Source organism: Anaeromicrobium sediminis, from assembly GCF_002270055.1.
Taxonomy (GTDB): Bacteria; Bacillota; Clostridia; order Peptostreptococcales; family Thermotaleaceae; genus Anaeromicrobium; species Anaeromicrobium sediminis.
Genome location: NZ_NIBG01000003.1, coordinates 57,672 through 115,342, shown reverse-complemented (window position 1 = coordinate 115,342; position 57,671 = coordinate 57,672). Strand labels below are relative to the sequence as shown.

53 protein-coding genes (2 of these 53 cut by a window edge) are annotated in these 57,671 nt (G+C 32.3%); 12 read left to right on the top strand and 41 right to left on the bottom strand.

The window, feature by feature from the left end:
* On the bottom strand, nt 1-205 hold the beginning of the coding sequence (locus tag CCE28_RS05220) for a phosphoenolpyruvate hydrolase family protein (protein ID WP_242972907.1). 1,622 nt of this gene lie to the left of the window's left edge; the window shows 205 of its 1,827 coding nt (coding positions 1-205); its start codon is at nt 203-205; the stop codon falls past the left edge of the window.
* A gap of 166 nt (nt 206-371) precedes the next feature.
* Nucleotides 372-992, bottom strand: coding sequence for a DUF2238 domain-containing protein (locus tag CCE28_RS05215; protein WP_242972906.1), 621 nt, complete (start codon nt 990-992; stop codon nt 372-374).
* Nucleotides 993-1,173: 181 nt separating this feature from the next.
* Between CCE28_RS05215 and CCE28_RS05210 the strand changes: the two genes are divergently transcribed.
* Nucleotides 1,174-3,354, top strand: a complete 2,181-nt coding sequence (locus tag CCE28_RS05210; RefSeq protein WP_095131682.1) for a glycoside hydrolase family 3 N-terminal domain-containing protein — start codon at nt 1,174-1,176, stop codon at nt 3,352-3,354.
* 212 nt (nt 3,355-3,566) lie between these two features.
* Here CCE28_RS05210 and CCE28_RS05205 read toward each other — a convergent pair whose 3' ends face one another.
* Nucleotides 3,567-3,971, bottom strand: coding sequence for a MarR family transcriptional regulator (locus tag CCE28_RS05205; protein ID WP_095131680.1), 405 nt, complete (start codon nt 3,969-3,971; stop codon nt 3,567-3,569).
* 272 nt (nt 3,972-4,243) lie between these two features.
* Between CCE28_RS05205 and CCE28_RS05200 the strand changes: the two genes are divergently transcribed.
* On the top strand, nt 4,244-5,572 hold the full coding sequence (locus CCE28_RS05200) for an MATE family efflux transporter (RefSeq protein ID WP_095131678.1): 1,329 nt from the start codon (nt 4,244-4,246) through the stop codon (nt 5,570-5,572).
* A gap of 150 nt (nt 5,573-5,722) precedes the next feature.
* On the opposite strand, the gene CCE28_RS05195 is transcribed toward CCE28_RS05200, so the two are convergent.
* From CCE28_RS05195 to CCE28_RS05180, 4 genes are all read right to left on the bottom strand, one after another.
* On the bottom strand, nt 5,723-6,850 hold the full coding sequence (locus CCE28_RS05195) for an AfsR/SARP family transcriptional regulator (RefSeq protein ID WP_141228315.1): 1,128 nt from the start codon (nt 6,848-6,850) through the stop codon (nt 5,723-5,725).
* A gap of 33 nt (nt 6,851-6,883) precedes the next feature.
* Nucleotides 6,884-8,428 carry an amidohydrolase gene (locus CCE28_RS05190; RefSeq protein WP_095131674.1) on the bottom strand — a complete coding sequence of 515 codons (1,545 nt, stop codon included), beginning with the start codon at nt 8,426-8,428 and terminating at the stop codon, nt 6,884-6,886.
* 120 nt (nt 8,429-8,548) lie between these two features.
* Nucleotides 8,549-10,201, bottom strand: a complete 1,653-nt coding sequence (locus CCE28_RS05185) for a M20/M25/M40 family metallo-hydrolase (RefSeq protein ID WP_176461667.1) — start codon at nt 10,199-10,201, stop codon at nt 8,549-8,551.
* Between the two features lie 193 nt (nt 10,202-10,394).
* Nucleotides 10,395-11,771, bottom strand: a complete 1,377-nt coding sequence (locus tag CCE28_RS05180) for an alanine/glycine:cation symporter family protein (RefSeq protein WP_095131670.1) — start codon at nt 11,769-11,771, stop codon at nt 10,395-10,397.
* A 314-nt stretch (nt 11,772-12,085) separates the two neighbouring features.
* On the opposite strand from CCE28_RS05180, the gene CCE28_RS05175 reads away from it, so the two are divergent.
* On the top strand, nt 12,086-12,352 hold the full coding sequence (locus CCE28_RS05175) for a YciI family protein (RefSeq protein ID WP_095131668.1): 267 nt from the start codon (nt 12,086-12,088) through the stop codon (nt 12,350-12,352).
* A 207-nt stretch (nt 12,353-12,559) separates the two neighbouring features.
* Here CCE28_RS05175 and CCE28_RS05170 read toward each other — a convergent pair whose 3' ends face one another.
* The 7 genes from CCE28_RS05170 to CCE28_RS05140 form a co-directional block, all read right to left on the bottom strand.
* Complete coding sequence (locus CCE28_RS05170; protein WP_095131666.1) at nt 12,560-13,645, bottom strand: ABC transporter ATP-binding protein; 1,086 nt, start codon at nt 13,643-13,645, stop codon at nt 12,560-12,562.
* A 15-nt stretch (nt 13,646-13,660) separates the two neighbouring features.
* The gene (gene pgmB / locus CCE28_RS05165; protein ID WP_095131664.1) at nt 13,661-14,311 is read right to left on the bottom strand and encodes a beta-phosphoglucomutase; all 651 of its coding nucleotides are present in this window, start codon (nt 14,309-14,311) and stop codon (nt 13,661-13,663) included.
* Between the two features lies 1 nt (nt 14,312).
* Entirely contained in the window at nt 14,313-16,649 is a 2,337-nt protein-coding gene (locus CCE28_RS05160; RefSeq protein WP_095131662.1) for a glycoside hydrolase family 65 protein, read from the bottom strand.
* Nucleotides 16,650-16,728: 79 nt separating this feature from the next.
* Nucleotides 16,729-17,970 carry a sugar ABC transporter substrate-binding protein gene (locus CCE28_RS05155; RefSeq protein WP_095131660.1) on the bottom strand — a complete coding sequence of 414 codons (1,242 nt, stop codon included), beginning with the start codon at nt 17,968-17,970 and terminating at the stop codon, nt 16,729-16,731.
* Between the two features lie 20 nt (nt 17,971-17,990).
* On the bottom strand, nt 17,991-18,824 hold the full coding sequence (locus tag CCE28_RS05150; protein ID WP_242972905.1) for a carbohydrate ABC transporter permease: 834 nt from the start codon (nt 18,822-18,824) through the stop codon (nt 17,991-17,993).
* Nucleotides 18,824-19,714, bottom strand: a complete 891-nt coding sequence (locus CCE28_RS05145; protein ID WP_095131658.1) for a carbohydrate ABC transporter permease — start codon at nt 19,712-19,714, stop codon at nt 18,824-18,826. The genes CCE28_RS05150 and CCE28_RS05145 overlap by 1 nt, the downstream gene beginning before the upstream one ends.
* Before the next feature lie 42 nt (nt 19,715-19,756).
* Nucleotides 19,757-20,746, bottom strand: coding sequence for a LacI family DNA-binding transcriptional regulator (locus CCE28_RS05140; RefSeq protein WP_095131656.1), 990 nt, complete (start codon nt 20,744-20,746; stop codon nt 19,757-19,759).
* Nucleotides 20,747-21,097: 351 nt separating this feature from the next.
* Here CCE28_RS05140 and CCE28_RS22720 point away from each other — a divergent pair, with 351 nt between their 5' ends.
* Nucleotides 21,098-21,928, top strand: a complete 831-nt coding sequence (locus CCE28_RS22720; protein ID WP_095131654.1) for a methyl-accepting chemotaxis protein — start codon at nt 21,098-21,100, stop codon at nt 21,926-21,928.
* Between the two features lie 79 nt (nt 21,929-22,007).
* Here the strand turns inward: CCE28_RS22720 and CCE28_RS05130 are convergent, their stop codons facing one another.
* From CCE28_RS05130 to CCE28_RS05035, 20 genes are all read right to left on the bottom strand, one after another.
* Nucleotides 22,008-23,009, bottom strand: coding sequence for a LacI family DNA-binding transcriptional regulator (locus tag CCE28_RS05130; protein ID WP_095131652.1), 1,002 nt, complete (start codon nt 23,007-23,009; stop codon nt 22,008-22,010).
* 45 nt (nt 23,010-23,054) lie between these two features.
* On the bottom strand, nt 23,055-25,004 hold the full coding sequence (locus CCE28_RS05125) for a beta-galactosidase (protein ID WP_095131650.1): 1,950 nt from the start codon (nt 25,002-25,004) through the stop codon (nt 23,055-23,057).
* A gap of 84 nt (nt 25,005-25,088) precedes the next feature.
* Nucleotides 25,089-26,135 (bottom strand): galactose/methyl galactoside ABC transporter permease MglC, encoded by a 1,047-nt coding sequence (gene mglC / locus CCE28_RS05120; protein WP_242972904.1) that lies wholly within the window; start codon nt 26,133-26,135, stop codon nt 25,089-25,091.
* A gap of 16 nt (nt 26,136-26,151) precedes the next feature.
* On the bottom strand, nt 26,152-27,669 hold the full coding sequence (gene mglA, locus CCE28_RS05115; RefSeq protein ID WP_095131648.1) for a galactose/methyl galactoside ABC transporter ATP-binding protein MglA: 1,518 nt from the start codon (nt 27,667-27,669) through the stop codon (nt 26,152-26,154).
* Between the two features lie 136 nt (nt 27,670-27,805).
* Entirely contained in the window at nt 27,806-28,858 is a 1,053-nt protein-coding gene (mglB, locus tag CCE28_RS05110) for a galactose/glucose ABC transporter substrate-binding protein MglB (RefSeq protein WP_095131646.1), read from the bottom strand.
* Between the two features lie 459 nt (nt 28,859-29,317).
* Nucleotides 29,318-30,667 (bottom strand): MATE family efflux transporter, encoded by a 1,350-nt coding sequence (locus CCE28_RS05105; RefSeq protein WP_095131644.1) that lies wholly within the window; start codon nt 30,665-30,667, stop codon nt 29,318-29,320.
* Nucleotides 30,668-30,819: 152 nt separating this feature from the next.
* The gene (locus CCE28_RS05100) at nt 30,820-31,317 is read right to left on the bottom strand and encodes an FMN-binding protein (protein ID WP_095131642.1); all 498 of its coding nucleotides are present in this window, start codon (nt 31,315-31,317) and stop codon (nt 30,820-30,822) included.
* 114 nt (nt 31,318-31,431) lie between these two features.
* Nucleotides 31,432-32,556 (bottom strand): YibE/F family protein, encoded by a 1,125-nt coding sequence (locus CCE28_RS05095; RefSeq protein ID WP_095131640.1) that lies wholly within the window; start codon nt 32,554-32,556, stop codon nt 31,432-31,434.
* An 87-nt stretch (nt 32,557-32,643) separates the two neighbouring features.
* The gene (locus CCE28_RS05090; protein ID WP_095131638.1) at nt 32,644-34,080 is read right to left on the bottom strand and encodes an alkaline phosphatase; all 1,437 of its coding nucleotides are present in this window, start codon (nt 34,078-34,080) and stop codon (nt 32,644-32,646) included.
* Nucleotides 34,081-34,208: 128 nt separating this feature from the next.
* Nucleotides 34,209-35,165, bottom strand: coding sequence for an ABC transporter ATP-binding protein (locus CCE28_RS05085; protein ID WP_176461666.1), 957 nt, complete (start codon nt 35,163-35,165; stop codon nt 34,209-34,211).
* 13 nt (nt 35,166-35,178) lie between these two features.
* Nucleotides 35,179-36,183, bottom strand: a complete 1,005-nt coding sequence (locus CCE28_RS05080) for an ABC transporter ATP-binding protein (protein ID WP_095131636.1) — start codon at nt 36,181-36,183, stop codon at nt 35,179-35,181.
* A gap of 14 nt (nt 36,184-36,197) precedes the next feature.
* A complete protein-coding gene (locus CCE28_RS05075; RefSeq protein WP_095131634.1) occupies nt 36,198-37,094 on the bottom strand; it encodes an ABC transporter permease in 897 nt (298 codons plus the stop codon).
* Nucleotides 37,095-37,108: 14 nt separating this feature from the next.
* Nucleotides 37,109-38,035 carry an ABC transporter permease gene (locus CCE28_RS05070; RefSeq protein ID WP_095131632.1) on the bottom strand — a complete coding sequence of 309 codons (927 nt, stop codon included), beginning with the start codon at nt 38,033-38,035 and terminating at the stop codon, nt 37,109-37,111.
* An 84-nt stretch (nt 38,036-38,119) separates the two neighbouring features.
* Nucleotides 38,120-39,745, bottom strand: a complete 1,626-nt coding sequence (locus CCE28_RS05065; RefSeq protein WP_095131630.1) for an ABC transporter substrate-binding protein — start codon at nt 39,743-39,745, stop codon at nt 38,120-38,122.
* A gap of 12 nt (nt 39,746-39,757) precedes the next feature.
* Entirely contained in the window at nt 39,758-41,680 is a 1,923-nt protein-coding gene (locus CCE28_RS05060; RefSeq protein WP_095131628.1) for an alpha/beta hydrolase family protein, read from the bottom strand.
* Nucleotides 41,681-41,879: 199 nt separating this feature from the next.
* Nucleotides 41,880-42,083, bottom strand: coding sequence for a hypothetical protein (locus CCE28_RS05055; RefSeq protein ID WP_095131626.1), 204 nt, complete (start codon nt 42,081-42,083; stop codon nt 41,880-41,882).
* A 1-nt stretch (nt 42,084) separates the two neighbouring features.
* Entirely contained in the window at nt 42,085-42,564 is a 480-nt protein-coding gene (locus CCE28_RS05050) for a hypothetical protein (RefSeq protein ID WP_095131625.1), read from the bottom strand.
* 102 nt (nt 42,565-42,666) lie between these two features.
* Nucleotides 42,667-43,227, bottom strand: a complete 561-nt coding sequence (locus tag CCE28_RS05045) for a nucleotidyltransferase family protein (RefSeq protein ID WP_095131623.1) — start codon at nt 43,225-43,227, stop codon at nt 42,667-42,669.
* Between the two features lie 17 nt (nt 43,228-43,244).
* Complete coding sequence (locus CCE28_RS05040; protein ID WP_095131621.1) at nt 43,245-43,781, bottom strand: GNAT family N-acetyltransferase; 537 nt, start codon at nt 43,779-43,781, stop codon at nt 43,245-43,247.
* A 27-nt stretch (nt 43,782-43,808) separates the two neighbouring features.
* Entirely contained in the window at nt 43,809-44,531 is a 723-nt protein-coding gene (locus CCE28_RS05035; RefSeq protein WP_095131619.1) for an NAD-dependent deacylase, read from the bottom strand.
* A 313-nt stretch (nt 44,532-44,844) separates the two neighbouring features.
* Here CCE28_RS05035 and CCE28_RS05030 point away from each other — a divergent pair, with 313 nt between their 5' ends.
* Together CCE28_RS05030 and CCE28_RS05025 are read left to right on the top strand one after the other, a co-directional pair.
* Nucleotides 44,845-45,597, top strand: coding sequence for a hypothetical protein (locus CCE28_RS05030; RefSeq protein ID WP_095131618.1), 753 nt, complete (start codon nt 44,845-44,847; stop codon nt 45,595-45,597).
* Between the two features lie 411 nt (nt 45,598-46,008).
* Nucleotides 46,009-46,308, top strand: coding sequence for a magnesium transporter CorA family protein (locus CCE28_RS05025; RefSeq protein WP_095131616.1), 300 nt, complete (start codon nt 46,009-46,011; stop codon nt 46,306-46,308).
* 212 nt (nt 46,309-46,520) lie between these two features.
* On the opposite strand, the gene CCE28_RS05020 is transcribed toward CCE28_RS05025, so the two are convergent.
* The 3 genes from CCE28_RS05020 to CCE28_RS05010 form a co-directional block, all read right to left on the bottom strand.
* A complete protein-coding gene (locus CCE28_RS05020; RefSeq protein WP_095131614.1) occupies nt 46,521-46,946 on the bottom strand; it encodes a GNAT family N-acetyltransferase in 426 nt (141 codons plus the stop codon).
* 211 nt (nt 46,947-47,157) lie between these two features.
* Complete coding sequence (locus CCE28_RS05015; RefSeq protein WP_095131612.1) at nt 47,158-47,916, bottom strand: EFR1 family ferrodoxin; 759 nt, start codon at nt 47,914-47,916, stop codon at nt 47,158-47,160.
* 146 nt (nt 47,917-48,062) lie between these two features.
* Nucleotides 48,063-48,626 carry a TetR/AcrR family transcriptional regulator gene (locus CCE28_RS05010; RefSeq protein ID WP_095131611.1) on the bottom strand — a complete coding sequence of 188 codons (564 nt, stop codon included), beginning with the start codon at nt 48,624-48,626 and terminating at the stop codon, nt 48,063-48,065.
* A gap of 280 nt (nt 48,627-48,906) precedes the next feature.
* Here CCE28_RS05010 and CCE28_RS05005 point away from each other — a divergent pair, with 280 nt between their 5' ends.
* Nucleotides 48,907-49,242 carry a hypothetical protein gene (locus CCE28_RS05005; RefSeq protein ID WP_141228314.1) on the top strand — a complete coding sequence of 112 codons (336 nt, stop codon included), beginning with the start codon at nt 48,907-48,909 and terminating at the stop codon, nt 49,240-49,242.
* Between the two features lie 250 nt (nt 49,243-49,492).
* Here CCE28_RS05005 and CCE28_RS05000 read toward each other — a convergent pair whose 3' ends face one another.
* The 4 genes from CCE28_RS05000 to CCE28_RS04985 all read right to left on the bottom strand — a co-directional run bounded on the left by CCE28_RS05000 (nt 49,493) and on the right by CCE28_RS04985 (nt 52,538).
* A complete protein-coding gene (locus CCE28_RS05000; protein WP_095131607.1) occupies nt 49,493-49,942 on the bottom strand; it encodes a staygreen family protein in 450 nt (149 codons plus the stop codon).
* A 42-nt stretch (nt 49,943-49,984) separates the two neighbouring features.
* Nucleotides 49,985-50,425: a staygreen family protein gene (locus CCE28_RS04995; protein WP_095131604.1), complete on the bottom strand. Its 441-nt coding sequence runs from the start codon at nt 50,423-50,425 to the stop codon at nt 49,985-49,987.
* 252 nt (nt 50,426-50,677) lie between these two features.
* Nucleotides 50,678-51,691: a formimidoylglutamase gene (gene hutG / locus CCE28_RS04990; RefSeq protein WP_095131602.1), complete on the bottom strand. Its 1,014-nt coding sequence runs from the start codon at nt 51,689-51,691 to the stop codon at nt 50,678-50,680.
* Nucleotides 51,692-51,956: 265 nt separating this feature from the next.
* Entirely contained in the window at nt 51,957-52,538 is a 582-nt protein-coding gene (locus CCE28_RS04985; protein WP_095131600.1) for a hypothetical protein, read from the bottom strand.
* Between the two features lie 278 nt (nt 52,539-52,816).
* Between CCE28_RS04985 and CCE28_RS04980 the strand changes: the two genes are divergently transcribed.
* The 5 genes in view from CCE28_RS04980 to CCE28_RS04960 are tightly spaced (at most 12 nt apart) and all read left to right on the top strand, a layout consistent with a single transcriptional unit that may run on beyond the window.
* On the top strand, nt 52,817-53,893 hold the full coding sequence (locus CCE28_RS04980) for a hypothetical protein (RefSeq protein WP_095131599.1): 1,077 nt from the start codon (nt 52,817-52,819) through the stop codon (nt 53,891-53,893).
* A gap of 1 nt (nt 53,894) precedes the next feature.
* Entirely contained in the window at nt 53,895-54,857 is a 963-nt protein-coding gene (locus CCE28_RS04975) for a GNAT family N-acetyltransferase (protein ID WP_095131597.1), read from the top strand.
* 3 nt (nt 54,858-54,860) lie between these two features.
* Nucleotides 54,861-56,162 carry a B12-binding domain-containing radical SAM protein gene (locus CCE28_RS04970; protein WP_095131595.1) on the top strand — a complete coding sequence of 434 codons (1,302 nt, stop codon included), beginning with the start codon at nt 54,861-54,863 and terminating at the stop codon, nt 56,160-56,162.
* 1 nt (nt 56,163) lies between these two features.
* On the top strand, nt 56,164-56,778 hold the full coding sequence (locus CCE28_RS04965) for a class I SAM-dependent methyltransferase (protein WP_095131593.1): 615 nt from the start codon (nt 56,164-56,166) through the stop codon (nt 56,776-56,778).
* A gap of 12 nt (nt 56,779-56,790) precedes the next feature.
* A protein-coding gene (locus tag CCE28_RS04960; RefSeq protein WP_095131591.1) for a B12-binding domain-containing radical SAM protein crosses the window boundary here: on the top strand, nt 56,791-57,671 show its 5' portion. It continues 490 nt past the right edge of the window; 881 of the gene's 1,371 nt are visible here — the first part of the coding sequence; its start codon is at nt 56,791-56,793; its stop codon lies beyond the right edge, outside the window.

Here is a 57,671-nt window from a genome sequence, read left to right as displayed (position 1 = left end):
TACTATTAGCAAAGGGCATCATACATCCTAATGACGCTACTCCAGCATTTCGAAATCTTCCTGCACTTAAAGCAAGGATTAGATCTGCTCCTCCTTCATCAGCCTGTTTTGCTGATAATCCAGAACCTACTGATACTCCAATAATAGGCCTATTTCTTTTTATACTCGTCCATAAAGAGTCTCTAATCATTTGTCTATTCATCATGAATTATCATCCTCATATTATTTAAGTCTATCATTTATGTAATATCATCCATATACGGATGTCTTATTTACTTCTTATAATTATATCACCTTTACTTAAAAAAAAGAGATTAGGAATACTATTTACTGGAATTTTTTTCTTAAGACATAATAAAAAACTTTCATCCCTAAGAACGAAAGTTTAAATTTTTAATTAATCTATCATGATATTTCCTAAAGATTATTAAGGAAGTTATACTTCCAATTAAAGCACAAGTCATATCCCATTGAGTATCCCAAACATCACCTTGAGTTCCTAAGAATGCTTCTGCATTTTCACCTAATATCTTAGCTGCCAAAAACTCTATTAATTCATAGGCCGCACTAACTCCCAAACACATAAATACAACTATAGTAAATAACCATCCACCTGATTTCAATGGAGTCTTTCTTATTAACAATTCCCTGGCTATAATGGCTGGTATGAATCCCTGGGCTATATGGCCTAACCTATCATAATAATTTCTTACAAGACCAAAATAATCCCTTATATAGTCAAATAATGGAACCTTTGCATAAGTATAATGTCCTCCCACCATTAATATAATACAATGAATCCATATTAATGTGTATGTAAGATCTGTAAGTCTAAATTTATTATAAGTATAAATTAATATGGGTAGCGCAATTAACACAGGGGCTATTTCTAAAAACCAAGTACTTCTTTCATAGGGATTAATCCCTGATAATATTAACATTATTATAGTAGTTATTAGATAAAATATATGCAATTTTTTAACCTTATACACTTAATCCCCTCCTTTGACTATATCATACCACAGGGACAGTTACTCTTGTTTATAAATATATTTTAGAGCCTACTAATGTTAGTAGAGAATAGAGGAATATTTTTTATTTATATGACCGAAGTAAGTTCATATACATTTAGACCAGAATTAGTTTTGTTGAATAAAAAAGGGAGGTAATAACATGTCACAAATCTATAAAAATCCTTCATACACACCAGAGGAAAGAACTAATGATTTACTTAAAAGAATGACCATAGAAGAAAAAGTAGGACAAATGTGTCAAATAGACGGTAGAATTGAACCTGAGAAATGGATATACGAAAGACATGTGGGTTCTTTTTTACATGTGACTGGTGATGCTCCTATAAAATTGCAGAAGATGGCTTTAAAAACTAGGTTAGGTATTCCCATATTATTTGGCATAGACGCAGTCCATGGCCATGCCTTTTATAGTGGTGCCACCGTATTTCCATCTCAATTGGCTATGGCCTCTAGTTGGAATCCTGAGCTTCTAGAAAAGGTGGCACGAATCACAGCCCATGAAGTGATTTTAACAGGAATGCACTGGACCTTCTCTCCCATATTATGTATAGGTAGAGATATGAGATGGGGTAGAGTTGATGAAACCTTTGGTGAAGACCCTTATCTAATAGGAGAATTATCATCAGCCATGATTGAAGGATATCAAGGAGAAAATTTATCATCACCCACTAGCATATTGGCTTGTGCTAAGCACTTTGCCGCCTATGGAGAAACGGTGGGAGGTCGAGATTCATCAGAGGCCCATGTGTCAGAACGTCAATTAAAATCCCTATTCTTCCCGCCCTTTAAAAAAGCTGTTGAATCAGGATGCTCCACATTTATGGCCGGATATAATTCCATAGATGGCATACCTTGTTCTGCAAATAGTTGGATGCTCAAGGACATATTAAAGGATGAGTGGAAATTTAAAGGTTTTGTAGTAACAGATTGGGATAATGTGGGAAATCTACATACAAAACAAAAAGTAGCCGCTTCAATGAAAGAGGCTTGTAAGATAGCTGTAGAATGTGGTAATAACATGATCATGTCCACTCCTGATTTTTATGACCATACAGTAGAGCTAGTAAAGGAAGGTACTATTTCAGAAAAACTCTTAAATAAAGCCTGTAGACCAATATTAGAATACAAATTTAAACTTGGTTTATTTGATAAAAAGAGATTTCCAGATATGGATGAGAAGGAGAAAATAATCGGTTGTCCTAATCATAAAAAGTTTGCCTATGAAGTAGCTCTCGAATCCATAGTATTATTAAAAAATGAAGATAATATACTGCCCCTTAGGGATGATTTAAAGCAAATAGCCTTAATAGGACCTAGTTGTGATGATGTTCAGGCTCAACTGGGAGACTGGTCCTTTGGAACGAGGGAACATCCCAAAATACCTACTTATAATTATCATAAAGATTATGATATTAGCCCTATAGTTACTGTTTTAAATGGTATGAAAAAAAGGTTAGGCCCTAATACTAAATTAGTATACAACAAAGGATGTGACATGTTAGATGAAAATAATCACTTCATAGATGAAGCTGTTAACATCGCTATGGATTCAGATGTGATAATAGCTGTAGTAGGAGACACTAACATATTAAATGGTGAGATGAGAGATAGGGTAGATTTGAATTTAACAGGGGCGCAAGATAGGTTATTAAAGGAACTATATAATACAAATAAACCCCTAATAGTGGTACTTTTAAATGGAAAGCCCCTTACTATTCCTTGGATAAAGGAACATGCCCATGGCATATTAGAGGCATTTAACCCTGGTATGGAAGGTGGTAATGCCATAGCCTCTATCCTATTTGGAGATTACAATCCTTCTGGGAAATTAACCATTTCCTTTCCTAAACATGTGGGCCAACAACCTGTATATTATAATAAAATGCCAGGATGGCATGGTGGAGAATATGTGGAAATGGATGATACGGCCCTATTTCCCTTTGGATACGGCCTGTCCTATACTAAATATAAATATTCTAATCTAAAAATATCATCAAAGGAAGTTTCTCCTAAGGATACTATTTCCGTATCTATAGATATAGAAAACATAGGAAACCGTACTGGTACTGAAATAATTCAATTATATATAAATGATATTTATTCATCTATAACTACACCAATAAAGGAACTTAAGGCCTTTAGTCGTGTGACTTTAGAGAAAGGTGAAAAAACTACAGTACATATTCCCCTTTCCATTTCGTCCTTAAGCTTAATTAACAAAAATAATGAATCTCTAGTTGAGCCTGGAGAATTTGAAATAATGGTGGGAAGTTCTTCAAGGGATGAAGATTTATTAAAGGATATTATAAGAGTAATATAAAGGTAAAATATAAAAAAAGCATACGACCTGTGCTTCCCTAGGAAACCCTATGGTTTCCTTCGACGATTGCTATCGCAATCTGAGCACCTTCCTTTACAGCGGGCAGGGGAATTCTTCCCCTACAACCCCTTATTTTTACTTATTCACAGTTGCAAAAATTTATAATTTCCTAGTAAGTAAAAAAGTCCAACCTAAAAAACTTGGTTAGGCTTTTATTTTTCTTCTAATATCTTTCTAGATAAACATTGAACTAAATTGATAGCAGCTAAATAAGCACCTCTTTCAGCTTCAGAAAGTTTACTAAGCTGATTGTAAATATATTTAGTATGTTCTTCATGAAATCTTTCAGCAAAGTTATGACCTGATTCAGTTAATTGTAATAGGCTTTTACGTTTATCTTCAGTAGATTGAACCTTCTCAATATAACCTAATTTAATGAGCTTATTGGCTACAGGAGTGAACGATCCTTTTTCAAGTTCAATTTTACGACTAATAGAACTCATAGTAGAACTACCTTCATATTTAAGGGCCATAAGTGTTTTTGTATGTGTGCTATTAAGATCCTTTAATAGATCTGATGCTGTTTGAAAATCATTAAAAAAGATTTCTGTAATCATAGGAAAAAGATCAAGAATGGTTTGTATTGTCTCATCTGTCCGTATAATGGTTAATCACCTCTTCTAATATATTTTAATGCCTTAACTTTCCAACCTCAATACTAACTGAGCCGATTATTGAACTAAAGGTTTGGTTATATTAATAATATTATACCAATGAATAAGAAGAAGGTCAATTGGTTAGAAATGCAACCTGTTGACACGAATATTTCAAGATGTTATTATTTATATCGTAAGAAAACTAACTATCTTTAATGTAAGGAGAATGCAATATGGATAATACATCTAGGTTAGGACAACAGTCTATACCGAAACTTTTAGCACAGTACTCTATACCCGCAGTTATAGCTAATTTAGTTAATGCCATTTATAATATAGTGGATAGAATTTTTATTGGAAAGTTTGTAGGAGAAAATGCATTAGCTGGCCTTACTATCTCATTTCCCCTAATGATATTAATCTTTGGATTTGCTAGTTTAGTGGGTGTTGGTGGTACTGCTTTGATTTCAATTAAACTTGGTGAGGGCAACCAAAAAAGTGCCAATCATATTTTTAGTAATATGTTGAGTATGGCAGCCATTGTTGGATTAATTGTAACTATTGGAGGCTATTTGAATCTAGAGGGTCTACTAATAGGTCTTGGTGCAGATAAAGCCGTTCTTCCCTATTCAATAGACTATATGAACATTGTTTTGATTGGTGTTACATTTCAACTTATTTCCTTTTCACTTGCTAGTGCTGTTAGAACGGAAGGACAACCCAACTTATCCATGATAGCCATGGTAACATCAGCCTTAACCAATATAGTCTTAGACTATATCTTTATTGATATTTTGGGATGGGGTGTTAGAGGAGCAGCCATAGCAACAATTATTGGCCAATTTTCTGGGCTTTTAGTGTTAGGATTTTATTATTTGAAAGGCAAAGGTGTTCTTAAAATTGTAGTAAAAGATTTAATACCAGATGTTAAGCTAGTTAAAGAAATAGTGAGTATAGGCGCTTCCTCTTTTATTACACCCATTGGTTCTAGTATGGCCATGATACTCCTTAATGTATCATTGGTAAAATACGGTGGTAATGCTGCAATTACAGCCATGGGTGGTGTTAATAGTCTTTATAGCATGTTTATAATGCCTGTAATGGGAATTCAACAAGGTATGCAACCTATTATTGGTTATAATCATGGGGCTAATTTAAAGGACAGAGTTAAAAAAACATTAATTGTTGCTACAAGTATGGCAGTTGCATTTTCAACAGTAGTATTTATATTATTAGAAACTGTTCCAACTATATTTATGGAACTCTTTATAGAACCAAGTTCACCAACTATGCCCATAGCAGTTAATGGAGTCCGATTATTTAATGTCATGTTACCCCTATTAAGCATTAACTTACTTGGAACAGCCTATTTCCAATCCGTTGCTCAAATTAAAAAAGCTCTGTTCCTTAGTGCTGCAAGACAATTTATTTTCTTAATACCTGTTGTGCTTTTACTACCAAGAGTATTAGGATTGACGGGAGTATGGCTTTCAACACCAATAGCAGACGGGTTAGCGGTACTTGTTACCATTATCATGTTAATTCCAGTATTAAAAGATTAGAAATAGATACCAGCAGTTATTTTAGCTAGTAACTAATGAACTATCTTTAATAATCCTAATAAAAAAATATAGGATATTATAGTCATATTAAACTATCTATCCTATATTCATCATACTATATTTAGATAAAAAAATGACTAGAGCTTTTTCTTATTTAGTATAACTAAAGGTAAGTTCTATATATACCTGTGGAAATTTTCTCTTAACATATTCTAAAAACTCTCTAGATATTTTATCAACCTGTCCATTCACCTTAATTATAGGTAATTCCCCAAACTTTAAAGATATCTTTAAAATCTCTCCACATGCTCTAAATATCCTAAGTTTTTCTATATGGGGTGACAAATAAGTAATATTCCATTGGCCTTCATCCATCTCAACCTCTGGTATAATCTTAATTAACTCAGCCTTATATGAGTCTTTTATATTTTCTAAAAGATTTGGATATGTATTTAAAGTCTGCTCAATTATCTCTGTAAGTATGAAAAATTCTGGATACACATACTCCACTGTTCCTTTATTTTCTTCTTGATTCTTTATATCTCCATTTTTAATATTTTCATACATCTTTCTAGTTTTCTCCATAGGGCTTATATTTAGCTCAGTTCGAAGTATATTCCTACATTTTTCGTATTGCTTAATGGCAGCAACCCTATTGCCTCCTAGAAAATATATTTTCATTAGTCTTCTGTGTATATCTTCATCTAAAGGGTTCATATATAACAGTTTTTCTAAATACTCTATTGCCTTAGAGTATTCTTCTAGTTCACAAAAGGTTTCTGATAATTTCTTTAAACCTTTAAAATATATCTTTTGTATCCTTTCCCTTTGATATATAATCCAGTCGTCTAAATCTCTATTATTATATACATGGAAATCTTGAAGAAATTCTCCCTTATATAGGGTGGTAAATTCCTCTATACCTTGCCAGTTTCCCTTAAAGATTTCTTCTGCCATTGTCTCAAAATATTCTAAATCACATTCTAAATTTGCATTTTCATCGATTAAACAATAACTTTTATCATTGGAAAGTATTATATGGTCCATATTATAATTCTTTAGTGATTTTTTTATTGCCCATAAAGTATATCTTAAATTGTATTTTGCAGATTTATCTGAACTATCATTCCAAAATAGAGTGGCAAGCTTTTCCCTATGAATTTTCATGCCCCTCTTTTTAGACATTAAATATGCCAGAATGCCGATTCCCTTACTACTTATGGATTTAGTAATATCCTTGTCCTCAAAAATAACTTTAGGCTCCCCTAAAAATTTCATCTTTAGCAAGACTATCTCCCCAATCTGCTATCTCTATATATTATTAAACAGTATTTTTCCAGACTTAATAGTAGCTAACACACTTATATCTTTAATCTTCTTCCTGTCACACTCTAGTGGATTCTCATCTAATATACATATATCTGCCATATATCCCTTTTCCAATTTACCTTTAATATTATCTTTACCTATGGCCTTGGCTCCGTTTAAGGTAAACATATGAAGGGCATCCTTATTACTTATACGTTCTTCTTTGTTATGGTGATTCAAGATTGCATGAATACCTAGCAAAGGATCTATTGGAGTCAAATCACTTTCAGATCCACCTGCAATTACAAATCCCTTTTCAATTAAGGTTTTAAATGGATTAGTTTTCATGATTCTTTCTTTTCCCAATCTTTTATCATAGGTCTTTCCTTCTCCACCCCAGAAATATTCAAAAGCTGGCGTCATAGATGCTATTATACCTAGTTTTGATCCTTTATCCATATCCTCTTCTCTTGGTATTTCAAAGTGTTGAACCCTCATTATGCTCTTACTATCAGGAAACTGACTCTTAGCTTCTTCATATACTTTTATTATTCTACTTATGGCCCTCTCTCCCACCGCATGGATGGTAGTATCCATATTCATCTTAATGCCAGCTAATATAAATGCTTCTAATTCATCATATGTAAAGTATAAATCTCCCCTTGTACTATTTAGGTCTTCATAGGGAAGTTCCATAGCTGCAGTCCTAGCTTGAAAAGACCCATCTAGAAATATACTTCCACCAATTCTGTTTAAGCCTAACTCCTTAACTTTCTCCACATGGGTAGTTTGAAAGAATAACTCTACATCAATTGGAAATTTTTTTATATTTTCATGTACATATAATGCGTCCTTATCATGGAATAAAAATCCACCTTCCATGGCATTTATAGTGGTCACGCCCTTCTTTATTGCTTCCTTTAAGGCTATTTCTACTCCCTCTTTCCTCTCTTCATCAGAGATAATACCAAGTAGTTTCTTTCTAGCTATGAAATTAGCCCTACCTGTAAGTACTCCTGTAGGAATTCCCCTTTCATCTCGTTCTATGCCTTCTATGTTGTATGGTAAATTTAAAAACTTATAAGTATGGGTATTTACTACGGTGATCTGATAATCTACAGTAGATATCCATAGGATCTTTTTAGGATGAACCACATCAAGTTCCCACCTAGTCGGCATACGTTTTTCTTCCAGTTTTATTTCTTCTAAGGCAACCCCTCTTATTACTGGGCCCATAGAACTTTTTTCCATATTTCCATCTTTAATCACACTTACCACATCTTTTATAGACCTACATGCTGAAAAGTTATTTGCCAATTTATTTAATCCCGTCTGTACAAGGTGTACATGACTATCTATGAATCCAGGAATAGCATATTTATTTTTTAAATCCATCATTTTAACATTTTCTTTATATTTCTCATATCCATCATCTATACCGAAATCCTTAATATATCCATCTTTAATATATATCCAATTAGCATTAGATCCCTTAGAATCTAATGTTATAAGTTGTCCATTGTATAACACTAATTCATTTTGTCCCATTTTAGCCTCCCAATAAAAGATTTAGCTACTATGGTCTTTAATTCAACAAAATCTTGTATTTTCCTTCATCTAATATACATACCCCCTTACACATATAAGGGGGTATTAGTATTTCATCCACTATAACTTAAATATTTCATCCACTAAAAATCTTAGTAGTTTTGGTCCCTTTTCATAAGAATACTCAAGTAAAATTCTTTCTGTAAATTTATGTGGATCCCTACCATGAGGTCCAAAGTTTATTACAGGTAAATCTAATTTTCTAATTTCTTCAACAGGAAACTTGTATCTAACTCCCCAGGATGGCGTATTGGGTACAAGATAGTCTATTACTTCTTCCGCATCTTGTAGAGCAAAATAGCTTAAATCTGATAGACCTTGGAAATATTTTTGTTTTAATATTTTTTCGTCAAAATCCTTTTCTGCCTTATCTATTAATCTATCTGATAAATTTATTAAATTTCTTTCAAACTCGTTCTTACCATGAAGGCCTACATGAGGATAATAAGGTGGAGCGAAAAACATTACTATCATAGGTTCTCTTACTGGACAAAGGGAGTGAACTTCTGCTATTAACTTTGTGTTTAATTCCCTTTCATCTAATGTTGTATCATCTTTCCACTTATTCATACATTCTTCAATATGTTTGTCTAAGTAATCACCATGTACTTCTTTAGCCATATCATATAAGTCAGTATAAAGTAATACACGAGGTTTAAATTTAATATCTCTAACGGGAAGATTAGATCTTTTCTTGTATATGTCTCCTTGTTCTTCAACCTTTCTAATACATTCATCTAGGGCTTCTTCTGCCATTTTTCTAAATTTATCTAAAGCCACCTTAGGAGACATGCTCAGGGTTTGAAGGTTATAATAAGCTATGGAAGTTATAGGTGTTTGAGCAGAATATAACTCCTTTAAGTCCTTATACTTCAAACAAGTTGGAGGTACTGTTACCTCTCCATCTACCTCATCACATAACTCTGTGTCAACTTCCAATCGCCTCATGAACTCTGCACCAATCATGTTTACATTTAATCCAGCTAGTGATTCTCCCACATGGCTTTCCTTACCTACAAAGAAGAATCCAGGTAATATTTTACCTGCTGTGCCTAAGTATACATACTTATTATTATCACCAGGATATGCTCCAAAATTAGGTTCGCAGTTTAATACGGCTATTGGATTTAGTCCTCTTTCCTCTGCTAATCTGTTTACAAATGGAATAGCTGCTAATGCACCTGCCGAATTTGATTCTTCATCGGGTACTGCTAAAAATAAAAAGTTACCTTCAAAGTCATTTTTCATACTATACTCTTCTAATAATGACATTTGCCAAGCCATACCTGTTTTCATATCCATAGTACCTCTACCAAATAACCATTCTCCAGAAAGAAGATCCTCTTTAGCATCTTTAAATAACGCATCTGGGTCAAGTCTTTTAGTATACTCATAAGGATTAAATGCATATTCCTTTAAAAGTCCAAAATCTTGAACATCTACCGTATCCATATGACCTACTAATACTAATGTGTCCTTTGATTTTCCCTTTCCTTCCATTAAGGCACCTACAAATTTTCTTCCTAATAAATCTCCATCTATATCTTGTAAAAATAAATTTTGTGGATTTTCATTAAAATAATCTGCTTCTCCTAAAGTATTATAAATTAGTTTTGCCATATCTATTTCACTCGTAGTTCCCGATACACTTCTTTGACCTATCAATTTCATTGCTAATTCTTTTAACCCCTCTGGATTATTCCACTTTAACATAATTATGCCCCCCATTTTTTCCTAGCTATATGTTTAAGAGTTCAGTGTTCAAGGTTTAGGGTTTGGTGTTTAATAATTAAAACCCTTAACTCTAAACTCTGATCTCTCAACCCTATTGATATAAGAGTAAAGATTTCCAAACTAGCTATTTATTAAATACAGTTTTAAAGTATTAAACCTATGTAATATAATCTTAATTTGTGTTTTTAACCTTAGCCCCTGGATAATATTTAGGGTCGTTGAAAAACTCATCTTTCATTTCTTTTAATTCCTTAGTTTTTAATATTAAACCAATCATATTAGGGAATATAATTATAGCTAGTAATATATCTAAGAATTGATATAGGAACTCAATTCCACCTACTGCCCCCATAATGATTGATAATACATACACAACTCTCATGAATTTAGAGAATTTAGTTCCAAATAAGTACTCAGCTTGTTTTTCGCCATAATACACAAGCACAATAATTGTAGATAATACAAACATTAATATACTAAAAGTTACTACTCCTCCACCAACTGCATCTCCTAATAGGGCTTGGAATGCACGTGCCGGCATGGATGCAGCCTCTGATGCAGGTATGTCTTTCCATATTCCTGTAGTAAGTACAAGTATTGCTGTAGTTGTACAAACGATTCCCGTATCAACAATAACTTCAAATACTCCCCACATTGCCTGTCTAGCAGGATGATCTGTTACAGCTGCTGCATGGGCTATAGGTGCAGTACCCATCCCTGCTTCATTAGAGTAACAACCTCTAGCTACTCCCCATCTCATACCAGCTGCAATTCCTGCTCCTGCAAAACCACCAGTGGCAGCAATAGGTGTAAATGCATACTTAAATATTAATGCAAAGGCTTCTGGTATTCTGGCTGCATTTGCAAATATAATTATTAATGCTCCAATAAGATATAAAATTGCCATAAAAGGTACTAACTTCTCTGTAACTTGAGCGATTCTCTTTATTCCCCCATATACTACTAGTGCAACAATAATAGTTAATGTGATTCCTGAAGCCATCTTAGGGATACCTATTGTACTAGCTGTTTGAACTACAGATACAGCCTGTGTAGCTATAGATGGTGCCAATTCTAACATTAATCCAAAGGCAAACAACCCTCCTAAAAATGGTGATTTTAATCCCTTTGTGAGGTAATACATAGGTCCTCCAACAAACTCTCCTTCTTTGTTCTTTTCCCTGTATTTCATTCCCAACATAACCTCTGAAAATTTCAAAGAACATCCAACTAAAGCCGTAACCCACATCCAAAATATTGCTCCTGGTCCTCCAAATGCTATTGCCACAGGAACTCCAACAATATTAGATGCACCTATAGTTGATGCAAGGGCAGATGTTGCCGCCTGAAATGGTGATATGGTTCCTTCACCTTCTGCCTTATGAAATATCTTGCCAAATGTCTCTTTCATAATGAATGGAAAATACCTAAATTGAAAAAATCCTAAGGCTATGGTAAGCCATATTCCTCCTCCTACTAGAGTTACTCGCATTGGAGTTCCCCATATCCATCCAGATATTTTAGCTACTGCTTCCAAAAAACCTTCCATAAAAATACTCCTCCCCGTGTGATTTTTATGTGTCATACTAATATGTCCTAATATTATGATATATTTTTTTGATTGCAGTATCGTTTTAACTACTATTTTAATAACCGTTTTAATCTTGTTTTCATTGTCTGATTTTTCAGAATATTTAGTGATTTATTTAAAAAGCTGAAGTAATATGAGAAATGAGAGAACTCAACACTCTAATAGAAGACAAGATAATACTAATAAAGGCTTGCTTTAATTTTCTGAAAATTCCATAATTCAATTGTAATAAAGTGGTATAATATAAAAAAAGATAATAGGAGTTGAAGGGTATGCCATATTTTATTGCGTTTTTAAATAAAGTTGATCCTGAAAAGGACAAAGAGTTACTGGAGATTCATATTGATTATTTGAATAAACATATAGAATTGGGCAATATCTATGCAAAGGGTCCTTTTATGGATCATTCAGGTGGATTGATCATCTATAAGGCAGCTGACTATGATACTGCTTATAAATTAGCATCAGAAGATCCTGCTGTAAAAGAGAAATCAAGAGAATTGATATTTAAAGAATGGAAAAGTACTCTTGAAGAATAAAAAAGGCATACTCCGTATGCTTCGCTAGGAAACCCTATGTTTTCCTTCGACGATTGCTATCGCAATCTGAGTACCTTCCTTTAAAGAGGCAGGGGAATTCTTCTCCTACAACCCCTTTTTTTTACTTATCCACGATTTTGGGAATGTTATCATTTCCCATAAAGTAAAAAAAGACTCTAGTGAAAATATCCACTAGAGTTTTTTTCATTACTTAATTCTTAATTCAGTTTCCTTATCAAATATATGAATTTTATCCTTAATAAATTCAAGACCTATTACTTCTCCTATTTCCACTTGTAAACTTGGTTCTACCCTTGCAATCATGTTTTTCCCATCCATATTTAAATATAAGTATGTTTCTGATCCTAACATTTCCTTTACTTCTACCTTAGCCTTTATTGGTGATTCATTGTTTACTAATATGTTTTCTGGTCTAATTCCTAGCACTACATCCTTTCCAAGGTATACACTCTCTTCTAGACTCTTAGTTCTTTCCTTTGTAATACATATGTTATGACCCTTATAATCTAGTGATACCCCATTATCTTTAACTACTTTGCAGTCTATGAAATTCATTTGAGGTGATCCTATAAATGATGCAACGAACATGTTTGTTGGATTAGTATAAATAGTTTGAGGGTCTGCCACTTGCTGTAGTATGCCGTCTTTCATAACTGCTATTCTGCTTCCCATAGTCATGGCCTCTGTTTGATCATGGGTTACATATATGAAAGTAGTTTGTAATTCTTGATGTAATTTACTAAGTTCCGTTCTCATTTGCACCCTTAATTTTGCATCCAAGTTAGATAATGGCTCATCCATTAAGAATACTTTAGGCTTTCTTACGATAGCACGACCTAGGGCTACCCTTTGTCTTTGTCCACCAGATAGTTCCTTAGGCTTTCTATCTAATAGGGATTCTATTCCAAGGATATTTGCTGCTTCCTTTACTTTCTTGTCTATATCTTCTTTACTTAGTTTTCTTAGTTTTAAACTAAAGGCCATATTATCGTATATGGTCATATGAGGATATAGGGCGTAATTTTGAAATACCATGGCAATATCTCTATCTTTAGGTTCCACCTCATTTACAATCCTATCTCCTATATACATTTCTCCAGATGAAATATCCTCAAGGCCTGCTACCATTCTTAAGGTAGTGGACTTACCACAGCCAGATGGCCCTACTAGTATTAAAAATTCCTTATCATGTATTTCTAAATTTAGATTTTTTACTGCATGAAATCCATTAGGATATTTTTTCTCTATATTTTTAAGTGATAAACCTGCCACTTTCATCTCTCCCTTTTATAAGCTCATGAGTCTTTCCATATTCATTTCGTATAAGCCCTTTATTTGAATATGAGCATCCTTTAATGTGTCTGCTTCACCTACTCCAATGGCTACCATTCCAGCTCTCTTAGCCGCTTCAATTCCAGCTTCTGCATCTTCAAATACTATGCAGTTTATAGGATCAATTCCTACTGCCTCAGCCCCTTGTAGGAATACTTGCGGGTCTGGTTTTGCCTTTGTGACACATGTTCCATCTATAATAGCATGAAAACAATCTATCAGATTAAGCTTCTCTAATATGGTTTTGGCATTTTTACTAGCCGACCCTAAAACTACTTTTATATTGTTTTCCCTTAAAAGTTCTATAAACTCTTTGGCACCTTCTAATATTTCACTCTCATCCATATTAGCAATATATTCCTTATACCATTCATTCTTTTTAAATGCCAAATCTTCCTTTTCTTTTTCATCTAATGTTTTATTACCTATTTCTAATATTATTTCAAGGGATCTCATACGACTAACTCCCTTTAACCTTTCATTATCCTCTATGGTAAATTCTATGTCCAATTCCCTAGCAAGCCTTTGCCATGCTAAGAAATGATACTTAGCCGTATCTACTATAACTCCATCCAAGTCAAATATTATAGCTTCTATATTTTTCATATTAATTTTCTCCTATTCCTATCTTTACTTCTCCTTTAGCCTTTAGAAGAATATGCCTATCATAATGTTTAATAGTTATATCTTCACCTTCTAATAATCTATATGTAGTTCCATTTTTATTTATCAGTACATGTATTAAACGACCCTTATGAATAACTTTAAAATCGTATTCATCCCATTTCTTTGGAAGACAAGGTTTAAAGCTTATATTATCTCCAAATACCCTAAGACCTCCAAAGCCATTTACCACACTCATCCAAGTTCCAGCCATGTTAGCTGCATGAACTCCATGGGTAGTATTTCCCTTATGGTCATCTAAATCCATTCTTGCCGTTTTCATAAAATAGTCATAGGCCTTTTCATGATATCCTATTTCACTTGCCATAATACTAAATATACAAGTAGATAAAGATGAATCGTGAGTAGTTATCTTTTCATAATAATCGTAGTTTTTCTTCTTTTCCTCTAGAGTAAAGTTTTCACCTAATAGAAATAAGGCTAAAACTAAATCTGCTTGCTTACATACTTGATGTCTGTATATTACTAGGGGATGGAAATGTAGTAAAAGCGGATATTTTTCCTTAGGAGTATTTTCAAAATCCCAAACTCCCCTTTCAAAGAAATTATCATCTTGAGCGTATAATCCTCTTTCCTTATCGCATGGTACATACATTTCATCAGCAGCTCTTTTAAATAACTCTAACTCTCCACCCTTTAAGTCAATTTTTTTAGCTAATTCTTCATAGGCTTTAGGTTCATTTTCTTTTATCCAAGTTGCAACTTCATTAGCATAACTTAAGTTAACCTTTGCAATTAGGTTAGTGTATATGTTGTTATTTACTATGGCTGTGTACTCATCTGGACCTGTTACCCCATTTATACAAAATCCTTTCTTTTCTATAAATGTGCCTAAATCAGCCCAAAGTCTTGCCGTTTCAAAGATCATTTCAGCACCATATTTTAGTAAAAATTCTGTGTCCTCTGTAGTATCCATATATCTCTTAATAGCTAATGCCACATCTCCATTAATGTGATATTGAGCTGTTCCTGCTGGATAATAGGCTGAACACTCTTCCCCTGCTATAGTCCTCCAAGGGAATAATGCACCTGTAGGATGAGCCATTTCTCTAGCCCTTTCCCTTGCCTTGTCTAATATACTGTATCTATATTCTAATAATTTTCTACTTATTTCAGGATGATGATACAGGAAGAATGGTAACATATAAATTTCTGTATCCCAGAAATAATGCCCTTCATAACCTTCTCCTGTAAGGCCCTTCGCAGCAATATTAGTTTTTCCATCCCTACCTGCCGATTGAAGCAAGTGGAACATGTTAAATCTAAGGCCCTGTTGTAACTGCTCATCTCCTTTTATATGTACATCTGCCTTATACCAATATTCTTCTAAATAATTTATCTGATCTTCTAATAATCTTTCAAATTTATCTATCTTAGCTCTTTTAACTACTTCCTTTGCCCTTGGTATAAGTTCTTCTTCTTTTAAATCTCTAGATGTAACATAGGATATATATTTATTTAATGTAATCTTTTCATCTTTCTTAGCTTGAATCTTATATATAGTCTCAACCCTGTTGTCCAGTTTGTTATTTTCAATTTCATATGAATTTCTCGTTTCAATTTCATTTTCCATGGCACAAATTACTTTAAATTTAGTATTTTTTGTTCTTTGACCAACGAATCCAAAGGAATCTTCTATATTTATATCCTCTGTAGTGAGTACGGACCCATCAAAGCTTGAACCTACCCTTGGATCATCTTTAGTACTCATGTTAGTTACATTTCCATCTATTACAGATACTAATTTTACCTCTTCTTCAAAGTTAAGTGCTGTAACACTATAGTTTATTGCTGCTAAATTTTTATGTTTAAAAGAAACTAATCTTTTGCTTTCAACTTTAATTTTCTTTCCTTTAGGTGATGTCCATATTAATTCCCTTGTAAGTATTCCTTCTTTTAATCTAAGTACTCTTTCATATTCATTAATTGTTCCCTTTGTTAAGTCTAATTCTTCCTCTCCTAAATAAACCTTTATAATCTTTCCATTAGTAACATTTAACATTGTTTGCCCTTCTTTTGCATATCCGTAGGCAACTTCTCCATATTTAATCACATGACTATCGTAAAAACCATTTATATAGTTTCCTTCAATTCCAGTTCCATCAGGTCCATTATATCCTTCTTCAAAGGTCCCTCTCATTCCTATATATCCATTTCCAAGGGAAAAAAGAGTTTCATAATGGGCATTACTTTCTATATGAAATTTACTTTCTACAATATTCCATTCACTGCAGTCATTAGTATTCAATTTGTTTGTCATAACTTATCGCTCCTTGTAAAAGATATATAATCTCATAAATTTTGTGGGACATATGTTTTTTCATATGTCCCACTATACTTTACTTGTTCTTAGCTTCTTCTATAATTGCTGCATATTTGTCTAGTGTTTCTTTTACGTCCTTACCTTCAATAGCAATTTCTCTTAAAGCATCATTTAAGGCCTTATCTACCACATCCCAGTAAACAACATTTGGTCTAGCTTCTGCCACTTGAATAGCTTCATTAACCGCTGCAAAGTATGGTTGTTGCCACTCTTCAACTTCACCATAAGCATCAGTTCTAGCAGCTGGCCATCCCATTTCAGATACCAATATTTCTTGAGTTTCTTTACTCATTAAATACTTCATAAATTCAAAGGCTAATTCCTTATTTTGAGATCCTACTGGTATACCAATAACTTCTCCACCTAATACTCTAGACTTCTTAACTGGTCCTGTGAAAGACATAGCTGGTTTAATTTCTTCCTTTTCTCCATCCTTAACAATTACATTTACAGCAAATGGCCAGTTAGCTCCATAGTATACTGATTCAGTTGCTAAGTACTTGTTCATAGTATTCCAGTCAGCTTTCTTAGTGTCTGGAGATAAGTATTTATATAATTCTTGTAAGAATGTATAAGCTTTTACAGATCCTTCGTCATTAAGTACTAGAGGGTCTCCTCCTGCCTGTCTAATAAACTCGAATAATTGTACAGTAGTATTTGCATCTAATGTACCTTTAATAGCAACTCTTCCTAAACCTTCTTTTTCCTTTAAAGTCTTAGCCACTTCTAAAAGTTCATCCCAGTTAGTAGGAGGCTTAAGTCCATATTCATTAAATTTATTCTCATTGTATAAGTTAATTTCCACATTTGGTCTATAAGGCATAAAGAATAATTTGTCACTAAATTCTCCAACTGGTACTAATGATGGAATAATTTCTGCTGGTATTAGTTCTCTATACTCACTTAAATCTTCAACTAGACCCTTATCCACAAGTTGAGCTAAAGCCATATTGTCTTGTGTAATAATGTCTATTTCCATTTTGTCTGCTTCCTTCATAGCCTCTAACTTAGTAATTAAGTCTGTAGGCTCAATTTGTAGTGGCTCAATCTTTACATTATTAGCCTCTTCAAATTTTGGAAATACTTTTTCCTTCATTACTTCCCACTCAGATTCACCAAGTGCCATACTAACTCTTAAAACCTTTGCCTCTTCTTTCACTTCTTCCTTTGCAGCTTCTTTGCTTCCGCAACCGGCAAAAGCTCCAAGTGCAAGAGCTGAAATAAGGAATAATGATACAACCTTTTTAAAGCTTTTCATATTAATCCTCCTAATTATTTTTATTTTATAGCCCCACCTAAACTATCTGACTTCAGATGTTTCTGTAGTGCATATGTTATTAATGCCACTGGTATAGCAAGTATTGTGGCATAAGTAGCAGTTTGGAAGAATCCTCCCCTATTAATGTAGTAATATACTTGTAGAGGTAGAGTATTCTCTGATAATGATAAATATAATGCGTAGGTAAATTCATTCCATGAATTTAACCATACATATAAAGCAGCCACCGCTATACCAGGCGTCGCAATAGGTATAACTATGCTAATTAAAGCTCTGATTCTAGAAGCACCATCTATCATTGCACTTTTTTCAAGATCAACAGGGATTGTTTCAAAGGTACCTACTAAAATCCAAGTTATAAATGGTAGCTGCTCAATTAAATGGGCCAATACTAAACCAAGATTTGAATCTATTAAGTTCCACTTTATAAACTTTACAGATATGGGTAATGCAATTCCCACATTTGGGAACATTCTTGTAAAGAATAAGCTTAATATAACCACATATTTAACTTTTTTATCTAATCTAGATATAACGTAAGATGCTGGTGTTGCAATTATAATGGCAAATAGTGCCGTAAAGGAAGCAACTGTAAATGACCTATTGAATGCAGGCCATAACTTACCCGATGCCAATACCTTACTCCAATGCTTAGTCGTAAAGTTATGTATTAAGAATGTAGGGTGTTGTGTTAACACATCTGCCGGTTTACTTATAGATACTTTAATCAATATATAGATTGGTATCAAAGTGGCAATTGTAAATAATATTAACAGCGGAAAGGAAATTTTATTTACAACCGTCCCAAACTTATCCTTTTTAATTTCGTTCACTAGGCTAACCCCTCCCCTTTATCTACATACTTTAGATATAATAATATGAATGTAAATATGATTACTAGTAGGATAGTAGATGCTGCTCCTGATACATTTGGATTGTTATAAACCCTATATTCTTCAAAGGCAAATGTTGCAAGAACAGGAGTACTCTTTCTTGCTAAAATCATTGGTAACTCAAATATCCTAAATAAATCTACAGCCCTTAACACTACAGTCATTGTAATGGCTGGTTTAAGTAGGGGCAGTGTTATATTTGTAAAGGTTTGCCACATGGAGGCTCCGTCAATTCTAGCCGCTTCATATACGGTACCCGGTATAGACTCTAGACCTGCTAATAGAAGTAATGTAACTATTGGAGTTACCTTCCACATATCTCCAAATACTACTAAAAGTATAGTTCTCATACCTCCCTCAGCCCAATCTATTGGTATAAATCTATAAGTTTCTGATATAAGTCCTAAATACTTTAAGGCTTCACTACCTCTATATAAAACTTCATTGAAATATCCTTGTGTATCAAATATATAAAGTAAAGCCACACCTGATACTATGGTTGGGATACCCATTGGTGTTAATATTAATGCTCTAAATATTCCCTTTCCTTTAAATGCTCTTTTTAGCATTAAAGCCAAAGTTAGTCCTACTGTCAATTGAGCTATTAACCCTAATAATGCTATAACTACCGTATTGAAAAACGCTTTCCTAAAGTCGTCTCTTCCAAATAGATAATTATAATTAGATAAACTAAATTCATTAGTAGCTCCATCTAAAAAACCAAGTCTTATGGTCTCTAGCACAGGTACTAATGTAAAGTACATAATATAAAGGGTTAAAGGTAAAATTAAAATTATTTCAAAACAATATTTCTTTAGAAATTTGCCCATATAATCACCTCTTGTAATCGTTTACATTCATATTAAAAATTTTTACGCACTCTCTCTTTTTATTAACTCATGTTCTAATACTATCTTATGATTTTCTACTTCTTCTTTATTTAGCAGCTTAGTTAAAAGTCTCATTCCTACTGCACCCATTTCATATAGGGGTTGAGATAGGGTAGTAAGGGATGGATATGTCATTTTAGCCATATTTGTATTATCAAAGCCTATTACGGCCATATCCTTAGGAACTTTGTAGCCAGATTCTAAAACTGCTCTTATTATACCTACTGCCATCTCATCACTAACAGTGAAAACAGCATCAGGTTTTTTTTCTAATTCAAGTAATTTTTTCATGCCAGTGTAGCCACTTTCAAATTTATAGTTTCCTTCCACAATGAAATCTTTATTTATAGTCTTTCCTGCATGAGACATGGCATTTATATATCCATTGTATCTTGGAAGACCTGCATTAGGGTCCGTCATTTGACCTCCTATTAAGGCAATATTTTCATAACCCTTTTCTATTAAGTAATCTACTGCATCCTTAGATGCTTTAACATTGTCTATAGTTATAGATGGTAAATCCTTATAATCTGTAGATATTAATACTATTTCTATTCCCATCTTTTTCACTTTCTCAGCTAATTGATCTGTAAATGTATTACTCATATATATAATTCCATCCACTTGCTTTTCAACTAAAATATCTAAATACTTAGATTCCTTTTCTCTGTCTAAATCCGTATTACATAATATTATATTATAATTAAATTCATTAGCCACATCTTCTATTCCTCGTACTACCTCAGGAAAAAAGTTACTAGAAATGTCTGGTATCATTATTCCGATTGTTCTAGTATTCTTTACTTTTAAACTTCTAGCAATTGCATTAGGCTTATATCCAGTCTTTTCAATTGCATCAAGTACTCTTTTTTCTGTTTCTTCTTTTACATTAGTATTTTTGTTAAGAACTCTTGATACAGTTGCCACTGATACTTCAGCCATTTTTGCAACGTCTTTTATACTTATTGCCATAATGACTCCTTTCATGTAAACGTTTACAACTGAATTATATCATTTCATTTTATTTCTTTCAACCTATTTTCAATTTTCTGTATAATCAAACTTCAACAACAGCTTGTCTATACATGTATTTGTCTACTGTCTAGTCTTTTAATTTTTTTTTATAATTTTTTATTTTCCTATAAATCATTTCTATATGCACCTTTCACAATTTTCTTCTTATATGTGAAAGAACTCTTATAATGTTGTTCTCTTGTCTGATTTTTTAGAATTTTTTGTTATTCGAAGTCAATTATTATATAATATAAACAGCAATAATATAAATTATATACTAGAAATTCCCATACAAAGGAGGAGAATATTTTGGGCTATAGTGAAATTGACTTTTTTGATTCGTTGTTGAAAGTAGGAGAGTATATTAAAGATATTGTAGATGAGGATGCATTCTTTTCCCTCTCAGATAGAGAAAAGATTTTAAAATATATACCTGGAGATGAATTGGATATAGATGATAAGGAAGGTTCTCTATTAGCAAGAGGGACTATGATGTATGAATGTGTAACTAATAATAAAAAGGTCACCAGAATAGTTCCTAAGGAAGCCTTTGGTGTTCCATTTAAAGGAATTGTAATTCCTATTAGAGATGACCATGGACAATGTATTGGTACTATAGGAATAGGAAAGAGCTTAAAAAAGCAAAATACTTTAAATGAATTGTCACAAAATGTGGCCCATGCCCTAAATGAAATCACCACTAATATAGATGAAGTCTCAAGTGGTGCCATAAAGATTTCATCTGCTACTGATGAAATTTCTACAAAAAATAGTGATGCTAGAAAAGAAGTTGATAAAACAGATGATATATTAAAATACATAAAAAAGATTTCAGACCAAACTAATATGTTAGGATTAAATGCAGCCATAGAAGCAGCTCGTGCTGGAGAATTAGGTAGGGGTTTTTCTGTAGTAGCCGAAGAGATTAGAAAACTTTCTGATGAAACTAAAAGTGCTGTAAGTAATATTACTACCATATTAGAAAACATAAAAACTTCTGTTAATGAAGTTACCACTTCCATTGATGACACTAATCATATTACTAAGGCTCAAGCAGAAACTACTAAACAAATAGTTACTGCCGTAGAAGAATTAAATAAAACTACTGGACTCTTAGCTGATTTAGCTAAAGAGCTTTAATAAATAGTTTAGCAGCTAGAAATTAGTACTAAAATTTTATTTTAAAGTACTAATTTCTAGCTGCTAAACTTTATATGATTTATTTACAACTTTCTCTAATTATTAATTCACAAGGTATTACAATTTTCTTAGGTATTTCCCTATTATCCTTTATTCTTTCAAGTAACAAATCTACAACAGTAGTTCCCATAAACTCCGTGTGAACCTTTACAGTAGTAAGGGGTGGCACTAGATAATTTGATGTGGGAATATCGTCAAAACCTATTAAACTCACATCTTCAGGAACTTTTATATTAGCTTCGTGCAATGCCTTCATGGCTCCAACTGCCATGGAATCACTAGCTATAAAGAAGGCTGTAGGAAATTTATCATTTTTAATAGCTTCCTTCATAAGATTGTATCCATCTTCTGCCGTGAAGCTTCCTAAATAGACCTGTTCTTCACTAAACAAGTTATTCTTTTTCATAAATTCACAATAGGTAAGTTCACGTTCATCACCTATATGTACTTTATTTTCCCCTACATATTCTCTACCACCTATATAGCCAATATGCTCATGGCCAAGTTGAAATAAATATTCAAGTACCTCAAGTACTGCCTTTTTAAAGTCAATTACAACTGAGTCGTATATCTTTTCATTAGGGGAATAATCTACAAAGGCAATATTCTTTGAATAGCTAGAAAACTTCTTAACGTCTTCCTTGCTAAACTTTCCTATTCCTATGACTCCATCTAAATTCCCAAGAGCCTTAGCTGGGTATTTATCCTTATTTTTAAATATGGTTATTATTTCAACTTCCTTATTAAAGCACTCCTTCTCAATGCCTTTTCTTATGGATAAGTAATAAGGATCACCCAATTCTTCTTGCTGAGAATACCAATGCATAACTCCTATTCTAATTCTTTTAGTACTTTTATTATTTCTCTGCTTCGGAGTTTTATAATTTAATTCTTCAGCCGCTTCAAAAACTCTTTTTTTAGTTTCATTTGTCACCGAAAGGGTTTTATCGTAATTTAACACTCGTGACACTGTAGAAAGTGAAACATCTGCTAACTTTGCTATATCTTTTATAGTAGCCATTAAACTCTTCCTTTCACACTGCAATCTCCATTTTTATATTATAGTCTATCCCTTTATAATTTTACTCTCATAAGGCTCTATAATAGTATTATTATAATCTAATTCCTCATCCGTATGATTAGTTATAAAGAACCATCTTTCATCATTCAAATGTCTCATATATACTTCTAAGCCTTCTTGAGATTTAATATGTTCAATATTATTTTCAATTACTATTTTTTCTACCACCTGCCCTATAGTACTATTATCTACCCCTGCACCGACATAATATACTTTTCCCGATTCATATTCATTTTCAGTAATACAAGATTTAGTATTATAAAATTTATCATCATATCTATATAACTCTTTAGCTCCCTCAAGGCTTATTAAATCACGCCAAACTTCACATTTTCCCTTTTTCCCATTATACTCACCCATTCCTATTATTTCAACTGTGCCACCTTGGCCTAAGGATTCTGATTCTTCAATTTTAATCCCTGTCATCTGCCTTATATGACTAGGAAATGGATTTTTAAAATTAAGATTATTATTCCTATCTTTGATTCCTGACCTAAAGGAGAATACTATTGATCCTCCGTCTTTTACAAAATTTTCAAATTTCTTTGCTAATTCTTCATCTATTATGGACATGACTGGCACTACTAATACTTTATACCCTTTAAAGGATTTTTTAATACTTATTACATCCATATTAGTATTTAAGTCATAAAAGGGCTTGTATAGTCTTAATACTTCCTTAGTAAAATTAAATTCACTAGATTGTCTTTGATAATTCCATGACCAAATATTATCAAAATCATATAATAGGGCTACTTGGGCTTTTATTGGACTTTTAACTAGTTCTTCATGTCCTTTAATATGAGTCATAAAAGATTTTACTTCCTCATATTTTCGTCCCTTTTCGTTATGTTGATCTATTATCCCTAAGCAAAACTGTTCAGCTCCCCTAGTCATTCCACGCCATCTAAAGAATAACATGTTTTTACAACCATGGGCCATAGCTTGGTAAGCCCACATTTTAGCTTGATTAGGTCGTGGTAAATATCCTATGAAATCGTGGCCTTGTGCTCCCATTATTTCTTCTACTATCCAGTAATTTTCATTCTTAAGTCCCCTTATATAATCTAAAGTCATGGCTATATGATGACTTTCTATGGGCTTTTCTAACCCTCCCCATACGGGATAATTATCATAGGATACAAAATCCAAATCTTCTGATAATACATTTTGATCGTAAGCCCTATCAAAGAAGCCTCCAAAGAAATTATGGGTAATTTCTTGTTTCTCTCCTTTGAATTTTCTTATATGTTCTATTTGTTCCTTTCCAAATTTGTTTATGGAATAGGACCTAAATCTAGCATGTTCTAACTTTAGAGTGGGGTTATGGGTAGTAATAGTAGGTTTTGGTAATGGAATTTCACTAAAGTCATTATAAGTTTGACCCCAAAATATAGTTCCGCATACTTCATTAAATTTATCTATAATCTCATATTTATCCTTTAAATACTCTATAAATTTTTCTTCACATTGGTCACAATAGCACATATCGCTACCTTCATGACCAAATTCATTATCCACTTGCCAGCTTATTATGGATTCTTCATTTTTATAGTGGCTAACTAATTTCTCTACTATTATCTTTGTATACTTCATATATTCTTTAGAATTAAAACAATATTGCCTTCTTCCTCCAAAGACCCTAGTATGCCCTAACTCATCTTTAGACAATATGGATGGATGTTTTTTAGCAAGCCAAGCTGGAAAGGTAGCCGTTGGAGTTCCAAACATGATTTTCAAATCATATTCCTTAGCCTTTTTTATGACCATATCAAAATATGAAAAATCATACTCCCCTTCCCTCTTCTCCATCAGGTGCCATGCAAACTCTCCTATCCTAATAATATTAGAACCCATTTCCTTTATACGTGTCAAATCTTCATCTATCATACTAGTATCCCAATGTTCTGGATAATAATCTACTCCTAAGTACATACGGTGACCTCCCACATAATTACGGTTTATCTATGTGTTTTAAAAAAGGGGTAGTTAATTATTAAACTACCCCTTTTTGTGAAATTATTTTCTCTTAATATATTTTCTAGAATCTATTGCTACGGCTGTAATAATTATTAAACCTTTAATTATAAATTGTAAGTATGGATTTACTCCTATGAACGATAATCCATAGGCGATTACTTGGAATATTAATACCCCTGTAACAATTCCACCTACAGTACCTATACCACCCGAGAAGGAAAGTCCTCCCACGATACATGCAGATATGGCGTCCAGTTCGTACATATTACCCGTGTTGTTAGTTGCAGTACCTATACGTGCAGCCTCTAGTGTTCCACCTAGTCCATATAATATTCCACCTAACATATAAACTAATAATAAGTACTTAACTACATTTACACCAGATACTATGGCTGCTTCTTGGTTTCCACCAATGGCAAATATGTTTTTACCAAACTTAGTTTTATTCCATAATACCCAAACAACAAAAGTAACTATAGCTGCATATATTACAAGGAATGGAATCTTAAATCCAGCAATCTTAAATGCTCCTTGAGCAAACTTTGTAAATCTAGGATCTAAACCTCCAATAGGCTGAGCCCCATAAGGTGGTCTATCAAAATATATGGAGTTTACACCATATACTATTACCATCATTCCCAATGTGGCAATGAAAGGGTCTACCTTTAATTTAGCTACTACAAATCCATTTGTTAATCCAATAAATCCCGTTATTACCATAACAAGTACTATTATCATAAACATCATAAATAAATTTAATTCTGGTAAATTGGGATACATTTTATATGCATAATCTGATGCTTGCAATAAAGAAGCAGAAATAACTGCTGCAAGACCTACTTGACGACCAAGTGATAAGTCGGTTCCCTTTGCCACGATAATACCACCAACACCAAGGGCCATGATGATACGAGTAGATGCTTGTGATAATATATTTCTAAAGTTTCTTAAGGATATAAAGTCTGGTTCAACTGATACTATAATTATTAAAAGACCAATAAGAACTAAAACTATGGCATTATTCATCATCCAATTTAGCACATTTTCTTTCTTAAATGTCCCTTTGCTTTCATTAACTGCTGACACAATTATCCCTCCTATTCTATAAATACTTAGCTGATAGCTTTAATATTTCCTCTTGAGATGTGTCTTTAGTATTTACTATTCCAGCTAATCTTCCATTACTCATTACTAATATTCTGTCTGTAACTCCTAGTAATTCTGCCATTTCAGAGGATACCATCATGACACCCTTTCCCTTATTGGCAAGATCAATCATCAATTGATATATTTCGTATTTAGCCCCTACGTCTATACCACGAGTAGGTTCATCCAATAATAGAATTTCAGGTTCTGTAAGTAGCCAACGACCAACAATAACCTTTTGTTGATTTCCTCCTGAGAGGGAACTTATATGAGTTTTATGAGATGGTGTCTTAACCCTCATACTGTCTATAACCCACTTAGTGTCTTTACCTATCCTAGCAAAGTCTAGTAGACCAAATTTGTTTATATAATTATCTATGTTAGCTATAAAAGAGTTAAAAGTAATATCTAGCATAGAGAATATTCCCGTTGCTCTACGCTCTTCTGTTACTAATGCAAAACCATTTTTTATAGCCACATGGGGATTTTCATTATTTAATTTCTTTCCATGTAAGTAAATAGAACCACCATTTACATTTCTTGCTCCAAATATGGATTCTATAAGTTCTGTTCTTCTAGCTCCCACAAGACCTGCCACACCTAATATCTCACCTTTTCTAAGCTCAAAAGATATATCTTGAATTGAAGGTTGATAAGTAGCAGTTAAGTTCTTAACCTCCATTATTACTTCACCTGGAGTATTTGTCATAGGTGGGAAACGATTAGTTAGGTCACGTCCAACCATTAAATTTATTATTTCGTCTGTAGTGATTGTTTTAGCGTCTTTAGTGGCAATCCATTGACCATCACGCATTATAGTAACATCATCTGCAATTTGCTTGATTTCTTCCATTTTATGAGAAATATATATTATTCCTACGCCTCTTTCCTTTAAGGCTCTTATGATTTTAAATAAATGGCCAACTTCCTTTTCCGTTAAAGATGAAGTAGGTTCATCCATTACTATTATTTTAGAGTTATAAGAAACGGCCTTAGCTATTTCTACCATCTGACTTTCAGATACGGGTAAACTCTCTACCTTTCTACGAGGATCTAAGTTAATATCTAGGTCCTTAAATATTTTTAATGTATCATTGTACATTTTTTGTTCATCTATGAATAATCCCTTTCTAGGAAAACGTCCTAGCCAAATATTGTCCATTATGTTAGTACTTTGTACTTGATTAAGCTCTTGATGTACCATGGATACACCATTATCTAGTGCTTGTCTTGATGAATTAAACTTTACACTCTTTCCTTCAAGTAAAATTTCACCTTCATCCCTATGATATATACCAAATAAACACTTCATTAAAGTTGATTTGCCTGCACCATTTTCTCCCATTAAGGCATGGACTGTTCCTTTTCTTACTCTCAAGTTTACTTTGTCTAATGCTTTAACTCCTGGAAACTCCTTAGATATTCCCAACATTTCTAATAGATAATCTCCATTGTTTCTACTAACTTCTGCCATATTCAAGCCTCCTTTCACATTATTGCAAGCATAATTATATTAATAAAGATGCATATGCATTTAAAATGCACCATGCACCTTTTATTAGTATTAATAAGGGGTCGGTTATTTAAAAATAACCGTCCCATAGTTTTTATTATTCAGCGTAACAGTCTTTAGCTACTTGGATATTGTCCTTAGTTATAGCTAAGTAAGGTACACGAACTGCTTTCTTGTCATCAAGTTTCCACTCAGTTCCTTCTAATACATCCTTACCATTAGCAACGTTAATAGCTAAATCTACAGTTGCTTTACCTTGGTTTGCAGCATCGTTAAGTACACTACCAACTAAAGTTCCCGCTTCAATTTGAGTTAAAGCATCAGGGATAGCATCTACACCAACTACTGGCATAAACTTATCTCCTTCAAAGTATCCTTCAGCCTTTAATGAGTTAATAGCTCCAAGTGCCATAGCATCGTTGTTAGCTATAACGTACTCAATCTTGTCTCCATGCTTAGCAATCCAAGCATCCATTAATTCTTTACCCTTTACAGAGTCCCACATTCCAGTTTGAAGTTCTAATTCTTCAACTTCAATACCTTTTTCAACAACAGTTTCTACTGCATACTTAGTACGAGCTTCTGCATCTGGATGTCCTGGCTCACCCTTTAATAATACGTATTGGATTTTACCATCGCCATTTTTATCCCATGCTGGATTTGCTTTCCAAGAATCAGCAATTAATTCACCTTGGATAACTCCAGATTCAGATGAAGTAGTTCCTACATACCAAGCTTTATCATAAGAAGCCATATCTTGTTCACTTGGCTCTTTGTTAAAGAATACTACTGGTAACTCAGCCTCTTTAGCCTTAGAGATAATAGTAGCTGCCGCTTGAGGGTCAACTAAGTTGATAGCTAAAGATTTTACACCCTTAGAAATCATCATTTCTACTTGCTCATTTTGCTTAGCTTGATCATTTTGTGAGTCATTTAACACAAGTTCAGCTTGATCTCCTGCACTCTTTTCGATAGATCTACGTACGAAAGACATGAAGTTATCGTCAAACTTATAGATAGTTACACCTATCTTTGGAGCACTTGCTTCTGCTTCTGGTTGAGCTTCTGAACTTGATTGCTCAGATGATCCACATGCTGCTAGTGAGAACATTAGTGTTAATATCATTAACACCGATAATAGTTTTTTCATAAACAATCCCCCATTTAATTTTTTTCCACAATTTTCATGGAATCCTTTTCCTACTTAAATTTTAGTAAAATTTTAGTAAACTGTCAATGAATTTTTTATTTTTAGAAATTTTTTAGTATTAATTCATTAACACTACCTCTTGTCCCCTTTACTAAAATTCCACATTACATGTATATGTACTAGTTCTTTAATACATTACATTATTTAATGTCTCTTTTTTTATTAAATTTTTTACTAAAAAATAAAAAAACCATACTTCGTATGCATCGTTATGGAACCCTATGGTTCCCTTCGACGATTGCTACCGCAATCTGAACACCTTCCTTTAAAGAGGCAGGGTAATTCTTCCCCTACAACCCCTTACTTTTTTTACTTATTCACAGATCGAAAAATTTATAATTTTCTTGTAAGTAAAAAAAGATTGTTCCATAATTTTTTAAATAATGGAACAATCTTTATCTACTCTACAGAATACATTTTTTTCATTTCATTTTTTAATAAAAATCCAGTTACTGCGGTTGATAATATATCTGCTATAGGATATGCCATCCAAATTCCTATTAAACCTAGATTTCCTATTCTTGGTAATATTAAAACTAGTGGAATTAAAAATAACACCTGTCTAAGTAGTGATAATATTAAGGCTGGTACAGCCTTTCCTATAGATTGAAACAATGTGGATCCTACCACTTGTACTCCTATAACAGGTATTCCTGCTATTATGATTCTAAGTACACTTGCACTACTTTCTATAAATGCCTTATCCTTTGTAAACACTTTCATAATTAAATTAGGAAATAACTCCCCTATTAATACACTAGTTGTAGCTAATATTGTAGTGACTATAATAGATAACTTTACCGTTTCCTTAACTCTACTAACCTTTTTCGCTCCATAGTTATACCCAACTATAGGCTGCATACCTTGAACTACTCCAAACAAAGGCATAAATAAGAACATTATTACCTTATTTACAGTTCCATATATGGATATGGCCATATCTCCACCATAAAACTTTAGAGAGTTATTTACTACAATGGCAACAACACTTCCTGCCGCTTGTCTTGTAAAGGATGAGAAGCCCACTGTAAATATTTCTTTTACAATGGATCCTTCTAATTTCAAGTGTCTAATCCTAATTTTTAATGCGCTTTTTCCTCCATACATGTAAATGCCCACATATACAAGGGATGCAAATTGAGAAATAATAGTGGCCCATGCTGCTCCAGCAATTCCCATATTAAATACAAATATAAATAGAGGATCTAGTATAATGTTTAAACCAGTACCTATTACCATTATTATCATTGATGCTTTAGCATTACCTTCTGCCCTTATTAAATTATTAGCACAAACTACAAAGGGAAAATATAGGCTTCCTAAAAGTATTACTTTTAAATATTCCATTGCATAAGGAAGTATATTCTCTGTAGCTCCAAATAGTCTAAGTATAGGTTCCATAAATATAAAACTAAATACTACAGTAATTATACTTACAATAAATACAGATATGAAAGAATTTCCAGCAACCTTATCTGCCCTTTCTATATCTTTGGCTCCAAGACTTCTAGATAGGGCAGATGCTCCTCCAACTCCAACCGTCTGAGCTATGGCCATTATGATCATTTGTATGGGAAAGGCTATTGCCAAAGCTCCTATGGCTATGGTTCCTACTCCCCTTCCTATAAATATAGTATCTACTATATTATATAAGGCATTAACTATCATTCCCACCGTTGCAGGCAATGATAACTTCATCAACACTTTGCTTATTTTCTCATTTTCTAACATATAACTTCTTTCGTTCATATTTTCTCCTCCTGCATTTACAATTATATGTTAAAATTTACATTTTGTAATAGATTTAATAAATTGTTAATACTTTTTTTAGTTCTCTATCCATAAAAAAATAGTGATTAAGTATATATTATATACTTAATCACTATTTTTTATTTTAAAATCTATTTAGCTTCCTCTAGTGCCTTTTCTGCTAATGTAAAGAATTCTGAAACTTTAATAGATGCTCCAGAAATTGCATCCGTATGTCCTTCATCATCCGTATATTTAATATTTTTTGGATCTTGAGTTTCTATTAAGTATGCTTCCGCTAACTGAGCTTGTTCATGCCAAGGTGCTTTAGCTCCTGCCTTTTCTACCATTGGATATTTACCATCTTTAGAAGCATCTTTCTTAGTTGCTCCCTCTTCATCTACTCCATTCCAATCAGCTGAAACTATTTTTCCATCTTTAACTTCTATAGAAACTGTTGCTTTCCATCCATTTTGGAATTCATCACCTTCTGCCTTATATACACCATCTTTATATGCAACTTCTTCAGCCTTTTGTTCTACTTGAGTATTTTCAGTAGCTGCCTCTTCCGGCTTTGAACCACAACCTACGAATAATCCTGCTGCTACTACTAATGTCATACCTATTAATAAAGCTTTCTTCTTTAACATTTATTGTTCCCTCCAATGTGTTTGTCTATTACTATATGTCCAACTAAATTATAATAATTTCGTTAACACATTGTCAATAGATAATTTATATCATTTGATTATTTTTATCATCAACTAATTAGTTACATTTTCTTTTACTTTACTATATATAATACCTGCTACTATTGCTGTAATAGGGGCCACTAATACTAATCCTATACTACCTATTACGGTCCTCATTATTTCTGCTGATACTATTTTGAAATTTATTATTCTATTAAAACTAGAGTTTTTATCCATAAAAAGCATAAGTAATGTTAGATACCCACCCGAATAAGCCAATAAAAGGGTAGTTGTCATAGTTCCTACCACATCTCGTCCCACATTAAATCCTGATTTTATAAGGTCTTTCATGGAAATATTGGGTTTATGACTTTTAATTTCATACATGGATGATGCCACATCCATGGCTATATCCATGGCTGCACCTGAAGCTCCAATTACTATGGCCGCATAAAATATTTTTCTCATATCTAGATCAAGATGTCCATTAAACATTAGGGTTTCTGCAAAGGGGGCTGTCATTCCATACAACTCCATCCTACTTCCAAAGAATAAGGTCAATCCTATAGTTATGGACAGTCCTGTTATGGTTCCTACAAAGGCTGCCACTCCCTTTTTAGTAATTCCAGATATGGAAAATAAAATTATTGCCGTAAGTAATACTAGTACCCACATGGATAATAATAGTGGGTCCTTTCCTTCAAGGAGTCCTGGAATTAGAAATTTCCATATGACAAACAAACTCATTATAAATGAGAATAATGCCTTAATTCCTATTTGCTTTGCAAATATAATTAAGCATATTACGAAAGTACCAAATAATAGTACATGGTAGTTTTGTCTATATAAATCAATGGCCTTACTATCTGCTATTTTTCCGTCTTCGATCCTAATGGCTACTATTATTGTGTCTCCCTTTTTATAGGTATTTTCCACTGATAAATTGCCCACTAAAGTATTTAGAGAATTAGTAAATTGTCCTTTAAATTCTCCTTCTAGTATCCTCACTTCTAAATTTTGCACTCCCATATTTGCAATATTAGACTGTATTAAATTATCATTGTTCACCTTCATAACTCTAGCCTTCACTTCAAATACATCTTCTATCTTTGAATCATTCTCCCTATCAACTATTAAAATTCCAACTACTAATATCATTAGTATTATCATAACTACGCTGCTTTTGTAATTTCTCATACTTTAATGCTCCCATCCAAAATAAAGAAACGTTATATGTAATATGTCTATAATTCAAAAGCTGGGTTTCCCCAGCTTTTTGTATTCTTATAATTCTCCACCTATGATTTTAGCTAATTTTTTAGCTATCATAGTATTATCATTGTATCCGCTGAAATCTTCAGCATTAACGCCAACAGCTGTAAGTGGAATTGGTACTCCAGAGTGAGCAAAAGTAGTCCAGTAAATATTAGCTCTATTAGAAATCACGTGAGCTACGGCAATGGCAGTAGGTTCCTTAGTTAGGTAACCATATTCTCTCTTGCTACCTTCAATACCTTTGTCTTCTAAATCCATAGCCTTTTCTATTTCTGCTCTTTCTTTTTCAGTTAAATTTTCTAAGCTATATACTTTTTCTATATACTTAAAGTATTCTTCTCTATTTCCATCATATTTCTTATCTTCATATCCTATAGCCTCTGTAGAAGCTTTCACATCAAATAGTTCTTCTAAATTTAAGAAATAATCAAGACCCATACCTAATCCAAGTCCACCAGTTTCGTGGTCAGCAGCAACTATAATCAAAGTATCCGCTGGATTCTTTTCATAGAATTTATAAGCCTTTTTAATAGCATCATCAAATGCTAATACGTCATGAATAGTTCCAACAGGATCATTTGAGTGAGCTGCGTGGTCAATTCTTCCACCTTCAACCATCATAAAGAATCCATCTTCATATTGAGATAATACTTCAATACCTTTTTCAGTTAATTGAGATAAACTAGGAGTATCTAAAGTACTTAATCTATCAATATCATATGGTAAATGAGAATAAGATAAAGCTGCAAATACTTTTTCTTTTCCCTTTGGAGCAAACTTTAAGAAATTAGCACTATCCTTTTCCCCTGCAAATACGTTGTATCCTAAGCCTGCAAATTCCTTTAATAAATCTCTTTCATCTTTTCTCTTAGATTTTCCAAATTCCCATGCCTTTGGTGCAAAGTGTCTATATCCACCACCTGCAAAGAATTCCACACCACTATCTAGGAAGTCTACTGCTATTTCATTTTCATTATCTCTATTTACATTGTGAGATGCAAAAGATGCTGGTGTAGCATGAGTTATTCTAGTAGTACTTACTAGACCTGTAGCATATCCCTTTTCTTCTGCTAACTCTAGTATAGTTTTAAGATCTTTTCCATCTGGAGTTTTAGATATAACTCCATTATCAGTTTTATGTCCAGTAGCAAGGGCAGTTCCTGCAGCTGCTGAATCTGTAACTAATGTGTTAGATGAATAAGTAGTTTTAAGTCCTGTCACAGGTAAAGTATTCATCATTAACTTCTTAGATTTATCATTGCTAGCTTCTTGTAAAAATAATTCCCCCACTTGTCTTTGTGATAAGCCTAAACCATCACCAATGAAATAAAATATGTACTTAGGTGCTTTAACTTCCTTAGCCTCTCCAGCATAAGCAATACTAGATGTGAATGCTAAAGTAAGGATTAACATAAGCACAACAAGTCTCCTCATATTTCTTTTCATACAATCTCCTCCTCAATTTGGATTTTTTTACCATGCACGTATATTATAACTTTTTGTTTGTCCTAGGAGCAATAGTTTCTACATATCTTTTCATAAAATTCATAATATTAAAACAATTTTAACTTTCTTTACTTTCTATTAACAATATGACATGCAACAGAATGATTTTCACATATATTTTCTAAGGTTGGTTCCTTTAACTTGCATATTTCCGTTGTATAAATACAACGATTTGAGAATCGACAGTTTGTCTCTGGATTAATAGGAGAAGTAATCTCCCCCTTTAATATTATCTTCTCATGGGTTTTCTTAAGGGTTGGCCTTGGAATTGCTGATAATAAAGCTTTTGTGTAAGGATGTATTGGGTTATTAAACAACTCTTCTGAAGGGGCTCTTTCAACAATTTTCCCTAGATACATAACTGCTATTTCATCTGCAAAATGATTTACTACGGATAGGTCATGAGTAATAAAGATATAAGTAAGCCCTAGTTTTTCCTGTAACTCTTTCATTAAATTGAGTATCTGTGCCTGAATGGAAACGTCTAAGGCGGACACAGGTTCATCGCACACGATAAACTTTGTATCTAGAGCCAAAGCCCTTGCTATACCAATTCGTTGCCTTCTTCCTCCATCAAGTTCGTGGGGATAGGTATTAATTAATCGCTCTGAGAGCCCTACTAACTCCATTAGCTCAAGAACCTTTTCAAAGCGCTTTTCTTTATCCTTGATTAGCTTATGTAACTTAATTGGTTCTTCTATAATCTCACTTACTGTCATTCTTGGGTTTAAAGATGAAAAGGGATCTTGGAAAATCATTTGCATTTCTTTTCTGAGTTTTCTCATTTGATCATTACTTAAATCCATAATGTTCTTTCCATCATATATTACTTCTCCACCAGTGGCTTCTAATAATCTTAAGAGAACTCGTCCCGTTGTAGATTTACCACAACCAGATTCCCCCACAAGGCCAAGAGTTGTTCCCTTTTTTAGTTTAAAACTTACATCATCTACAGCATGCAACATGCCCTTTGGGGTCTTAAAATATTTCTTCAAATTTTTTACTTCTAGTAATATATCAGACACTTAATAACACCCCTTAATATTTTTTATCTCCATACTTTAAAGTATAGTTCTTATTGTCCTTATAAATATGACACTCTACAAAATGGCTTTCACTAAAGATAATTTTCTCTGGCTTCATGGTTTTACACTTATCCATGGTATAATCACATCTATCACAAAAGGCACATCCCTTTGGTAAGTTATAAGGATCTGACATTAAGCCTTTAATAGGTTTTAACTTAGCTTTTCTATCATCAATATTTGGAATGGAATTAAAAAGTCCCTCCGTATATGGATGCTTTGGATTTTCAAATATATCAACTAGACTTCCCTGCTCTACGATTCTTCCTGCATACATAATAGCCACTTCATCACATACTTCTGCCACTATCCCTAGGTCATGGGTAATCATAATCATGGACATATGTAACTTTTCCTTTAAGTCCTTCATTAGTTCCAATACTTGAGCCTGTATTGTTACATCTAGAGCCGTTGTTGATTCATCTGCAATGAGTAACTTGGGGCTACAGGCTAAAGCAATGGCAATAACAACCCTTTGTTTCATGCCACCTGAAAACTGATGTGGATATTCAAGCATTCGTCCCTTTGGAATACCCACTAGTTCAAGCATTTTTTCTGCTTTTTTCCTGGCTTCTTTGTTGTCCACCTTTTGATGAATTCTTATTACTTCTGCAATCTGCTCTCCTACTGTAATAACAGGATTGAGTGCAGTCATAGGATCTTGGAAAATCATTGAAACAATCCTTCCCCTAATCCCTTCTAGTTCCTTTTCTGTTTTTTCCAATATGTGAATACCATCTACCCTAATGGAACCACTCACTATTTTTCCTGGAGGCATTGGAATTAGATTTAAAATAGAAAGGGCCATAGTTGTTTTTCCCGCCCCCGTTTCGCCTACTAGACCTATAGTTTTACCCTTATTTAGGCACAAGTCAATACCATTCACAGCTTCCACAATGCCATCATCTGTGTCATACTGAATCACAAGGTTTTCTATTTCCAGTGTTTTATTATTCAAATAATCACCTCTTGTTATTTCAATCTTGGATCAAGGGCATCCCTAAGTCCATCTCCAATTAAGTTAAGTGATAAAATTGTTGCCATAATTGCTAAGCCAGGAAAGAGTACTATATACATTTTATCCCTAATAAAAGCACGTCCTCCTGCTAACATGCTTCCCCATTCTGGTGCTGGTGGTTTTACACCAAGACCAATGAAACTAAGTCCTGCCGTAGCCATGATAGCCGTTGCCACCTTTAGGGTTGAGTATACAATAATAGGTGCTAGACAGTTTGGTAGTACATGCTTAATAATAATAGTATGATCCTTTGCTCCAATGGATCTTGCCGCTTCTATATACTCTTGGTCTTTTACACTCAAAACGGCTGCCCTTACTACCCGTGCAAAACCTGGTATATTGGAAATTCCAACGGCAATCATTAAGTTAACAATACTAGCCCCCATTGATGCCACAATAGTTATGGCTAATAAAATGGCTGGAATGGCAAGGAGAACATCCAGAAGTCTCATAACTATATTGTCAAGTTTCCCCCCATAATAGCCTGAAATGGCCCCTAGAGTCCCACCAAAGGTTAAGGCAATTCCTACAGAGATCACCCCTACAAATAGAGAAATTCTTGTTCCATGAACAATTCTTGAAAATATATCTCGTCCATATTCATCAGTTCCAAACCAATGGTTAGAGCTTGGTTCCTGCAGCCTTTCTTTCACATTTAGTTTAATAACCTCACTATTGTAATCAGCTATAAAATCTGCAAAAATTGCCATAGTTAAGAAAATCATAATTACAAAGATTCCTATCATGGCCATCCTATTTCTCTTTAATCGACGCCAAACATCAGCAGATTGACTTCTTTTCTTATATTTTTTCTTAATATTTTCTGCCCTATTAATAGAAGTCTCACTCATAAAACCCACCCACTCTACTCATAATTTGCTTTAATCCTAGGATCAATATATGCATACAAAATATCAATCACTAGGTTTACTATACTAAAGCACACGGAAAATATAATAATACATCCTAAAACCATGGGGGCATCTTTTCTTTGAATGGACTCTACCATCAACCTGCCAATTCCTGGCCATGAAAAAACCGTTTCAGTTAAAATGGCTCCCCCTAGTAAAACACCAAACTCTAAACCTATGACTGTAATGGCTGGAATAAGAGCATTCTTTAGAGCATGTTTCCTAATTACAACCCTATTACTAACTCCCTTTGCCTTTGCTGTTCTAATATAGTCTTGTCTCACAACTTCAAGCATGGATGACCTTGTAGTTCTGGTAATACTGGCTGTTGATGCTACACCTAAGGTGATTGCAGGTAGTATTACGCTTTTGAAACTATCTGCTCCCCCTGATGGAAACCACCCGAGCCCTAAGGCGAAAATAATGATTAATATAAGGCCTAACCAGAATGATGGCATGGAAATTCCTATGAGAGCTAATACCATTCCTAAATTATCAAATATGGAGTACTGTTTCGTTGCTGAAACTACACCTATTGGAATGGATATTCCTATTGAGATGAGAATACTAAGTACCGTTAACTTAAAGGTGTTAGGAAATCTTGAACCGATTTCAGCGGATACGGCCTTCCCCGTAGCATAAGAATTTCCCATATCTCCAGTTACTAAATTCCCCATATATCTTCCATATTGAACTATAATCGGATCATCTAGTCCCATATCTGTCCTCAATTGTTGAATTGATTCTTGTGTAGCCCCCTCACCTATGATCATTGCTGCCACATCCCCAGGAGTCAGGCTGATAATAAAAAACACTAAAAAGGTTACCCCAACCACCACTGGTATTAGCATTAATAATCTTTTAATTACATATCTAATCATGGGCCCTCCTAATCTATATTTCACAATTTTAATTAACTAAATCATATGGTTCTAAAGGAACCATATGATTTAGTTATATTATTTTTAGTAATGAAGCTTATGTAGATTAGCTAAACCTTGTGGATTTAACTCTACACCTTTTAATTGACTGTTTGCACCAACTAATTTATTACTTACATAAAGAGGTACCCATGGTGCATCTTCCATTACTGTTGCATGTAACTCGTTATAGATGGCTTTACGCTTAGCTAAATCTAGTTCTACTCTACCATCTGCTAATAATTGCTCAACCTTTTCACTTACATATCTTGTTCTGTTTTGTGCTCTAATACTGCCTTTACTAAATTGTGGTGTTAATGTGGCATCTGGATCTGGATTTGACGTCCATCCAAGGACGAACATTGATTGCTTTCCAGAATTAGTTGCTTCAAGATAAGCACCCCATTCAAACATTTCAATATTAGCAGTTACTCCTACTTCCATTAAATTAGCCTGAACAACTTCAGCAGTTCTCTTTCTTAAATCTCCTGATGCCCATAAATCAATAGTTAGATTTCCATCATATCCTGCTTCTTTTAAAAGTTCCTTTGCCTTTTCTGGATCATATATGTAATCCCCATCCTTTTGACCCATTATGGCTGTTGATGTTACTGACTTAGCAACAGTCCCTGCACCATTTAATGAAATCTCTAATATTGCCTCCTTGTCTATTGCATAGTTCATAGCTCTCCTTACAAGTACATTGTCAAAAGGAGCCTTTTCAACATTCATTCCAACATAGGCAATTGATGTGGATGGTTTTTCATATAAAGATAACTCTGGATTTTCTTCTACTTTAGCTGAATCCATAGACTCTAAACTTGCAATAATATCTACTTCTCCTGTTTCAAGGGCAATTGTTCTACTTGTTCCTTCTGGTATTACTTTAAAAGTGATCTTTTTAGCCATACCCCTGTCAGCTTCGTCATAATACTCATCATATTTTCCTAATACTACCTTATCCCCTGATACCCACTCTACAAACTTATATTGACCTGATCCAACTGGCATTTTCCAGTTATCATCCGATTCCACATAGTGTTTAGGCACAATAGATACACCTGCATGGGCAAGAGTATATAAAAATGGTGCAAAAACCACTTTGGTTGTGACTTTTACCGTATACTTATCTACAATTTCTACCTTTTCTACTTCTGCTAAAACATGTTGTACTGTTGGAGATTCCTTTGATCTTTCCATACTGAACTTAACATCTTCAGATGTGATTTCTGTCCCATCGTGGAACTTAACTCCTTCTTTGATTTTTAATAACCATTCCTTGTCTGATGGTTGTGACCATTCTTCAACTAAATCTGGCACTGCTTCAAATTCCGTATTTAATTTAAAGAGTCTGTTAAATAGTAAAAATGATACTTTTTCTGATGCCGTATCATTATGTCCTTGAGGATCTAATGATACAATATCTGATTCTAGTGCTACTTTGATTTCATCCTTAACAATTTCAGCCTTTTGTGTATTCTCCTTTTCATTATTAGCTCTTTCATTACCTGGATTTTCTACCTTAGATCCGCAGCCTGAAAGTGTACCTAAAATAAGAACTAGGACCATACACATACATAACACTTTTTTTAACAACCTTAACCCTCCCTTATTCATTTTCATGTCGTATTTAATCATGTGATTTTTCTCATTTATTTTAAATGTCTCCATCTAAAATCATCCTTAAATTTTCTCCTTTTTTAAGTACCTATTGAACCAATTTAGCATTTCCTCATGTCGAATTTTTTTGCTTTTAGGCCTTCCCCTTACATTTAAGTTATGATTCTCTTTTTCAAAAACACATAGTTTAGTATCCACTCCGTGATACTTTAATGCAGAATACATGTTTAAAGACTCAGTATAATTACACCTATAATCTTCTTTTCCGTGAATAAATAAAGTTGGTGTTTTTACATTGTTTGCCTTCATAATTGGGGATTGTTCAATATAGACTTCACTATTGTTCCAAGGTGTATTTTTATTTCCCATATATTCAAATATATACTTATATCCAATATCTGATGATGTAAAAGCAGTAATCAAATTACTAATTCCACTCTCAGGCACTGCTCCTTTAAACCTGTCAGTTCTGGTTATAATGTAGTTGGTCATATATCCACCATAGGATGGACCAGTTACTCCAAGAGCATCCTTATCTATTTGAGGGTATTTACTAATTACTTCATCAGTAAATGTCATTAATTCTTTATAGGCTCTAGTGCCATAGGAACCTCTTATATTAGAAAAATCATCACCTCGACCGTCACTCCCCTTTGGATTAGCATAAAATACATAATAACCATTGGCTGATAATAATTGCATATCATGATGATATACATGACTGTATATTAATTTAGGGCCACCGTGGATCATTAACACACCAGGATACTTTTTACCTGGCTTAATCCCTAAGGGTGGAATAACCCAACCATCTATGTCAATTCCATAATTATAAACTTTCATATATTCTGGCACACTAAGATGTCGTTCTTTTAATAACCAATCATTATACGCTGTTACTTGACTCAACTTATCATCTTTAAAATAGTAAATTTCATGAAGACCTAACCCTTTTAACCCGATAAGTACCATTCCTTCTTTTAAAATTCCATAACTGTCAATAGTGGTTAAACCCGTTTTAAACGAGGTTAGGTTACCTTTTCTGCCTATTTTATTTAAAGTTACCCCATAACGATCTACTGTTAAAAAGTAAAAATGTTCCTTTTGAGTCATTACAGGACGTGATATGGAAAATCTACTATCCGATACAACCCCTGGCATTTCATTACTCTTATGAAGAGGACGGCCTAATGGTTTGCAACAACCAGTTGATGTATTAATGAAATATAACTGGCCATTATCATTGCGGCTCTTATTTCTTAAGTCTACGCCTGAGAAGATTAACTCTTGAGAAGATAATACATCCACATAACTAATGCGATAAGTACCATTAGTCCATCTTCTTATGGATTCACAGGTCAAATCAAATGTATATACATTAGAGGCAATTGATTTTATATTTCCGCCTTCAAAGGCAGTAAATACAATTCTATTATTTTCAAAATCAAATACAATATCATCAATATGAATATTTGAATCAGTTAAAATACTAATTTGAGAGTCCTTATTATTAAATTTAAGCAAAGAAGTCCTACTTTGAGCTGAAAACCCTACGCCCTCTTCATAAAATGGTAGTTTTTCACCACTATGAATATAATTTTCACTACTATTTTTCTTAACAGTGACAGTAAAATAGATATTTTCACCACAAATACTAAACTTTTCAACCTTATAGGGAATTTTGGCATATGGATGAATTTCCTTTGTGTGAAAGTCATAATGGTAAAGTTCTGTATGTTCTTCCTTCCAAACCTTAAAAATCACTTTATCACCAAAAAACTCAAAATCATCCGGTTCAATACTTAAAATCAAGTGTCTTGTCTTTAAACCTTCCAATTCAAATACATACACATGTTTCTCATAACAATTAGCTTCTAAGTTTAGTGTATTAACAAAATAGAGACCTCTAGTCTTTTTTCCATTCATTTTTAAATTAGTCAAGACATGGTTTTTTAAAAAATCATCACATTCAATTCTTTTTCTCATCTCTTCACTTCTTTCCTAATAAATATATGCAATTCTTATACTAATATTTCAGTAAATGATAACAGTTTTAGCAAGCCTTCCATTCAGCTCTTTTTATATGGTTATGATATATATATCTTAGGTATGTCCTTAATCTATATATGAGCAATAAAAAAGCTCTAGTTATTTAAACTAGAGCCTAAATTTATATACCTATATTTTATTTCTTTAATTTAGCATAATCTGATTTCAATCCTATAAATTTAAAATAAAAATGAACTACACATACTATTATCAAAAATATCCATACTCCTACAATAGCTTCAAAGAATTGACCTACAAAATTTTCATATGTTATTTGCAATATGCCTATGATCAATAGGGTTAAAGTGGCCATTAAAACTACCTTAGGATTTTTCCACATCTTACTCCACCTTCTTTACTCTTTCACTTAGAAATTCCTCCACATATTCCTTATATATCCTCTCCACATCCATAATTACTTTCTTTTCTCCCTTAAATATCTTCACATCAAACTCTACTAGGTCATAGGGTTCTCCATAGTTGCTTATCCATTTATAGTTTTTTATCTTCTCCCAATTTATAATATATTCAGGAGTGTAAATACCGTTCTCACATAATTGTGTTTTTAGTAATCCTTTGTATAACCAAACTACTCCACAAAAGAAAAATCCCATTCTTATACTAAATTGTTCTATATTAGAAGTCTTCAAAAATAACAGGACGGAAATAATTACATAGGATATTCCCATAAATAATCTATGATTGATTCCGTTTCCATTTGAAACCAAAATTTCTCCTCTACTCCTTCTTCTTATCTCTGCTCTAATTAGATAAAAATAGATAAGAATTATATTAAAAGTAATAAAAAGTATAGTAATCATATGAACGCTCCCTTAAAATTAATAGATACTACAATTATATTATTTTTACCATAAGAAATTTGTAAATTTTTGAATGAAATAAAAAAAACTCTAGCTTTTATGCTAGAGCAATCCATGTATATTTTTTTCCACTTTTTTAGGTAGATGATTATTTAATGCTCTTTTTAATAAGTATGGATGTATTACTTTGTTCTTATTCAAATAATCTTCTATTAATTTTACTTTATATTGCCTATTAGGAATTAGATTGTATATGACATACCAATCTTCTAAAGCAGTTAAAGGGACTTGTATTTCTCCCATATGCATATATGCAGTAATAGATTTTTCATCAAATATGTAATTATATTGACCAGAACCATGATTAATAACAAATCCAGCCATCACATCTATGTCTATATGATCTATAACATATTCATAAAAGTACTTAGTAGAATAGGTCCCTACCTTTTCTCTTTCCTTTTTATTTCCTAACTTTTTTAATAATGCGTCTGCCTTTTCTATATGATCTTCATGGACAAATATGTCTATATCATTTATTTCATCTATTAAATTATAATGATTTAATAGTATGGATGCCCCCACTGCCCATAGGATATTTTTTTCATTAAATTCTTTGGCTATCTTATATAAAACATTAAATAGTGTTTTCTTATCTGTCATTTTATCTCACCTTCATATTAATCTATTAAAAGTCCCATGCATAAGGAATCATAAAATTTGCCATCTGTAAAGAAGTCTCTTTTTATGCTACCTTCTTCAACAAATCCAAGTTTTTTGTATAAACCTATTCCAGATACATTATCTGTTCTAACTCTCAGATTTATCTTTTTAATTATGTTTGATTCTTTTGACCAATGAATCAGGTATTTAATAAGTTCTGTACCTATTCCCTGCCCCCAATAATCTTTTAATACACTTACTCCCATCTCTCCCGTATGTGCTATTCTAGGTCTTCCACCTCCTGAAAAGCTTAGGTTTCCCACTATTTTACCTTCTATTTCTGCTACTATGAATATAGCATTGTCCTTCTTTGATACACTTTCAATAAATTTCTCTTCTTCTTCTAAAGTTATGTTAAATTCCCCTTGACCGAAAGTTAGAAAATCTGATTCTGTGCTTATTGCATCTATGTATTTCATCATTTCTTTAGCATGGGATCTATTCCCTTCTTTGATTATAAGTGTACTTCCATCTTTTAATTTTATTTCCCTCATTATAGCTCCTCCCATATACACTCTATACTATTCTATAGCCTCTTCTAGCTTTCTAAGTACATCTCCCGCACTACCTAATATCTTCAAATGAAAATCATAGTCTTCATCCACATCTTCCCTATTAATAAGTACCTTATTTCCCTTCATCATAAGGGGCAACTGATTTACTGGGGATACCTGAAGACTTGTACCTATAACAATCAATAAATCTGCCTTTTCTATATCCCTTATGGCATTATTCCAATCCTCTTGTGGTAAGGACTCACCAAATAATGTTACTCCAGGCCTTAACATACTACTTCCACATTCCTTACAATTATGTTTATTTAAAAATTCCTCTATAGTAGCTTCCTCACTGCATCTTTCACATCTTATCCTTTGAATATTTCCATGAAGCTCATATATATTTTTAGTTCCTGATAAATTCTGTAATCCAGATACATTTTGAGTTGCTACACTATGTATTAATCCCTTTTCTTGTAATTCTGTCAATATATAATGTCCCCTGTGAGGTTTGCATTTTGTTAAATTATTTATTCTCATAGAGTAAAATTCATGGAATAATTCATAGTTGCCATATAATGCATCTGTACTTGCCACAGTCCTTGGGTCTATATTTCTCCACCAGCCATCTTTGCTTCTAAAGTCTGGTATATTACTTTCCGTATCCATGCCTGCCCCTGTTAGTATTACTGTTAATTTAGAGTTTTCGATCATCTCTTTAAGTTTTAATATTGCACCTTCTATCATTAATTGCTCCTCCTTATATGTATTATTTCTATTAACCACCACTATTTATAAATATCTTCCTAATTCTCATGGAATTTTATTTTTTACGTCCGTATACATATTTCCCTTCCACTTTTACTAAAGCAATTCCTTCTTTTTCTAGTAAACCTTGTCTTTAAATATAATACACAAATTAGATTTTGTTACATTATATAATTATTTAGTTTTATAGAATTACAGTTTTTGGAAATGAATGTGGTATAATTATATCCATGGATCATGCATTAAACTAATGGTTAATATCAAATCAATACGCACAAAAGGAGAAGATGTTATGGTTATAAAAAATCCTATTTTACGCAGATTAATGAAATGCTTATCTTGGACAGTAACCACATTTTGTTCTGGAGAAGAAATTTCTATAGACGAAGAGCTATTTTCTTGTGATAGATGTGGTAACTATGGCTCTTTTGATTTAAGCGAAAGCCATAACACCTATGTTGTATGTGGTAAATGCAGTCAGTCCCAACTCCATAGACACTGTACAAATTGTCAAGGCTCAGATGTGATTATACTAAATTCAAGAAAAAGACCTCAATCATTTATATGTGAGTCCTGTCATAGCACGCAAAAATTACCTATTGATATATATAATAACCCAGTCGTAGTAAATAAAGAGAGTATAGACGACTATTGTAAAGAACTGCATAAAAAAAGGAAAAAGAAGAAAACAAAGACTTGGAAGCACAAATTCATGTCTGATGAAAATATAGAAAGAATGATATATATAGCTATAGCTTCCCCTGTAATATCCTTCTTAATATACATCACGAACGACTATTCAATAACTTTTTCTCGCTTTTTATTAACTTTCGAAAATTTCCTGATTTGCGGGGTAGGCGTAGGATTCTGTATACCTACCTCCCGAGAACGTAAAAAAAATTATTCACGGGAGTCTTTTCTATGGCCTTCGATCAAAATTATTTTTTTTATACTTTTTACATTGATCATAGTCACTTCAATTGGTGAAAAATTAACTGTCTCAACTGGAATTAACTTTCTTAAATATATAAGAGTAGAAAACTAAGAACAAAAAATGATATCAGGGTAATCAACGGTCACCTTGATATCATTTTAAATATTATGATTAGATTATTAGATATTATAAAACACTTACTTTTTACTAGTAACCATATATATGGCCCCAATAGCTACAATACCCATAACTATAATTGCTATGTAAGATATATTCATACCATCACTCCCTTACTTAATATACTGTAATTATTTTTATTGTCCCTATATATAGGACTTCATATTCCTTTCAAGCTTAATTATTCCCCATTATGTGATCTTCTTTTCAGTTATTATTTAAGATATATATGTTTTATTGGAAATATTGGCTATACCCTAAATTAAAAAATAATTTCTATATGATCTTTTCTATAATTTAGTATACTAAGTTATAGAAAAGATTTTTATAAGAAAGGAAAGGGTTATGAAAAAAAACATACAAGAAAAAGAAATTATTAGAAAGTTTCAGAGAGCACAAACTACCAATATGGTAATTACAGGAGTCTCTTTATTTATACTTCCACTACTGGTTATTAGTGGATTATTAGCTGAACACAATCAATTAGCAATAGAAAAACCATTATTATATCTATGTTTTGCTATTATAGCAATTATGTTTTTATCTAATATTTTTTTAAGACGATGCCCTTATTGTGGCATGTTTATGGGAAAATACAGATTTTTTCCTTCAAGTTGCCCAAACTGTGGCGTAAAACTAAAGTAATATTTTTATCTAAAAACGCAAAAGAAAACTCCCATCTTCTATAAGTAGTGGGAGATTCATTTTATCAATTATTGTCTAAATTAAAGGTTAATATAGGTTGTATAGCGTGCATTAACTATTAGTTAAACGCATAATTTCCGTTTATAATCATTACATAGACAATCCCAAAATTTGTAATTTCATAGAACTAAATGACTAATGTAATTAGTCCATTACTTATTTTCCATTAATTCCTTTACAAAATAATGGCGTTTACTAGTTAGTGGATATTCTTCTAATGTGAAAACTTCTTCGTAACCTAACTTTATATAAAAATCTCTAGCTTGAAAACTAAAAGTATCAAGAAATGAATATTTACAGCCTCTTTTTATTGCTTCTTCCTCCACATCTTTTAATAGCTTTGAACCTATTTTTTGCCCTCTTAAATTTTCATCAACCCATAAAAAGGTTATCTCTAACCAATTACCATGAGTTGTTGCTGAAATGCCTCCTATTTTATTGTCATCTTCGTCACTAACAAAAATTGCTATAGGCTTAACTTCTTTTGACTCAATATGAGAAAGATTGTATTCTATTAACTTGTTGCGAATTTCACTAATCTCTTCCTCTTTGGGATTATCAGTTCTTATATATTTCATAAATCCTCCCTTTTAAAATTACTTTTATATTTTTCTAAATTAATAATTTTACATAAAATAATGACTTGAAGCATAATAAAAAGTGATGATACTTCTCATCACTTTTTATTCGGCTTTTATTCTTTTTATCCTCTTAATACTTTATTATTTTAATTCTCTTAAAATATAGTTATATTCTATTTCATGTTTTATTGCATCTGTTAGCAACTCATTAGTTTTGATTATTGGCTTCCATAATTTCTCTTAATTGTACATTTTCATTTCTAAATCGCGCTTTGCTCTTTTCCCCTTTCAATCTAATGGCGTTTTGTGGGCAATTATGAGTACATGCATAACATCTGATACAATTATGTTTAAACTCAGGTCTATCATTAACGTGAATATTATTTACTGGACAAACTTTTTCACAAACTCCACATCCATTACAATGGCTTTCCACCGTAAATTTCTTATCATAATCTCCAACTTCTTTTTTATACATATGGTTGCCTAAATTGCTAAGGTACTTCATTAAGAAGTTTGATGTTTTTTTCAATTCTCTCCTAGATTGGATATCCTCAAGGATCATCTCCATGTGTTCGTCAATTCTCTTTGTATGTTGGTCCCTAATTTGTTTATCCATATCATAGAATTTTATTGAATTATCTACCATCAATAGGCTGTTCATGTAAGACAACTCTATACCATTTTTTTTGGCAATCTTTTCAAAATGTTCTAGTACTCCACCATGTGTTTTACCATATGTGACAATTCCAAAGATATAATCAGATTTCAACTTCACTTTTTCAAGAAATTCTTCCACTATGGTTGGAGTGCTTACGGCGTAACATGGAAATATAATGCCAATTTGATCATCTTCAAAAGTAAAATCTCCTTCTTTCAAAACCTGTGGTATGGAATGCAGCTCTCCTCCAAGTTTTTTAGCTACAGCAAGACAATTCCCTGATGCTGTAAAGTAAAATAGTTTCATGTGTGAATTCCTCCATTCATCAAATTTATTTTATCAATAGTTCTGTAAGTTTTAATATGGATAACAATCGCCCAAAGAGTGACTAGTCACTCTTAAGATGGCCTAAAATACGAGGAACATTACGTTCCTCATTACAAACTTAATTATTATTTCAGTATGCCTTTAAATAAAAGTTCAAAGACACTATCCATATGGACATCGATATCATCAACCTCGTTATTTATCAGATGAAATGACAAGGCATTTGTTGCTCCTGCCATACAGATAACTAGTAGATTAAAATCTTCGTCACTAATTTCTCTGTTTTTCTTCAAAAGGTTCTTTCTTTCACAAGCAACTTGTAATGCATCTTTGCTAGTTTCTTTATTTACACAGTTGACGTAAGGTGAATTATTAAACTGCCCTTGAAATTTCAGATATTCGGGATTCTCGATGCCCCATTTTACGGTACTTTTCCAAAGTGATTTCACCGCTTCTTCCGTTTCAAGGCTTTCATCAAATTTACTATCTATATACTGTTTAAAATGTAACTTCACATACATGTAGATTCCATTGATAAGCTCATCTTTCGTCTTGAAACGATTGAATAACGCCCCGTTAGATACGCCTGCAGCTTTTGCAATTTTCGATGTGGATGTGCCATGGAATCCAAACTCATTAAAGAGTTTCAGCGCTTCTATTATAATAGTTTCTTTTGTATTATCGTTCACAAATACCCTCCTCTTTCAAGAGTGACTACTCACTCTTATTTTATATACTCTTTTAAATTTTGTCAACATTATAAAAAGTAATGATATCTATCATCACTCCTTATTCGTCTTTTATTCTCTTAGGCCTCTTAATCCTTATTATTTCAATTCACTTAAAAAATAATTATATTCTATGGCATGTTTTTAATCTCCAAGCTACCTTAATAACATAGTAACAACTTGTCCCAACCAGCATATATATATCGATAAAAGAAGATCTATAGCAAAAAATAAATTTAGATTGGAGGAACTTACAATGGGATTAGTATTTCAAACTGCAAACATAACTAATGGTCAAGGTTTTCATATATTTACTTTTGATGCTGATATAATTAGTTCTCAAGTTTTTATTAAAGGATTTAATGTTCAGTATCCTAGTGGAGATCACCATGTAGCAAAAATTGAAGTAGATACCACACAAATTGTGATGGACCCAAGAAGGATTAAAGTACAGGTAATTGTTACTATGACCGATAACAGTGGTAATCATCAGGATAATTCTAGCTCTTTTGTTGAAGTTGTAGTTGTTGCAGTATTACAAGATCAAAACAATTATTTGATGGTTACTGAATATTAAATAGTTATTTTTCTGTTTTGTTATGAAAAAATACTAGGGTATAATCAATAATTCACAAAATATAGATTAACGTATTATAATGTTAAAAAGGTGGTTATACCCTATATATTAAATTTTTTCCCCTCATATTCCCTATAATATCCATAGTATGTTACACTAATTTTTTTGTATATGGAATAAAGTTTTAATCATAATTTTTATTCTAAATAACAAAAGTGATAAGATTTTTTTCTTATCACTTGAGTTATTTTTAATATATTTTCCAATCTCCTGCTACTCCCCATTGTTCCACATGATCAAAGTCCTCATATGGGGATTGAAAATGTATGAATATGGGTGTTTCATATAAGAAAGGCCTACTTTCAAATAGACATCGATCTCCATACATTATGGCCTCTAATGCCAATGGTAATTCCCTTACGAAAATTTCATATCTCTTTTTAACAAGCTCTCTATTTTCGCCTCCAAGATAGACTGAAAATTTTAGTATACATTCTGTTCCACAACAAAACCAATGGCCTAACACTTCATCCCTCATGGGACCTATCCTTTCATAAGCGTATCTTCTTCCTATTGCCAAAAATAATTCTGCTGTTTCATCACTATGGGTTAAGGTATAGTGTCTACCTAGTATGGGGGCTACGGGGGTTACTCCTTGAAAATAGTCCACTTGAAGCTTATTTGGATCTAATCTACTCATAACAAGCACATCCTTATTTTCTAATTATTTATATAATCCCTTCTAGTCTATTCTCCAATTATCTACAGTTTTCCATCTCTGGGGACCATAATATGGAGATGTGAATTCTACATAGATAGGAGCTCTACATAAACAAGGATTAGCTTCTAATAATAATCTATCTCCATATACTATGGCCCCTAGTGCTAATGGTAAATCACATCTGCATTTTGCATATCCTTTTTTAATCTCTGCCCTTGTACCACCGCCTAAAGGACAACAGCATTTTAGCACATATCTGTTTTTTATGCATGTCCAACGTGCCAGTAACATTCCTCTCATAGATCTTACATTTTGAATATTATATTCTCTACCTACTGATAAATATATCTGACATGTTTTCTCACAACAGGTTACGGTATAGCATCTATTTAATATGGGAGCAGTAGGCGTTACTCCTTGTTGAAAGTTAACATAAAGATGCTTCTGAATTAATGCACTCACAGTAGCACCTCCTTATATTATTACTTAATATAATTTATTCATTGTCCAAATTTATTGTTACCTAAGTAAAAAAGGCATACTTCGTATGCTTCGCTATGGAACCCTATGGTTCCCTTCGACGCAACTGAAGTTGCTGAGCACCCTCCTTTAAATAAGCAGGGGAATTCTTCCCCCACACCCCCTTCATTTTTTTACTTATCCACAGTTTTGAAAATTTATAGTTTTTCATAGCGTAAAAAATAACCTATCCATTTAAATGGATAGGTTATTCATCTTAGAAATTGTGTTTACCACTGAAAATATTAATACGGCTGCCAAGTTTGCCGTTGTATTATCTTGGTCAAAACGAGGTGACACCTCAGCTATATCAAAACTTATTACTTTTTTAGATTTTAATATATATTTCATAAAGTTAAGTACTTTTTCTGGCTCTAGTCCTAACGGCTGAGTAGCACTTACACCTGGCGCATATGCTGTAGAAAATACATCTGCGCATATGGTCATATAAATATGATCCTGAGTTCTCATGAATTTATCTATAGTTTCAAGTAAGTTCCAACTATCTCCATTTCTAATGTCCTTAGCCAATATATAGTTAGCTCCTAACCCCTCTGCTGTTTTAAATAAATCTACTGTATTACTATGTTTTTGGATTCCTACGCACATATATGAATAATTAATATCTTCTTCTTCACATACATCAGCTATTTGTCTAAACATAGTTCCAGATGTTCCACCATTTGGATATGGTCTAATATCAAAATGGGCATCAAAGTTTATTATTCCTATATTAGGTTTCTCATTTTCTTTCCTTAAGTGACTAAGTATTCCCTTGTAATGACCAAAGGCCACTGCATGACCTCCACCTAGTACAATAGGAAATAGATTCAGGCTAAGTATTTTCTCTACAGCTTCACCTAAATGTTTTTGATTTTCTTCTAGTGTTCTATTTTTGCAGATTATATTTCCTGCATCAAATAATTTCACTTTTTCACTAAAGGAGCATGGTAAATGTGATAGCTCTTTTCTAATACTCTCTGGCCCCTTAGCAGTACCAGTTCTTCCCTTATTTCTCTTAACTCCTTCATCAGATGGAAAGCCTATGAATGCAAAACCTACTTTTCCCTCAAAAGGTTCTAAATCATCTCTATTTAAATCTAGTGGTTTAACCCATTGATGCCATCTAAAGGCATCATAATTAATCACACTATCTATCCTTCCTTGCCAATCATTTTTGTCCATGGGTCTATAATTCTCTTGAAGCATTTAGCTTTTCCTCCTGTTTGCCTGTTAAGCTTATTTTACCTTATAATCATACCATTATTTATTTTATAGTAAAGGCCTATATATTAGCAGGTTTACTCAATATTATTAATATTTCATTTATATATGATTTTAGCTTATATATACTTTGAATTTCTCCTTATACCTCAGTTTCTATTTCTATTCCTAAAAACAAAAAATCCTGAAGAATCAGGATTTCTTGCTTATAATCTTTTAAGGGTTAAGTAAGTCAAAAATAAGTTCATCTTTATGCGGTTGCAACAACTTCTTCACTAATATCGTATAAAATATTATGAAATAAAAATTCTGTTTCCCCCATAGGATCAAAGTTCTTACAGCTTGAAAAATATTTTTCTACCTTCCTTTTCCAACTCTTATCCTCTGGATTATGGACTATCATTATTTCTATAAAGTTTTTCTTTTCCTTGCATATATAATAAGGTAATAACTCTAAGGCAAATGAAAAACCATCCCTATCTCTAAAATATTTCTCCATATAAAATTCTTTTATGAAGAAATAATTTGAATTAGCAAATGAGAACTTAAAGGTCTCTTCATATTGCTTACTATTATACTTGTTCTTTTCATATTCCTTATCATTCTTTACTAGGGCTCTCCATAAATCTTCTTCCCTATAACCCATACTACTAAATATCTCTTCCATTGACATATTGTTTTTTCCTTGTTTCATCTTTAAGCAATTAAAAACTACTCCTTTTATGAAACCAATGGTTTTCTTTCCGTACATTATCTCGAATATAATATCATAATGATACGGAGAATAATCATTGGAAGATTCTAATTTTAGGTGTATCCTATCTTCAGCCATTTAAAATCCACCCCCATTAAAGGCCGTATAAATAATGTTATATTTTCTACTATCTATTATATTGGGTATTTAGACCTTTTTGTGGGATTTTGTTAAATTTATTATTATCGGTTTTTTCAAGTATCACCATAATCTGTAAACACCTTAACTATTTGTAAATAATTATGTTTTTTCATGTATATATCTCCATATATATGTAACTTTTTTGTAAAATAATGAATTTTTTCTTATGTGATATAATTAGATAAATTCATGTAAATTGTAGGTGAATAAATCTTATGGAATTAAAAATTCTAAATAAAAATGAAGTAAATGAATATATAAACTTTGTAAAAAATATTTATAAAGATAATGTCCTATATAGAAATTCCATGTTAAATGTAATGAGTGATATTTTAAAGGAAAAAAGTGAAATATGTAAATCTTCTTGGATTGAAGCCATTATGATTTACAAGGAAAATAAACCTGTTTTATGTGCCACTTTAGCAGTAGTAGATAGAATGGATGAAATCCTTCAAATCACTTATTTTGAAGCTATAGATAATAATGTGGATTCATTTAATCTTTTTATGGACCATGTTTTAAAACGAGCGCGTGAAAAAGGCACCAGTAAAATTTCTGCTGGTCTTAATCTACATGTTAATTATGGTTTAGGCTTTTTAGCCAGTGACTATGATAAAAAACAAAGCTTTGGTATGGCCTATAATAGTCCTCATTACAACGACCTATTTTCAGATTTTGGATTTTCCACTATTGATCTAGTTAGTTATCTTACTAATATGAAGGATTTTAGCTTCCCTTTAAATGATAAAATCCTATGTAAAATTAGAAGTCGATTTAATGTTAGGAAGGCATCCTTTAAAGATTTAGAAAGGGAAGCACGTATATATACCCATATAAACAATAGGGCCTTCGTGGATCACCTTTTTTATTACGAGCGTAGAATAGAAGAAGATATGGAACTTTTTAAAGATTTTAAACATCTTTTAAAGGAAGAAAATCTTTTATTTGTAGAATATAAAGAAAAACCTGTAGGTTTTATGCTTTGGTATCCAGATTACCATGAACTTATGAATGTTAATGACAATTTAGGAATTAAAACAGTAATTAAAAATAAGTTATTTTCAAATAAAATAAAGAAATTTAAAATAGTAGAAATGGGAATCTTACCTGAATTTCAAAAGACTGGCGCAATTTTAGCCCTCTTTGATTATTGCAATGATTTAATTAAGGATAGATATGAGATATGCGAATCAGGTTGGATTTTAAAGGATAATATGGACTCCAGGAACTTTGGTATTAAGTGGGCCCACAAGGAGTACAAAAAATACAAGGCCTATTTGTTAGAGGTTTAATATGAATAATATGGAAACCTATAATACAATAGATGAGTTAGAACATGTATGGGATAAACAGTTTAAGATAGATTCTATCAGTTCCTTTGAAAGTCTTAAAAATTTAGAAAAAAACAATCCCTGTTTCCAAAGGTACCATGTGGATTTTAATACTAATAGTTTTATTATAGATTATAAAATAAATATTAATATTTTTAAATTTAAGGGGCCATTTAATTTAAGGTTTCCTTTAAATATAATCGGTATGCCCTTTTCTGTTAGTAAAAAGGGCTATAGTTTTAGTAATCTAGAGAAATATATAAAACACACAAAGGGCTTTAAATTAATTTTAAATAGTGATAATAATTTAGATTTTCCAAAGGGATATACTCTTCCCTCCTGTGTCTTAGATCTAAATTTTAAATCCTTTAATGATTATTTAAATTCCATGAGAAGTTCCTATAGATATAGATTAAAAAAATCCCTATGTAAGGGTGGACCTATTCATATAGAAGAAATTGAAAACAGTTCCTTTGATCAAAAACTATATAACTTATATTTGCAGGTTTATATGGATTCTAAGGAAAAATTAGAAAAGCTATCTATAGATTTTTTTAAAACCTATCCTTCAAAGATTTTTGTATTTAAATTAAAAGAAAAAACTGTAGCCTTTGTTCAGCTAGTACACAATGGTGATGAATTAATCTTTTTATTTGGTGGATTTAATAAAAAAATCAATTTAGAGTATGATATCTATTTAAATATGCTCTTATTTATGGTCAAGTACGGAATAGAAAACAATTTTAAAAGCATAGATTTTGGACAGACGGCAGAAGAGTCTAAGTTGAAGGTAGGATGTACTTATAAAAAGAAATACATGTATCTTCATCACCATAACCCACTGGTAAATAGGATTTTATCTAAGATTATTCCCTATTTCTCATATAAACCCTATAGTATAAGTCATAAAGTATTTAAGGAGTAGCCTATGAAAGTAATTCTTTTAAAATGTCATAAAAAAACTCTTTTTTCTTATTTTGAGCCAGTGGTGACAGAACCATTGGAATTGGCATATTTACAAAGTGTATTAGATGAGATAAACATTCCTAGTTTAATCCATGACTCCCTATTTATTAAGAAGTCATACAAAGATTATATAAAAGAGTTTAATCCCCACATAGTATATCTAACAGGATATGTTACGGCTACTGACATTATTATTAATAGGGCTAAATGGATAAAGGAGAACTTTCCTAATATAAAGATTATAGTTGGAGGGGTCTATGCTCAAATAAACTATGATGATTTTCTGTGTGATTATATAGACTATATAGTTAATTCTCCCAGTCTTCTATCCTTTAAAAAGTTAATTTTAAACATAAGAGAAAAGAAAAGTATGAGTAATGTAGATGGTATAATTTTTAAGGAAAATGGTGAGTGGGTAATAAATGATTCCTTTAAAGTACAGTATTGGGAAGACTATGTGCCTAATAGGAAGTTTTTTAATAAGTATAAACATAAAACAAAATATTTAAATTATAATAATATGGCCCTTTTAAAGGCCTCCCATTCCTGCCCCTTTAGCTGTAATTTTTGTTATTGTAAATTATTAAACGAGGGTCATTATATAACTCGTAGTAATGAACATATATTAGATGAGATAAAAAGTATTACTAGTGATTATATTTGGATAGTTGATGATACCTTTTTAGTAGATAAAAATAGGGTTATGGACTTTTGTGATCAATTAGAAAAATCTAATATAAGCAAGAAGTTTATAGCCTATTCTAGGGCAGATTTTATAAGTTCTAATCCTAATATAATTAAGAGATTATCTACTTTAGGATTTATAGATTTCATAGTGGGAATGGAAGCCGTAAGTACCTCTGAACTAAATTCCTATAATAAAAGTCTAACTATTAATGAGAATATACGCACTATAGAAATACTAAAAAATTATAATATAAACCTTACGGCCCTTTTCATAGTCAATCACAATTATACTAGGGAAGATTTTAAAACCCTACGAAATTTCATTAGGAAATATAAACTAAAAACCTATACCCTATCAATCTTTACTCCCATGAAGGGTACTGAAATTTATGAGGAGTACAAGGATTTAATGGATAATGTATCCTATGAGAAATTTGATTTTTTAAATTTATTAATAAAACCTATCCATTTATCTAGGGGTAGGTTCCTATGGAAGTTTTATAAAACCTATGTACTTCAACTCTTTTATAGTAGTAATTACATGAAGTTTTTATTTAATAGATTGAGAGGTAATTAATATGAGTTTAAAATTCATGTGGGATTTTTGGGCCAAGTATTATGATAAATTATGGGTTCAAAAATATTCATTGACTCCCACTAGAAATAAAATAATAGACAACTTAAAAATAGATGAAAATTTTAATATATTAGATGCTGGATGTGGTATAGGAGAGCTTTTAAGGGATATAAAAGATAAATTTAATTTTATTAATTTAAACCTGTACGGAATAGACTATTCTCCTTACATGATAAAAAGAGCAAAGCATATGGACTCTACCATTAATTACGAAAATATGGATGTATCTCATGTAGATAAACATTATTCTAATATGGATTATATATTATGCAGCCATTCTTTTCCCTATTATAAGAATAAGAGAGAAATATTAAAAAAGTTTCATAGGGTGTTAAAAGAAGATGGAACTTTATTATTAGCTCAGGCCAGCGAAAATAGTTTTTATGATAAATTAGCTCTTTTTTTCGTAAAATTCACTACGGGTAAAGCCCAGTATTTAAGTATTAATAATATAAGACTTTTATCAAAGGATTTATTTGAACTAGAAAAAGTAGAAATCATAAAGGAGAAATCTTTCATGCCATCCATAGTACTCTTTGTACTAAGAAAGATTTAATGGGGTGAGCCTATGAATATACTACTAATAAGACCAAAACCTCATAAAGAAACTATAGGACTACAACATGTCATGATATGTGAACCCTTAGAATTAGAATACTTATACTCTAATATTCCATGCCATTTAATAAATAAGGTAAAGGTTCATATTATAGATATGATAATAGAGAAAAAATCTATGGATTATTTTATAAAAAAGTACAATCCTACCCTAGTAGCCTTTACAGGCTACATAAGCCATGTGAATATAATTAAAAATTATGCCCGGGAAATAAAATTCATAAAAAAAGACACCTATATAGCCGTAGGTGGAGTCCACGCCGAAGTAGTGCCAGAGGATTTTTTAGATGATAATATAGATTTTATTATTAGGGCTAACGGAATAGACACCTTCAATGAAATAGTTGAAAGTATAGTTAATAATACTAGTTTTAATCATATAGATGGAATCTATGGTCCTAATAAGCCTGTAGTTAAAAAAATGGAGTTTAACTATAACTTTCCCAATAGAAAAAGTGTTTCTAAGTACAGAAAACATTATTATTATATGTTCCATAATCCCTGTTCTTTAATAAAGACATCCTTTGGTTGTCCCTATAATTGCAGCTTTTGTTTTTGCAAAGAAATAACAGATGGTGCTTATTTTAAAAGGCCCCTTTCCTCTGTTATAGATGAATTAAAAAGTATCCCAGAAGATGAAATATATATAGTAGATGATGATTTTTTAGCAGATAAAAATCGTATAGAAGACTTTTGTGATAGATTAGAGGCGGAAAATATAAAAAAGAATTATCTAGTATATGGTAGGGCGGACTTCATAAGCTCAAATGAAGATTTAATAAGACGATTTTCATCTCTAGGTCTCAGGGCTGTAATTGTAGGCATTGAGTC

What these genes read in the sequence shown, in the direction of transcription:
- CCE28_RS05000 (WP_095131607.1), bottom strand. Translation starts at nt 49,942, where the DNA reads ATGAGTAGATTAGATCCAAATAAGCTTCAAGTGGACTATTTTCAAGGA.
- mglB (WP_095131646.1), bottom strand. Translation starts at nt 28,858, where the DNA reads ATGAAAAAACTATTATCGGTGTTAATGATATTAACACTAATGTTCTCA.
- CCE28_RS05020 (WP_095131614.1), bottom strand. Translation starts at nt 46,946, where the DNA reads ATGAAATATATAAGAACTGATAATCCCAAAGAGGAAGAGATTAGTGAA.
- CCE28_RS05100 (WP_095131642.1), bottom strand. Translation starts at nt 31,317, where the DNA reads ATGTTAAAGAAGAAAGCTTTATTAATAGGTATGACATTAGTAGTAGCA.
- hutG (WP_095131602.1), bottom strand. Translation starts at nt 51,691, where the DNA reads ATGCTTCAAGAGAATTATAGACCCATGGACAAAAATGATTGGCAAGGA.
- CCE28_RS05180 (WP_095131670.1), bottom strand. Translation starts at nt 11,771, where the DNA reads ATGGAAGGTTTTTTGGAAGCAGTAGCTAAAATATCTGGATGGATATGG.
- CCE28_RS05055 (WP_095131626.1), bottom strand. Translation starts at nt 42,083, where the DNA reads ATGTGGAAAAATCCTAAGGTAGTTTTAATGGCCACTTTAACCCTATTG.
- CCE28_RS05190 (WP_095131674.1), bottom strand. Translation starts at nt 8,428, where the DNA reads ATGGGACAAAATGAATTAGTGTTATACAATGGACAACTTATAACATTA.
- CCE28_RS04965 (WP_095131593.1), top strand. Translation starts at nt 56,164, where the DNA reads ATGAGTTTAAAATTCATGTGGGATTTTTGGGCCAAGTATTATGATAAA.
- pgmB (WP_095131664.1), bottom strand. Translation starts at nt 14,311, where the DNA reads ATGAAAAATATAGAAGCTATAATATTTGACTTGGATGGAGTTATAGTA.
- CCE28_RS05070 (WP_095131632.1), bottom strand. Translation starts at nt 38,035, where the DNA reads ATGATTAGATATGTAATTAAAAGATTATTAATGCTAATACCAGTGGTG.
- CCE28_RS05210 (WP_095131682.1), top strand. Translation starts at nt 1,174, where the DNA reads ATGTCACAAATCTATAAAAATCCTTCATACACACCAGAGGAAAGAACT.
- CCE28_RS05140 (WP_095131656.1), bottom strand. Translation starts at nt 20,746, where the DNA reads ATGGCAATAAGTATAAAAGACGTTGCAAAAATGGCTGAAGTATCAGTG.
- CCE28_RS05105 (WP_095131644.1), bottom strand. Translation starts at nt 30,667, where the DNA reads ATGAACGAAAGAAGTTATATGTTAGAAAATGAGAAAATAAGCAAAGTG.
- CCE28_RS05025 (WP_095131616.1), top strand. Translation starts at nt 46,009, where the DNA reads ATGAAAAAAAACATACAAGAAAAAGAAATTATTAGAAAGTTTCAGAGA.
- CCE28_RS05175 (WP_095131668.1), top strand. Translation starts at nt 12,086, where the DNA reads ATGCCATATTTTATTGCGTTTTTAAATAAAGTTGATCCTGAAAAGGAC.
- CCE28_RS05050 (WP_095131625.1), bottom strand. Translation starts at nt 42,564, where the DNA reads ATGATTACTATACTTTTTATTACTTTTAATATAATTCTTATCTATTTT.
- CCE28_RS05095 (WP_095131640.1), bottom strand. Translation starts at nt 32,556, where the DNA reads ATGAGAAATTACAAAAGCAGCGTAGTTATGATAATACTAATGATATTA.
- CCE28_RS05045 (WP_095131623.1), bottom strand. Translation starts at nt 43,227, where the DNA reads ATGACAGATAAGAAAACACTATTTAATGTTTTATATAAGATAGCCAAA.
- CCE28_RS05040 (WP_095131621.1), bottom strand. Translation starts at nt 43,781, where the DNA reads ATGAGGGAAATAAAATTAAAAGATGGAAGTACACTTATAATCAAAGAA.
- CCE28_RS05145 (WP_095131658.1), bottom strand. Translation starts at nt 19,714, where the DNA reads ATGGGCAAATTTCTAAAGAAATATTGTTTTGAAATAATTTTAATTTTA.
- CCE28_RS05030 (WP_095131618.1), top strand. Translation starts at nt 44,845, where the DNA reads ATGGTTATAAAAAATCCTATTTTACGCAGATTAATGAAATGCTTATCT.
- CCE28_RS05065 (WP_095131630.1), bottom strand. Translation starts at nt 39,745, where the DNA reads ATGGAGACATTTAAAATAAATGAGAAAAATCACATGATTAAATACGAC.
- CCE28_RS05035 (WP_095131619.1), bottom strand. Translation starts at nt 44,531, where the DNA reads ATGATAGAAGGTGCAATATTAAAACTTAAAGAGATGATCGAAAACTCT.
- CCE28_RS04980 (WP_095131599.1), top strand. Translation starts at nt 52,817, where the DNA reads ATGGAATTAAAAATTCTAAATAAAAATGAAGTAAATGAATATATAAAC.
- CCE28_RS05125 (WP_095131650.1), bottom strand. Translation starts at nt 25,004, where the DNA reads ATGTACTTAGGAGTAGATTATTATCCAGAACATTGGGATACTAGTATG.
- CCE28_RS05060 (WP_095131628.1), bottom strand. Translation starts at nt 41,680, where the DNA reads ATGAGAAAAAGAATTGAATGTGATGATTTTTTAAAAAACCATGTCTTG.
- CCE28_RS05195 (WP_141228315.1), bottom strand. Translation starts at nt 6,850, where the DNA reads ATGAAATTTTTAGGGGAGCCTAAAGTTATTTTTGAGGACAAGGATATT.
- CCE28_RS05090 (WP_095131638.1), bottom strand. Translation starts at nt 34,080, where the DNA reads ATGAAAAGAAATATGAGGAGACTTGTTGTGCTTATGTTAATCCTTACT.
- CCE28_RS05185 (WP_176461667.1), bottom strand. Translation starts at nt 10,201, where the DNA reads ATGTTAAAGTGGAATAATCCAGAGGGGTTAAAAGAATTAGCAATGAAA.
- CCE28_RS05075 (WP_095131634.1), bottom strand. Translation starts at nt 37,094, where the DNA reads ATGAGTGAGACTTCTATTAATAGGGCAGAAAATATTAAGAAAAAATAT.
- CCE28_RS05200 (WP_095131678.1), top strand. Translation starts at nt 4,244, where the DNA reads ATGGATAATACATCTAGGTTAGGACAACAGTCTATACCGAAACTTTTA.
- CCE28_RS04975 (WP_095131597.1), top strand. Translation starts at nt 53,895, where the DNA reads ATGAATAATATGGAAACCTATAATACAATAGATGAGTTAGAACATGTA.
- CCE28_RS05205 (WP_095131680.1), bottom strand. Translation starts at nt 3,971, where the DNA reads ATGATTACAGAAATCTTTTTTAATGATTTTCAAACAGCATCAGATCTA.
- CCE28_RS05015 (WP_095131612.1), bottom strand. Translation starts at nt 47,916, where the DNA reads ATGAAACTATTTTACTTTACAGCATCAGGGAATTGTCTTGCTGTAGCT.
- CCE28_RS04985 (WP_095131600.1), bottom strand. Translation starts at nt 52,538, where the DNA reads ATGGCTGAAGATAGGATACACCTAAAATTAGAATCTTCCAATGATTAT.
- mglA (WP_095131648.1), bottom strand. Translation starts at nt 27,669, where the DNA reads ATGGCAGAAGTTAGTAGAAACAATGGAGATTATCTATTAGAAATGTTG.
- CCE28_RS05130 (WP_095131652.1), bottom strand. Translation starts at nt 23,009, where the DNA reads ATGGCTACTATAAAAGATATAGCAAAGTTAGCAGATGTTTCACTTTCT.
- CCE28_RS05160 (WP_095131662.1), bottom strand. Translation starts at nt 16,649, where the DNA reads ATGACAAACAAATTGAATACTAATGACTGCAGTGAATGGAATATTGTA.
- CCE28_RS05155 (WP_095131660.1), bottom strand. Translation starts at nt 17,970, where the DNA reads ATGAAAAGCTTTAAAAAGGTTGTATCATTATTCCTTATTTCAGCTCTT.
- CCE28_RS04970 (WP_095131595.1), top strand. Translation starts at nt 54,861, where the DNA reads ATGAAAGTAATTCTTTTAAAATGTCATAAAAAAACTCTTTTTTCTTAT.